Genomic DNA, 57,671 nt, shown 5'->3' on the forward strand with positions numbered 1-57,671 from the left:
TGGTGACGGGTACGTCCACGTCTGTTTCGGGTCTGGCGGACGGTGACCACACGTTCGCGGTGTCGGCTGTGGACAACGCGGGCAACGAGTCGGCTGCGTCGGCTCCGGTCACGGTGAAGGTCGCGACCGGCCCCGGCCCCGACACCACCGCCCCGTCCGTTCCGGAGAACGTCAAGGGCACCGGGTCCGACGACGGCTCCGTGGCGCTGTCCTGGGGCGCCTCCACCGACAACGACGGCGGCTCGGGCGTCAAGGGCTACTACGTGACCGTGGACGGCAAGAAGGGCGCCGACCTCGTCACCGGCACCTCGACCAAGGTCTCCGGCCTGGCCGAGGGCGACCACACGTTCGCGGTGTCGGCCGTCGACAACGCGGGCAACGAGTCCGCCGCGTCCGCCCCGGCCACGGTGAACGTGCCCGGCAAGCCGACCGGCGGCGGCGCCTCGTTCGCGCTGTCCGGGTCGTCGACCATCAAGGGCCTGAACGGCAAGGTCGCGCTGAACGGCGCGGTCAACGCCACGGTCGACGGCGGCGGCAAGGTCTCCGCGGACCTGACGCTGAACCCGACCACCGGCACCTTCTCGCTGTTCGGGTTCATCCCGGCGACCGCCGACATCGCCTTCGCCCCGCAGGGCAAGACGACCGGCACCCTGTCGGGCTCCACCCTCAGCACCGACACCAAGACCGTCGTCAAGATCCCCTCGATCAAGGTGTTCGGGATGGACCTCGGCGTCGGCAGCACCTGCCAGACCGGCGCCCCGGCCGACATCCCGCTGAAGTCCACCAACTTCAGCGTGGCCGGCGGCGGGACGCTCACCGGCACCTACACCCTGCCCGGCCTGACCGGCTGCGGCGTCCTCACCCCGCTGGTCAGCGCGCTGGCCGCCGGCCCGGGGAACACGATCGACCTGAAGGCCGCGCCGAAGAAGTGATCCTCCGGCAGTGACCGAACGGTCCTGATTCCGGCCCCCGCCGCTCTTCCAGGGACGGCGGCGGGGGCCACCCCCGCACCCCTCGCATCCCCTCGCAGGACGAGCACCAGGAGAGACAGCAGTGAGAGCCACGAGGAGAAGGGCCGGGCGGACGGCCGGGAACGCGGCCGTGGCGTGCGCCGTCGCGCTCGCGTCCGGTGCCGCCGCCCTCGCCGGGACCGCGGCGCCCGCCGCGGCCGAGCCGGTGTCGCTGACCCTGGGCTACCACTGCGTGTTCCCGCTCATCGGCCCGGAGCCGGTCAGCGTCAAGATCAGCACCGATGTCCCGAAGACGGTGGTCAGCGGGCAGCAGGTCCCGGGATTCACCGTGGACTCCGTGTCCACCGTCGGGGCCGGGTCGACCCGCGGCCTGGCCGCCGTCGGGACCGCGAGGCTCGACGGCACCGCGCTGGCCAAGGCGTCGATCACGGTGCCCGACGTGCCGTCCGGGCTGGCCGTGCCCGTCACCTCGAAGCTCGACACCACCGCCGTCCCCGCCGAGGGCGCCTTCGACGTCCACGCGCGCGGCACCACCGTCCCGCTGACGTTCCGCAAGACCGGCAAGGGGACGATCAGGGTCGGGGACCTCGTGCTCACGCTGGCGCCGTCGATCGGCGACGGCGGCCCGTCCGGGCTCGGCACGTTCGAGTCCGAATGCACGCAGGACCCCGGGCAGGACGACGTGCTCGCGACCTTCGACGTCGTCGACTCCACGCCCGCCTCCACCCACCACGACTACACGGTGCGGGGGACGGCGGCCGTCAAGGCGGGTGCCGGGACCGTCCCGCTCAACGGCTCCCTCAGCGCCGACATCGACCCGGGCACCGGGAACGTCACCGGCGCCCTCGACCTCGCCCCCGCCACGGCCGCCCTCAAAGCCTGGGGGTTCCTGCCGGTCACGGCGGACGTCGCGTTCGGGTCGCCCGGCACGACCACCGGCCGGCTGGCCGGCGGCGCGCTGACCGCCGACGCCGCGCTGGACGTGCGGGTGACGTCGTTCGCGGTGTTCGGGCTCCCGGTCGGCGGCGGCGACCAGTGCCGGACGGCCGCGCCCGCCGACGTCCCGCTGGACTCCGGCGGCCCCTTCGACCCGGCCCTGGGCGGACGGCTCGCGAGCACCGGTTTCACGCTTCCCCCGCTCCAGGACTGCGGCGCGCTGACCCCGCTGCTCGGCTCGCTCACCGCAGGCCCCGGCAACACCGCCGACCTGACCCTCACGCCGAAGGAGCAGGGCTGATGCAGGTTCGTATGCACCCCGCTCGCCGCATGCACTGTGTATGGCGCATGCGCCGTGTACGTCTCGTCGCCGCGCTCGCCGCGGTGGTGGCGCTGACGGCGGGCACCGCGGGAACCGCCGAGGCGGCGCCCGACCACGCGACCGCCACCGCGTCCGGCCCCGCCCAGTCCGGCCTCGCGCCGTCCGACGATGCCTTCTACACGCCGCCGGACCCGCTGCCTTCCGGCGCGCCCGGCGACGTCATCCGGTCCCGGCCGTCGAAGGCCGGACCGCCCGCCGCCCGCAGGCTGGCCGACGCCTGGCAGGTCATGTACCTGTCCACGGACGCGCTCGGCAGGCCGGACGCCGTCACCGGGACGATCCTGGTCCCGAAGAACGCGGACCGGGCGAAGGCGCCGATCATCGGCTGGGGGCCCGGCACCAGCGGCCCGGCGTTCCAGTGCGCGCCGTCCAGGTTCATCGACGAGGGCGCCTTCTACGAGCAGTCCGCGCTGAACGAGATGCTCCAGGCCGGATACGCGGTCGCCGTCCCGGACTACGAGGGCTACCACGCCGACCCGAAGACCACCTACGTCGTGGGGAAGTCGATGGGGCCCGCGCTCATGGACGCCGTCCGCGCCGCGCAGCGGCTGCCCGACGCGGGCCTGTCGAAGGACGCCAAGGTCGTCTTCCGCGGCTACTCGCAGGGCGGCGGCGCCGCCATGTGGGCGGGGCAGCTCCAGCCGGCGTACGCGCCGGAGCTGAACCTCGTCGGCGTGGTCGGCGGCGGCGTCCCCGCCAACCTCGCGCTGGTGGCGCTCGGCCTGGAGGGCAAGAAGCCGTTCGGGTTCCTGCTCGACGCGCTGATCGGCCTCGGCAACGCCTATCCGGAACTGAATCTGGACTCCTATCTCAACGACGCCGGAAAGGCGGCCGTCGCCGGAATGCAGCAGCACGACTGCACCCTCGAACTGCTGCTGGACTATCCGGGCAAGAAGGTCGCCGACTACTTCACGACGAACCCGCTGGGCACGAAACCGTGGGCGGACCGCGTCACCGAGAACCGGCTCGGCGGGACGCCCATCAAGGTGCCCGTCCTGCAATACCACTCCGACGCGGACGAGATCGTCGCGTTCAATCAGGCGAACACGCTGCGCCAGCAGTACTGCACCGAGGGCGTTCCCCTCACCTGGAAGGTCTGGAACGGCCTGAGCCACATCACGCTCGTCTACCGCGGAAACGCGGACGCCATGGCGTTCATCGCGGACCGGCTCGCCGGGAAGCCCGCGGCCTCGAACTGCCCCACCACCCCGAGTTCCTGAAGGAGAGTTCGATGATTCGGCGATTGATCATCGGCACCGTGCTCGCGTCCGTGACGGCCGCGGCCGCCGCCGGCTGCGGCGGCGGCGGAGACAAGGCCAAGCCGGAGGTCGCCTGGGCCGGGAAGGTCTGCGACGGCGTCACCGCGAGCGGTGCCGGCCTGTCCTTCCCCCAGATCGACCCGAAGGACGGCGCGAAGTCCGCCAAGGCCCTCGCCGGCTTCCTCACCGCCATGGAGAAGCGGCTCCAGGCCATGGAGACCCGGCTCCAGGGCGCGGGAGCGCCGCCCGTCGGCAACGGCCAGGCGGCCCTGAACACGGCGCTGGCCAACCTGCGCGGCACCGAGTCGGCGGTGCGGACCGCCTCCACCGGCCTCGCCAAGGCCAAGGTGACCGACGCGAAGTCCTTCAGGGCGGCGGTCACCGAGGCGGGGCAGGCGATGCGGAAGGTGCAGACCTACCAGGGCCCCACCAAGGACCTGCGCGCCGACCCCGCCCTGGCCAAGGCGTTCGACCAGGCCGGCTCCTGTAAGACGCACCAGCTGTGAACGCCGAGGTCAGGAGCGCCGCCATGGCGCGCCGCGCGATCGCCGGCCTCGTCCTCGCGGCCCTCGCCGCCGCGCCGCTGGCCGGATGCGGCGGCGACGGCGGGGGCGGCGGGGGCGCCACGGCCGCCGCCGCGCCGACCGCGACCGGTTCGGCCGGCACGACGAAGGCGGAGCCGCGCCGGAAGGCGACGCGGGCGGCGGTCGCCTGGGCGGGACGGGTGTGCCGCGCGATGCCGCCGGGCATCACCGACTCCCCGCTGCCCAAGATCAAGGCACAGGACGTCGCCGCGTCCGAGCGCGCCATCGCCGCCTACATGACCGGGATGGCGAAGCGCCTCGACACCGTGCGCACCCGGCTCCAGCAGGCCGGATCGCCGCCGGTGGCGGACGGGCGGACCGTGCTGGACGCGACGCTCCGGGACCTCGAGACCACCGGGCGGCAGCTGCGGGACGCGGCGTCCGGGCTGCGCACCGGCCGGGTCGGCACGCCCGCGTTCCGGACGGCGCAGGCGAACGCGGGCGCGGCGATGCGCCGGCTCGGCGGCTACCGGCCGCCGACGAGGGCGCTGCGCGCGTCCCCCGCGATCGGCGACGCCTTCACCCGCGCCGCCCCCTGCGCGAAGCCCGGCGTATGAGGGCGGGCGGGCGCGGGGTCACCTCGCGCCGGCGGCCTTCATGCAGGCGAGGAGGGCGCCCTGCATGCGGGTGTCGCCGGGCCCGGGAGTGGGCTGCCAGCGGCTCACGTCGTCGGGGACCTTGACGCCGTGCGCGCGCATGCACGCGACGAAGTCGCTGACGACCTTGGTCGGCGCGGAGGAGACCTGCGGGGCGCCGGGGGACGCGGCGGAGCCGCCGGCGCCGCCGGTGCCGCCGCCCCCGCCGGAACCGCCGCTGGACGGGGCGCCGGAGGGCGCGCCGGGCGCGCCGCCGGACGGGGCCGCGGAGCCGCCCGCCGCCGGGGCGGACGAGGAGGACGCGGTGCCGCCGTCGTCACCGCCGCCGCCGCAGGCGGTGAGGGAGAGCGCCGGCGCGAGCAGCAGGACTGCGAGATGACGTCGGTTCACTTCGGTTCCTTCCCGCGGGGTGGGCCTTGACGATAGCCGGTCCCGCGCCGTTCGCGCGCCCCCTCCCGGCGGCGGCGGAACGTGTTATCCGGTGCCAGATAAATGTTCATGATCATCGAGAACATGTCAGTTCGGGATAGAAAAGCGCGGGCCCGGGATTTTCGTCTCCCCGGTTCTTGCGAATCGAATTTACCCGCCAGTAGTTTTCCTGCACCATGCGAACGCGAAAGGAGGCCCGGCCGTGGCGGCACCGGTCATCGAATTCCCGCTGGGCGCGCTGCGCCAGGCGGGGCGGCTGTTCGCGCTCGGCGCCACCGTGCTCGGCATGTCGTTCCGCCGGCCGTTCCAGTTCCGCGAGTTCGTCGAGCAGTTCTGGTTCATCGCCAGCGTCACGATCCTGCCGACCGCGCTCGTGTCGATCCCGTTCGGGGCGGTGACCTCGCTGCAGGTCGGCTCGCTCACCCAGCAGTTCGGCGCGCAGTCGTTCACCGGCGCCGCCAGCGTGCTGGTGGTGATCCAGCAGGCCAGCCCGATGATCGTGGCGCTGCTGGTGTCCGGGGTGGCGGGCTCCACGATCTGCGCGGACATCGGCGCCCGGACGATCCGCGAGGAGCTGGACGCGATGGAGGTGCTCGGCGTCTCGCCCGTCCAGCGGCTCGTGGTGCCGCGCGTGCTGGCGTGCGTCGCGGTCGCGCTGCTGCTGAACGGCCTGGTCTCGGTCGTCGGCGTCGCGGGCGGCTACTACTTCAACGTCATGATGCAGGGCGGCACGCCCGGCGCGTACGTCGCGAGCTTCTCCGCCCTGGCGCAGCTCCCCGACATCTACGTGGGGGAGGCGAAGGCGCTGCTGTTCGGGTTCGTCGCGGGCGTGGTCGCCGCGTACCGGGGCCTGAACCCGAAGGGCGGGCCGAAGGGCGTCGGCGACGTCGTCAACCAGTCCGTCGTCATCACCTTCCTGCTGCTGTTCCTGATGAACCTCGTGATCACCGGGATCTACCTGCAGGTCGTCCCGCCGAAGGGAGGCTGACATGAGCCTGCTCCCGCTGGGAGGACGACCCCTCGGACTCCCCGGCAAGCGCCTTCTGACGGTGGTGAGGGGCGGACCGGACCGGTGGTTCGCGTGGCTGGACCAGCCCGGCGACCAGGGCACCTTCTACGTGCGGGCGCTGCTGTGGACGCCGCGCGCCCTGCACCGCTACCGCAGGGAGGTGCAGCGGCTGCTGTCGGAGGTCGCGTTCGGCAGCGGCGGCCTCGGCGTGATCGGCGGGACGATCGGCGTGATGGTCGCGATGACCCTCGCGACCGGCGTCGTCGTCGGGATGCAGGGCTACTCGGCGCTCCAGCAGATCGGGACGTCGGCGTTCACCGGGTTCGCGTCCGCCTACATCAACACGCGCGAGATCGCGCCGGTCGTGTCGGGGCTCGCGCTGTCGGCGACGGTCGGCGCCGGGTTCACCGCGCAGCTCGGCGCGATGCGGATCAGCGACGAGGTGGACGCCCTGGAGGTGATGGGCATCCCGAGCCTGCCGTACCTGGTGACGACCCGGATCATCGCGGGCGCGGTCGCGATCGTCCCGCTGTACGCGGTCGGGCTGCTGTGCGCGTACCTCGCGTCCCGCGAGGTCACGGTGAAGGTGAACGGGCAGTCGGCGGGCACCTACGACCACTACTTCGGGCTGTTCCTGTCGCCGACGGACGTGGTGCTGTCGTTCCTCAAGGTGCTGGTGTTCAGCGTCCTGGTGATCCTGTCGCACTGCTACTACGGCTACCGCGCGGCCGGCGGCCCCGCCGGTGTGGGCAGGGCCGTCGGCCGCGCGGTCCGCACGTCGATCGTGCTGATCAGCGTGAGCGACTTCTTCTTCAGCCTCGCGGTCTGGGGCACCAACACGACGGTCAAGGTGGCCGGATGAACGCCCGGCGCGAGGCCCGGAGGGGCGGGTGGGCGGGGCGCGGACCGGTCGCCCGGCGGCGGCTCGCGGGGGTGGCGTTCCTGCTGGTGCCGGCGCTGCTGGTCTGGCTGTCGATCGCGTTCTACGACAAGGCGTTCACCGAGGTCGACTGGGTGACGCTGAAGACGGCGAGCGCCGGCAGCGAGATGCACCCGCACGCGGACGTGAAGCTGCGCGGCGTCGTCGTCGGCGAGGTGCGGACGGTGTCGTCCGACGGCGGGGTCGCGACGCTGAAGCTGGCGATCCAGCCGGACAAGGTGAGGCTGCTGCCGAGCAACGTCACGGCGCAGCTGCTGCCGACGACGCTGTTCGGGCAGCGGTTCGTCGCGCTGATCCCGCCCGCGGACCCGAGCCCGGCGCGGCTGACGGCGGGCAGCACCATCAGCCAGGACCGCTCGTCCAACGCGATCGAGCTGCAGCGGGTGATGGACGACCTGTACCCGCTGCTCACCGCCGTCCAGCCGGCGCAGCTGTCGGCGACGCTGACGGCGGTGTCGCAGGCGCTGAGCGGGCGCGGCGAGCAGCTCGGCGACACCCTCGTGGAGCTGGACGCCTACCTGAAGAAGATCAACCCGAGCCTGCCCGCGCTGAACCGGGACATCCGGGAGCTGGTCGCGGTCAGCAACGACTACAGCGAGGCGGCGCCCGACATCCTCCAGGCGCTCAACGACTTCGGCTACACGACCCGTTCGATCGTCCGGCAGAAGGACGACCTGAGCCGGCTGTACGCGGCCGTCACCGGAGCCTCGCAGGACATGTCGGACTTCCTGCACGAGAACTCGGCGAACTTCATCGCGCTCGCCGCCGACAGCCGCGCCTCGCTTCAGGTGCTCCAGAAGTACGCGCCCGAGATGCCCTGCACGCTGCGGATGCTGAACGACTTCATCCCGCTGATGGACAAGGTCCTCGGCAAGGGGACGGACCGGCCGGGCCTGCACGTCGACGTGACGACCGTCCGGAACAAGGGCCGGTACGTCCCCGGCAAGGACACGCCCCGCTACACCGACAAGAGCGGACCGCACTGCTACCCGGCCGGCGGCCCCGCCACCGTGAGGTCGGCGCCCCCGAACGCGGCCACCCCGGTCGCGGTCGCGCCCGGAGCGCTCGGCCTGCCGAACTCCCCGGAGGAGAACCGCCTCGTCAACGAGCTGCTGGCGCCCGGCCTCCAGGAGGTCCCCGAGGACCTGCCCGACTGGAGCAGCGTGCTCCTCGGGCCCGTCTACCGCGGCACGGAGGTGCGGATCCGATGAACCGGAGGGGGCTGCTCGGCCCGCTGTGGAAGTCGCTCGCGTTCGTCGTCGTGACGGTCGTCGCGACCGGGATGCTGGCGCTCACCATCGCGCAGACCGGCGGCGGCGGATCGGTGACGTACCGGGCGCGGTTCACCGACGCGTCCGGGCTGCGCGACGGCGACAGCGTGCGGATCGCCGGCGTCCAGGTCGGGCGGGTCGGCGGGATCCGGGTCGTCGGGCGCCGGCAGGCGCTCGTCACCTTCAAGGTCGACCGCGGCCGCGCGCTGCCCGCCTCGTCCACCGCGACGATCAAGTACCTGAACCTGATCGGCCAGCGGTACCTCGAGATCGGCCGGGGGACGGGCGGTGCGGGCGCGCTGCGGCCGGGCGCGACGATCCCCGTCGACCGGACGGCCCCGGCGCTGAACCTGACGCAGCTGTTCAACGGGTTCCAGCCGCTGTTCCAGGCGCTGTCGCCGAAGGACGTCAACCAGCTCGCCGGGTCGATCGTCCAGGTGCTCCAGGGCGAGGGCGGGACCGTCGAGGACCTGCTGTCCACGGTCGGCTCGCTGACGAGCGGCATCGCCGGCAAGGACCGGGTCATCGGGCAGGTCATCGACAACCTCAACGCCGTCCTCGACACCATCAACGCGCGGGGCGACAGCCTGTCGAGCCTCATCTCGACGCTGCGGCGGCTCGTGTCCGGCCTCGCCGGAGACCGGACGTCCATCGGCGAGGCGGTCAGCGCGCTCGACGACCTCGCCGGCGCCACCACCGGCCTCCTCCAGGAGGGCCGCGAACCGCTCAAGCAGGACATCGCGCAGCTCGGGCGGCTGTCCACCAACCTCAACGACGACTCCCCGACCGTCGACAGGTTCCTGCGGACGCTGCCGGTGAAGATGGCGGCGATCGGCCGGATCGGCTCGTACGGGTCGTGGATGAACTTCTACATGTGCGAGGCGTCCGTGACCGGGGTGACCTACGAGCAGTACCCGGGCGAGAGCCACCCGGCGCCGACGGGCGTGCGGTCCGGAGCGGCGAGGTGCGGGTCGTGAGGCGGCCGCGGCTGAAGCCGGTCCGGGAGCGTAACCCGGTCCTCGTCGCGATCGTGTCGATCACGCTGCTCGTCGCCGCCGGGCTCGCGGCGTTCAACGCCAGGGACCTGCCGCTGATCGGCGGCGGCACCACCTACCGCGCCGACTTCAGCGAGGCGGCCGGGCTGCGCCCCGGCAACGAGGTCCGCGTCGCCGGCGTCAAGGTCGGCGAGGTCACCGGGGTCCGGCTGGACGGCGCGAAGGTCGCCGTCGCGTTCCGGGTGAAGCGCACCTGGGTCGGCGACGCCAGCACCGTCGCGATCGCGATCAAGACGCTGCTCGGCGACAAGTACCTCGCCGTCGACCCGCTCGGCCCCCGCCGGCAGGACCCCGGCCGGACGATCCCGCTGACCCGGACGACGTCCCCCTACGACGTGACGCAGGCGTTCCAGGACCTCGCCACCACGACCGGGCAGCTCGACTCGCGGAAGCTCGCGGAGAGCCTCGACGCGATCTCCGGCGCGTTCGCGCACACCGCGCCGAGCGTCCGGCAGGCCCTCGACGGGGTGTCCGCGCTGTCGAGGACGATCTCCTCCCGGGACTCGCAGCTGTCCCGGCTGCTGGCGAACACCCGGCAGATCACCGGGACGGTGTCCGGGCAGACCGAGGACGTCCAGGCGCTGCTGCGGGACGGGAACCTGCTGCTCGGCGAGATCGGCCGGCGCCGCCAGGCGATCCACGGGCTGCTCGTCGGCACGCAGTCGCTGTCGCAGCAGATCAGCGGGCTCGTCGACGACAACCAGAAGCAGCTCGACCCGACGCTGCGCGCGCTCGGCAGGGTCACCGACCTGCTTCAGAAGAACCAGGACAACCTGGACCGGGCGCTGAAGACGGCGGGCCCCTACACGCGGCTGCTCGGCAACACGATGGGCAACGGCCGCTGGCTCGACGGGTACCTCTGCGGGCTCGTCCCCAAGGACTACGCGCCGAAGACGACACCGGAGAAGGGCTGCATGCCGCCCGCGAAGGGCGGGCACTGATGCTGCGCAAACTCGCCGGCCCGGCCTCGCTGGTCGCCGCGGGCCTCGCCGTGATCGCCGCCGCCGCCGTCGCGTTCCTCGTCCTGCGCCCCCCGCCCGGAACCCGGATCACCGTCTACCTCCACGACGCCGTCGGCGTCTACAAGGGCTCCGACGTGCGGGTCCTCGGCGTGAAGGTCGGCACGGTGAACTCCGTCCGGGCCGAGGGAACCCAGGTCAAAGCCGAGATGACGGTCGACCACGGGATCGACGTGCCGGCGGGCGCGAACGTCGTCGCGATCGCGCCGAGCCTGGTCGCCGACCGGTACGTCCAGCTGACGCCCGCCTACACCGGCGGCCCGAAGATGGCGACCGGCGCGGTGATCCCCGTCGCGCGGACCGCGACGCCCGTCGAGCTCGACCAGATCTACGCCAGCATCACCCGGCTGTCCAAGGAGCTGGGGCCGGACGGCGTGAACAAGGACGGCGCCCTGTCGCGCGTCCTCGGCACCGGCGCCGAGAACCTCCAGGGCAACGGCCAGGACATCCGCACCACCACCGAGCGGATGGCGCAGGCCGCGAGGACCCTGTCCGGCTCGCAGAAGGACCTGTTCTCCACGATCTCGAACCTGTCGACGTTCACCTCGATGCTGAAGACGAACGACGGGCAGGTCCGGGAGGCCGAGCGGCGGCTCGCCGACGTGACCGGGTTCCTCGCCGACGACCGGCAGGAGCTGGACGCGGCGCTCAGGGCGCTCGCCGCCGCGCTCGCCAAGGTGAAGGTGTTCGTCCACGACAACCGCGAGCAGATCCGCACCGATGTGGAGAAGCTGTCGAAGATCACGCAGCTGCTGGCGGACCAGCGCCGGTCCCTCGCCGAGGCGCTGGACGACCTGCCGCTCGCCGTCACCAACGTCCTCGGCGCCTACGACCCGGCGACGCGGACGCTGATGGGCCGCGGCGACCTCAACGAGATGAGCCCGCCGCTGCCGGCGACCGGACGCGCGGTGCCGACCGGACGCCCGGTGCCGGCCGGCAACGCGGGGAAGGGGGCGCCATGAGCCGCGCGAAGACCCGGCGGGCCCGGAACGCGGCCCTCGCCGCCGCGCTCGCCGCGACGCTCGCCACAGGGACGCTCGGCGGCTGCGGCCCGGCCGGGTTCGGCGGCGGCGTGCAGGACCTGCCGCTGCCCGGCGGCGCCGACCTCGGCGACCACCCGTACACGGTGAAGGCGGAGTTCGCGAACGTGCTGAACCTCGTCCCGCAGTCCGCGGTGAAGGTCAACGACGTCGCGGTCGGCCGGGTGGAGAAGGTGGCGCTGCCCGCCGGCGGCTGGACCGCCGAGGTCACCATGAAGATCAACGGCGATGTCCGGCTGCCCGCCGGAGCGTACGCGCGGCTGGAGCAGTCGAGCCTGCTGGGCGAGAAGTTCGTCCAGCTCAGCGCCGCACCCGAGCGCACCGGACTCCCGGAGGGCGCCGCCGCGCCGGGCGGTGCCGCGCCGGGCGGGCCCGCGCCGTCCGCGAGCACGGGAACGCTCGCGGACGGTGCGGTGATCCCGCTGTCGCGCACCAACCGGAACCCGGAGGTCGAGGAGGTGTTCGGCGCGCTGTCGATGCTGCTCAACGGCGGCGGGATCGCGCAGCTGCGCACCATCACCACCGAGATGAACAAGGCGCTGGGCGGCAACGAGCCGCGGATCCGGTCGCTGCTGGAGCAGGCGCGGAAGCTCGTCGGCGACCTCGACGCCAACAGGCAGGGCATCACCGACGCCCTCGACGGCGTCAACCGCCTGTCGGCGACCCTGCGCGCGCGCCAGGGGCAGATAGGCGTCGCGCTCGACGACATCGAGCCCGGACTGAAGGTGCTGGAGGAGCAGCGCGGCGCGCTCGTCCGGATGCTGAACTCGCTGAACGAGCTGTCGGGGGTGGCCGTCACGACCGTCGAGCGGAGCAAGGCCGACCTCGTCGCCGACCTGAAGGCGCTCGAACCGACGCTGCGCAGGCTGTCGGACGCCGGGCACGACCTGCCGAACGCGCTGCAGGTCATGCTCACCTACCCGTTCACCGACGCCGTCCTGCCCGCGGTGAAGGGCGACTACCTGAACGTGTACCTCCAGGTCGCCGCGCGGCCGGGGACCCAGATCGTCCCGCCGGTGACGCCGCTGCCGACCAGCGGCGACGGAAGGCCCGCGGGCGGCCCGACGGGACAGGGAGGCTGACCGGGATGCTGACCGCCGGCACCAGGATCAAGAACATCGTCTTCCTCGTCGTCGGGGCGCTCGCGATCTGCTACGTCGGCCTGAACTACGCCGACCTCGGCGGATACGTCGGGCTGAAGGACTACTACGTCGTCAAGGCCGACCTGCCCGAGGCGGGCGGGCTGGCGGAGAACGCCGACGTCACCTACCGGGGCACCTCGGTCGGCCGCGTCGGCGGCCTCGACCTCACCGGCGACGGCGTCATCGCCGACCTGCGCATCCGCAGGTCCGCGCCGAGGGTGCCGCGCGACACCCAGGCCGTCGTGGCGAACCGGTCCGCGATCGGCGAGCAGTACATCGACCTGCGCCCCCGCACGAACGCCGGGCCCTACCTCGCCGCCGGGTCGGTCATCCCGCGCTCCTCCGCCACCGTGCCGGCGCCCGTCACCGACCTGCTGACCAGCGTGAACGACCTCGCCGCGTCCGTCCCGACCGGCTCGCTGCGGACGGTCGTCGCCGAACTCGGCCGGGCCTTCGCCGGGGAGGGCCCCGACCTCCAGGTGCTGCTGGACAGCAGCCACAGCCTCACCGAGGCCGCCGACCGGAACATCGAACCGACGCGCTCCCTCATCGGCGACGGCCAGACCGTCCTGCGCACGCAGGACGAGGAGTCCGGCGCGCTCAAGGCGTTCGGCCGCGACGCCCGGCTGCTGGCGGCGCAGCTGCGCGCCTCCGACCCCGCGTTCCGCCGGCTCGTGTCCACCGCGCCCGGTGCCGCGGGCGAGTTCCAGGGCCTCGTCCGCGACCTCGACCCGTCGATGAGCGTCCTCGTCGCGAACCTCCTGACCACGTCCCGCGTCCTCCAGCCCCGGACGGACGGCCTCGAACAGCTCCTCGCCAAGCTCCCCGCCGCCGTCTCGATGGGGCTGACCGTCGCGCGCGACGGACGCCTGAACCTCGGGATGGTCAACACCTTCTTCGACCCGCCGCCCTGCACGTCCGGATACGGCGGGACGGAGTACCGCAACGGGCTCGACACGTCCCCCGGCCCCGCCCTCAACACCGCGGCCCGCTGCACGGCGCCCGCGTCCAGCGGGATCAACGTGCGCGGGTCGGCCAACGCCCCGCACCCGCCCGTCCCGCCCGCTGCGCGGCCCGGCTCGGTCCTCGGCGGCGGGACGGCGTCGGCGTCCGCGTCGGCGTCGGCGAACGCCGCGCTGCCGGGGGCGCTCGCGCTGCCCGGCGTGGCGCCCGGCCCGGCCGGGATGAGCGCCCTGCTCGGCCTGAACGGAGGGCACTGATGACCACGACCGTGAAGGCCGAACCCCGCCCCCGGTCCGGGGTTCGCGCGAAACGCCGCCCCCTGCTCGCCGGATGGGGCCTCATCGGCTGGGCCGCGATCCTCGCCGCCGCCGCTTTCCTCGGCTGGACTGCCTTCACCCTCTTCCCGGCGGGCGGCGGCCGCGCGACCGGCCCCGAACGCGAACGCGACCTCGTCCTGCGCAGCACCGGCCGCGAGATCGCCGCGCTCAACACCATGGACCGCTCCGACCCGTCCGCCGGGCTCAGGGCCTGGCTCGACGCGACCACCGGGCCCCTGCACGACCAGCTCCAGCGCGACGAACCGGCGAACCGCGCGAAGATCGGCGCGTCCGGGACCAGCGCGTCCGCGACCGTCACCGGCGCCGCCGTCACCTCCCTCGACACCGCCGCCGGCAAGGCCCAGGTCATCGCGTCCGTGCAGGTCACCCTCACCCCGCAGCGCGGCGCCCCCACCCTGCAGCGCAAGCGCTTCGAAGCCGGCGCGGTCCGCACCGCGGCCGGCTGGAAGCTCGAATCGCTCACCGCGATCCCGGCCGGTGCCCGGTGAGCCGCCTCCTCGGCCTCGCCAGGCCGTTCGGGATCGCGCTCGGGCTCGTGCTGATCGCGCTGCTGCTGCACCCGGTCGCCGGACGGCTCCGCGACGGAAGCGCGGGCGCGGGCGACGCCCCGCACGACCGGGCCGTCCTCGACGGCGTCGCCACCACCGACGTCACCGGCGACGTGTCCACCGCGCTCAGCCGCGTCTTCAGCTACACGCCGGCCGACGTGGACGCCGCGCGCCGCGCCGCGGCCGACGTGCTCGCCGGGCCCGCCGCCGCGCAGTACACGAAGATCTTCGGCCAGGTGGCGCGGCAGGCGCCTTCCCAGCGCGTCACGCTCACCACCCGCGTCATCCGCGCCGGCGTGATCTCCCTGGTCGGCGACACCGCGCGGCTGCTGGTCCTCCTCGACCAGACCGCGACCCGCGCCGGGCGGCCCGACGGCACCCCCGCCGCCGCCCAGCTCACCGTCACCGCGCACCGCGACGACGGCCACTGGCGCATCACCGAACTGAAGTCCGCGTGACCGGGAGGCCCGCCATGCCGGAATCGGACGCCCCGCAGACGCTGGACACCGTGCGGCGGACGGCCGCGTGCTGCGCCGTCCTCGCCGCCCTCTTCGCCGCCTGGGCCGGCTGGAACTGGTACACCGCCGCCCACGACGGCGCCTACGCCTACTCCCGCACCCGCGACGACGTCCTGCAGAGCGCGGAGCAGGGCGTCCAGAACCTCAACACCCTCGACTACCGCGCCGTCGACGCCGGGCTGAGGACCTGGCTCGACTCCACCACCGGCGACCTCCACCAGCAGATCGCCCAGGACCGCGCCGGCTTCACCGACCGGGTCCGGACGGCCCGCACCGTCACCACCGCCAGGATCCTCGGCGCGGCCGTGTCCGAACTGGACGAGCGGTCCGGCAAGGCGAGCGTGCTCGTCGCCGTCGAGACCACCGTCACCCCGCCGGGCGGCGCCCCCGTCACCAAGCAGAACCGGCTCGAAGGCCGCCTCGCCCGCACCGGCGGCGGCTGGAAGCTCAGCGACCTCGGCCAGGCCCCGACGGGCACGACGTGAGAGGACGGCCCGCCATGGCCGCGCACACCACCCGCATCCTCGGCGGCGCCCGCCGGAGGTCCGCCGCCGCCTCGCCCGCCGTCCTCGGGCTGCTCGCCGTGCTGCTCGCCGCGTCCGGCGTCTGGATGCACCGGCAGGCCCGCGACGTCCGCGCCGACCCGGCCGTCCGGAACACCGCCCTCACCGACAGCGCCGCCACCAGCGAGGTGAAGGGCGCCGTCGCCGACATGGTCGGCCGGCTGTTCTCCTACACCTACACCGACCCCGGCCGCACCGACACCGCCGCGCGCACCTGCCTCACCGGCGCGGCCGTCCGCCAGTACGGGGCGCTGATGACGCGCGTCCGCGCCGACGCGCCGCAGCAGAAGACCGTCCTCAGCACGAAGGTGACCGACAGCGCCGTCACCGATCTCCGCGACGGCCGCGCCCGCCTCCTCGTCTACGCCGACCAGCAGACGACCCGCACCAGCGACGGCAAGAGCACCACGTCCCCCGCCATGCTCGCCGTCACCGCCGTGCACCATTCCCGCCAATGGCGGATCACGAATATTGACACGTTCCAGTAGCGTGCGCCTCTGCGCCGACCGGCCGGGACGCAGTGGAAACGGCCTGTCCGCCCCGCGTCCGGGCGACGATTTCACTGTCTTTCAGGAATTGCGAAACGGCACCGTCATCCGGCCCGCGCTTTTGTCAGTCGACTCCACGAAAGCGCGCCGAACGGTTTATTCCAGCGACAATCGGAATCGGGTCCGATCCGCGATCCTGGGAGCGCCGCCGACCGGCGGGCCTGGGACAGGGGGATCGACGCGTGGTGCGAACGGGATTGGACGTGCGGCCCTTCGAGGCCGTCCCGGCGGGGGTGGCGGCACGGCTGCGGCCCCAGGTGGGCCGGGCGGCGGACGGGGTCCTGAACGAGCTGCGGCGCGGCGACCCGCCGCTCGGCGACGAGGAGGCCGGGCGGGCGCGGGCCGGGATCGTCGCGGGGATCCGGCACTTCTGCGACCTGGTCGAGGACCCCGGCGCCGGATGGGAGCGGGTGGCGGCGTTCTACCTGCGCGCCGGCCGGCACCTGGCCCGCGAGGGACGCGACCCGGTGGAGGTGCAGCAGGCGCTGCGCCGGTCCGCGCTCGCGGCGTGGCGGACGCTCGCGGCCGTGCCCGGCGGCCTCGACCTCGACCTCGGCGCGCTCAGCCTCGTCGTGGACGCCCAGTTCTGCTACATGGACGCGGTGGCGGAGGTGATCGCCGCCGGGTACGCGGCGGAGACGGCGGCGCGCGCGGACGGGGGCGCCCGCGCCGAGCTGCGGGCCGCCGAGCGGCGGCGCCGCGCCCGGCTGCTGCACCTGCTGCTCGCCGACCCGCCCGCGGACGGGGCGCGGGTCGCGGCGCTGGCCGGGGAGGCCCGCTGGCCGCTGCCCGCGACGGTGGCGGTCGCGGTGGCGCGGCAGCGCCGCGAGAACGGCGTCCGGACGCCGCCGGCCCCGGCCGCCGACGGGCTGCTGTGCGACTTCGGGGCGCCGGAGCCCTGCCTGATCGTCCCGGACCCCGACGGGCCCGGCCGCCCCCGGCTGCCGGACGCGCTGCTCCGCGACTGGGCGGTCGCGGTCGGTCCGGCGGTGCCGCTCGCGCGGGCGCGGGACTCGCTGCGCTGGGCCCGCGAGACCCTGTCGCTCGCGGCGCGCGGGGTGATCCCGGACGGCGGGCTGATCCGCAGCGCCGAGCACGTCCCCGCGCTGGTGATCGCGCGGGCGGGCGAGCTGATCGACGACGCCGCCGCGACCCGGCTGGCGCCGCTCAGCGCCGTCCCGCCGGCGCGCAGGGAGAGGCTCGCGGAGACGCTGCTGGCCCTCCTGGAGCACAACTTCAACGCGGCGGACGCGAGCCGCCGGCTGCGCGTCCACCCGCAGACCGTGCGGTACCGGCTGCGGCACCTGCAGGACCTCTTCGGGGACGACCTGCGGGACCCGAGGCGCTGCCTGGAGATGGAGTTGATCCTGCACGCCCGTCTCGTGAACCGCGGCGCCGCGCGCTGACGGACCGTTTTTTGTCAGTTCGGTGACAAGAAGACCGCCGAATCGTTGCGCCGCGTGCATGGTGCGCGACGGAGAGCGGCGCCATAGTCGGGGACCCCATGCCCGGCGGTCCCCCCAGCGAGGTGATGCTCCCATGTCCGGTGACGCCTACGACTTCGACGTGATCGTCGTCGGTTCCGGCTTCGGCGGCAGCGTGTCGGCGCTGCGGCTGGCGGAGAAGGGGTACCGGGTCGCCGTGCTGGAGGCGGGGCGCCGCTTCGACGAGAAGACGCTCCCGAAGACGTCGTGGCGGCTGCGCAAGTACGTGTGGGCGCCGCGCCTCGGCATGCGCGGCATCCAGCGCATCCACCTCGTCGGCGGGAAGGCGGGCGTCCTGGTCCTCGCGGGCGCGGGCGTCGGCGGCGGCTCGCTGGTGTACGCCAACACCCTGTACGTGCCGCCGGAGCCGTTCTTCAAGGACCGGCAGTGGGGCCACATCACCGACTGGCAGGACGAGCTGGAGCCGTTCTACCGGCAGGCGCAGAAGATGCTCGGCGTCACCGTCAACCCGCTCGTCACCCCGGCGGACGAGGCGATGAAGCGCGTCGCCGACCGCATGGGGGTGGGGGAGACCTACCATCCGACGCCCGTCGGCGTGTACTTCGGCGACAAGCCCGGCGAGGACCACGACGACCCGTTCTTCGGCGGCGCCGGCCCCCGCCGGACGACCTGCACCGCGTGCGGCTCCTGCATGATCGGATGCCGGGTCGGCGCGAAGAACATGCTGACGAAGAACTACCTGTACCTGGCCGAGCAGGCCGGCGTGAAGGTGCTGGCCGACACGACGGTGACGGCGGTGACGCCCCGGGACGGCGGCGGCTACAGGGTCGACATCGAGCGCACCTCGCCGCTGCTGAAGCGGCGCCGGACGCTGACCGCCGAGCACGTCGTGTTCGCCGCCGGCACCTACGGCACGCAGCGGCTCCTGCACCGGATGCGCGCCGCCGGCCGCCTCCCGCACCTGTCGCCCCGGCTCGGCGAGCTGACCCGCACCAACTCCGAGGCGCTCCTCGGCGTCGAGCGGATGACGGTGTGGCACCGCAGGAAGGACGTCGACCACAGCACCGGCCTCGCCATCACCTCCTCGTTCCACCCGGACGACAAGACCCACATCGAGCCGACCCGCTACGGCGCCGGCAACAACCTGATGGGGTTCATCCGGACGCTGCTGGTCGACGGCGGCGGCGCGCCGCGCTGGCTGAAGTTCCTCGGGCAGGCCGCCCGGCACCCGACGGTCATCCTGCGCGGCCTGTCGCTGAAGGACTGGGCGAAGCGCACCGTCATCGCGCTCGTCATGCAGACCGCCGACAACTCCATCACGGTCACCGAGAAGCGCGGCCTGCTGGGGCGCCGCCGCCTGTCCGCCGGGCTCGGCGAGGGCGAGCCGAACCCGACGTGGATCCCGGTCGCGCACAAGGCCGTCCGGATGCTCGCCGAGGAGCTCGACGCCACCCCCGGCGGGACCTGGTTCGACCTGTTCAACATCCCGACCACCGCGCACTTCATCGGCGGCTGCGTCATCGGCGAGACGCCCGAGACCGGCGTCATCGACCCCTACCACCGCGTCCACGGCCACCCCGGCCTGCACATCGTGGACGGCTCGGCGGTCACCGCGAACCTCGGCGTCAACCCGTCGCTCACCATCACGGCGCAGGCGGAGCGGGCGATGGCGTTCTGGCCGAACCGCGGCGAGAAGGACCCCCGTCCCGAGCCGGGCGCCCCCTACCGCCGCGTCGAGCGCGTCGCGCCCCGCTCCCCGTCCGTCCCGGAAGGCGCCCCAGCCGCGCTCCTCCCCCTCGTCTGACCACGGCGGGCACGGGGCCGTTTCGCGGCGCGGCGGGACGAAGGTCCCTACGGGTGCGGGCGGAACCCGGGAACCCTGGAACCACGACCACGGTCGGAGGGGGTTCTCATGGTGACGCACAGCATCCCCGCACCCGCAGTCCCCGTGCCCGTTCCGGTCCGGGTCCCCGCGGCCGAGGACTTCTGGACCGATCCGCGCCCGGACGCCGCGGGCCTGCGGGTCTCCGACGTCATGACGCCCCGTCCCGACCACGGACGCACGTGGCAGCCCGCCCGCGCCTTCCTCGAGACGGTCGCGCTGACGACGCGGCAGTCCGCCTTCCCCGTCACCGACATCGACGAGCGTCCGGTCGGGACCGTCACGCGGGACCAGATCGCCGCCTCGCCCGCCGCCGGAGACCTCGTCGCGGTGGTGGTCGCCGGCGGCCGGCCGGCGGGCATCGTCACCACCGACGACGTCTGGAACTTGTTCCGATGCAAGACGAAGCCGTAGCGGGCGAGGCCGTCTCGCGCTGGGGGTGGGAGGTCATCGAGCCCATCGCCTGCCCCCTCCTGGAGTCCGACGAGTTCCGCGACGCGCTCGCACACGCCGGGCTCACTGCCCAGGCGGTCCTGGAACGGCTCAGGCACGAGGCCGCCGACCTGGCCTTCCTCCACGAGCAGGTCGTGCTGCGCCAGCGCCGCGTGCGTCTCGCGCCCCGCGGCGCCGCGACCACGAGACGTCCGTGGCTCCAGCCTGCCGGGAGCCGGCCCGCGACCCCGCGGTTCCTCGCGGCGTTCGCGCTGAGCGCCGCCCTCCTCCTGGTCCTGGCGGGCTGGGTGCCGGCGGTCGTGGCGGCCGCCGCCTGGCTCGCGCTCCTGCTCCTCACCACGACCACCACCAGGCCCCTCCCCTTCGCCCTGGACGCGGCCGACTCCGACCGCGTCAGGGAACGGGTCGTGCTGCCCCATCTCCGCCGGCTGGTCAACGAGGCCGTGAACACGCCCGATCGCGAGCAGGGCTTCCACGTGCGGTCCGCCACCGGCCCGACCGCGCCGTCCGGCGGCCAGGACATGGCGGCGACCGGAGCGACCAGCGAGTTCCGGAGCCTCGCCGGGACGATGACCTCCGGAAGCATCGGGATCTCCGGACCGCCGGGAACGGGGAAGTCGGCGCTGCTGCAGAGCCTCTGCGGCCCCGAACGCGCCACATCGGACGGCGAGGCGCCCGCACCCGAGCGCGGTCTGATCGTGTCCGCGCCGATGGGGTACGAGGTCCACGACTTCGTCCGGCACCTGTTCAAGGAGCTGTGCCGGACGGTCCTCGACCACCCCGTCTGGCGGGAGCCCTCCACCCGGCGGTGGTGGGCGCCGCTCGCGGGGTGGGGCGAGACCTCCGTCGCGCTCGCTCCGCTGGGTGCGGGGAGCGGCGGCGCAGTGACGCGGGTGCGGCAGCAGATGCAGGAACTGTCGCGGCTCCGTCGCGAGGCGCGGCGGTACCTGCGCCGGTTGGAGTACACCTCGGCCCGCACCACGGGGTACAGCGGGGGCCTCGGGCTGGGGTCGTCGCTGCGGCTCGGACGGTCCCGCGACCACCAGTTGACGGAGAACGGGCTCGCGCTGCCGGAGCTGATCGAGGTCTACCGGGAGTTCGCCGCCGAGGTCGGGCGCCTGCGGCAGTCCCGCCTGGGACAGCCCGGCGGTGGCACCCTGATCATCGGTATCGACGAGGTCGACCGCATCCACGATCCGGAGGCCGCGGAGCGGTTCGTGAACGGCGTCAAGGCGGTGTTCGGCTCCCCCTACTGCCTGTACGTCGTCGCCGTTCCGCAGCCGGGCCCGGACGGGCGCGGCGCGGACCTCGCGTCCGCGTTCGACGAGTCGATGCGGATGCGGCGCCTGACCTTCGCCGACGCCCACGAACTGCTGGCCGCCCGGCTGACCGGCATCTCCCGCCCGTTCTCGGCGCTGTGCACCGTGATGTCCGCCGGGAACCCCCGCGACCTGCTGCGGTACGCGCGGCTTCTGATCGAGGAAGGCCGCGACGGGGCGACCACGCTGGAGGGGCTCTCCGCCCGGCTGGTGGTCAGGGAGGTCGCCGAGGTGAAGGAGGAGGCGCGGCGGGTCGCGACGGCCGCGCCGGCGATCCGGCTGCTGCTCGACGAGAACTGGCCGGGCACGAGGCCGGAGGAGATCCTCGCGGCCTGCCGCCGGCTGCCGGGCGACGGCCGGGACCCGCTGGTCCGCGACCGGCTCCTGACCCCGCTGTACTTCCTCGCGACCGTCGCGGCGGCGTTCGGCCCGGACCGCGCGGCCACGCTGGCGGAGCTGAGACGCGGCGCGGCGGACGGGCCCCCGCCGCTGGCCCTCCTCGTCGAGGCCAGGGAGCACCTGGACACCCCCCGCGCCCTCGCCCACGAGATGGTCTCCCGGTTCCGGGCGGCGCGCGGCCTGGGCACCGTCGACCTCGACGGTCACGACCGGCCCGCCGGGAGCGGGCACGAGGCCGAGCCGAACGGGCGGGCGCGCACACGATCGACGCGGCCGAACGGCCGTACCGAGCGAATGGGGAGGCGATGAGCCGTCAGAGTCCGGCCGCGGAACCCCGTCGCGGTGCGGACGCGCGGGTGGCGGGACGAGTCGATCGGCTCCTCAGGTGCCGGATGTTCCCGGACGCCTGGTCGCGGGGGCTGCGGACGGGAACGGCCGCGCCGGTCCCGGGGGGATCGGCGCGGCCGTGAGGGACGCGGGGGTGCGGGTCAGCCGCTCAGGGCGGTGGTGGTGACGGGCTTGCCGAGGACGCTGCCCTGCGCCCATTTCGTGAACGGGAGCTGCCAGTAGCCCCAGCCGTTCGTCCACTGGAGCTGGCGCTTGGTGCCCGTGATCGTGACCAGGTCGCCGCGGTAGGACCAGTTGTAGAACCACTGGGCGTCGCCCGCGGGGGAGCGGACGCAGCCGTGGCTGCAGTTGCGGTTCCCCAGGCAGGTCGGGTCGTCCATGTTCTGGTGGATGTACTCGCCGCTGTTGGAGATGCGGGTCGCGAAGGGGACCTGCTCGTCGTACCAGCCGGGGTCGCCCTTCTTCTTGCCCGGCGGGCGCATCCGCTCCAGGCGGCTGTGGTCCATGGTGAGGTGGACGCCGCTGGTGGTGAGCAGGTGGTCGACGCCGTCGGACTGGACGTCGCCGCCCGCGCCGAGGCTGACGCCCCAGGTGCGGACCGTCCGGCCGTTCTTCTTCACGACGAGCTTGTCGGTCCTGGCGTTGACCTGGACGGTGTGGGAGTCGCCGATCTTGAACTTGCGGGTCACGTCCTTGGCGCCGAACACGTTGTCGCCGATCTTCACCCCGGCGTAGTGGACGGTGACCGACACCCGCTGGTGCGGCGCCCACGGGTGCTTGGGCCGGAACACCAGGGACGGCAGCCCGTTGAACGACTCGCCCGGTGCCAGCCACCGCCACGCGCCCTCGGTCGGCGTGGTCGAGGAGATCTCGATGCTCTTCTCGACGGCGGCGCGCGCCTTGACCGGAACGGCCTTGTTGAACTGGATGAAGACCGGCATCCCGGTGCCGACCGTCTCGTTCGGGCTCGGCACCACGTTGTTGATCGTGGTCGCGGCGGTGGCCCTGCTCGCGCGGAACGCGCTGGTGGCCGTCGTCGCCTTGCCCTTGGGAGAGGTCGCGGTCGCCGACACCTGGTAGCTGCCGCCCGGCTGCAGCGTCCAGGTCGAATGCCACTGGGTCTTGTCGGCCGACAGCCGGCCGGGCACCTCGGCGCCCTTCAGCTTCACCGACACCTGGCCCAGCGTGCCGCCCGACGACGTCACGGTCACGCCCTCGTCCGGGCGCGCCTTGCCGGCGCCGTTCGCGGGGGTGATCGTCACCTTGGGGGCGCCGTCCTCACCGCCCGCCGCCGTCGTCCCGCCCTCGCCGCCGCTGCCACCGCACGCCGTCGCCAGTCCCAGGACCACAGCGACCACCGCAAAGGACTTCCCTCGCACCGTTCTCCCTCATCCAGCCCACCCGAACCCGGCGGGGCGCGGACCCCGCAACGAGATCGCTGACGAACGGCCCTGTCTTCCCGGCCCGCACCAGGGGGGACGGCCGGTTTTCACGCCCGATCACATGTGACGTCCATCGTGCCCCGAAGGTTCGCCCCGTGGGGGGCGTTCTTCGCATCTTTCGCCCCTGGCGCACCATCCGTTCCGGGGGCCGGGGCGGCCGGACGGGCGCCCGCCGCCGCCGGGGCGGCCGCCGCAGGGGCGGCGGCGGGACCGGGGAACGCATGTCAAGGCTCGCAATCGGCGCGGGGACGGGCGAAAAGGAAATGTGTCGTCGGCGTCGCCGGATATGAAAATGCAAGGACCTGTTCGGTGATTGCGTCCTTGGTGTTTCTTGGTGAAAGCGATGAGCGGTGATGGGGTCATCATCGCAGGTCACGTGGGTAGCACCCGGACAGTGTCGATCTTCTCTTCAAGTCTGCGGTGGCCTTCGTTAAAAGCGGTGATCAGCGCCGGAACGTGCTGCGATGCTGGATCATGGCCGCCCGCGGACCCCATGTTCGGCGGCGGGGAATGCGCGCAGCGTCGCGGCACCGCGGGCACCGCGAAGTCACCTGCCGGTGAGGTTCTGTCAGCGAAGGGACGCGCGAGATGAGAGCCCAGGGGCTGAGCGCCTCCGTCGACTCCAGCGCGTCCGCCGGCCCGGAGGCGCCCCCGGCCCTGCCGCCCCTGCCGCCGCTCCCGCCGCGCCGCCGCCGCGCCCTCGCACCGCTCGCCGTGCTGTACCCGGCCTGCCTCGCCGTCGCGGACGGCTGGGCGATGGCCGCCGCCGTCGCCGTCGCGCGCGGCGCCGGACCGGACGGGGCGCTGCCCGCCGCCGCGGCCGCCGCCCTGGTCGCGCTGAACGCCTCGGGCGGGCTGTACCGGGTGCGGCGCAGCCCGTCGCTGCTCGCGGACGTGCGGCCGGTGCTGGTCCGGACGCTCGTCGTCGGCGCGCTGGCCGCCGCGCTGCTGCCCGTCCTGACGCCCGGCGCGGCCCCGGCGCGGGCCGGGACGGCCGCGTGGCTGCTGATCGCGTCCGTCGCCGGCGTGCTCGCGCTGGCGGCCCGCGCGTTCGGGAACGCCGCGGCCCGCACCTACCGGTGCCGCCGGTCCCGCGCCCGCACGGCCCTCGTCGTCGGGACCGGCGCGACGAGCGACCACGTCGTCGACATCCTGTGCGCGCGCGGCGAGTTCGGGCTCGCCCCGGTCGGGCTCGTCGGGGCCGGCGGCCCGGACGCGGCGTCCGGCCAGCCGGTCCTCGGCGACGCCGCCGACCTGCCCGGCCTCGTCGAGGAGCACGGCGCCGACACCGTCGTGATCGTCGCCGAGGACGTCCACCCCGGCCGGCTCGACGCCGTGCTGCGGATCTGCTTCGGCCTGCCGTGCGAGACGCTGCTCGTCCAGCAGCCCTCGGACGTCGTGCCGGTCGCGCCCGCGCGGCGCGAGTACCTCGCCGGGCTGCCGTGCGCGCGCGTCGACTGGCGGCTGCGCGGCGCGGCGCCCCGGTTCGCCAAGCGCGCCCTCGACCTCGCCGTCGGCCTGGCCGCGCTGGTCCTGGCGGCGCCGGTGCTCGCCGCGTGCGCCGTCGCGGTCCGGCTCGAAGGCGGCCCCGGCGTGCTGTTCCGGCAGCGCCGGATCGGCCGCGGCGGCGAGGAGTTCGTCCTGCTGAAGTTCCGCACGCTCAAGCCCGCGGACGAGCAGGAGTCCGACACCCGCTGGACCGTCGAGGGCGACCGCCGGATGGGGCCCGTCGGCCGGTTCCTGCGCCGCACGTCGCTGGACGAGCTGCCGCAGCTGTGGAACGTCGTCCGCGGCGACATGAGCCTGGTCGGGCCGCGCCCGGAGCGCCCGCACTTCGTGGAGCAGTTCTCCCGGTCGTGCCCCGGCTACATGCTGCGGCACCGCGTCCCGGTCGGCATGACGGGCTGGGCGCAGGTGCACGGCTTCCGCGGCGACACCTCCATCGAGCTGCGGGCCCGCCTCGACAACCACTACATCGACCACTGGACGTTCGCGTCCGACCTGCGCATCCTGCTGCTGACGGTGCGGGCCATGCTGTGCCGGGACGCCGCATGACGGCCGCCGTCCCCCTCCCCTGGCAGAGGGCGCCGCGGACGTCCCGGCGCGCGCTCGCCGGGCTGCTCGCCCGGCCGAGCTGGCTGGTCGCGGCGACCGTCGCGTGCGTCGGCGTCCCGCCCGGCGGGGGCGGCGCGGCCGCGGGCGCCGACGGCGGGGTGCAGGTCACCGCCGGGGACTGCGCGAGCGCCGTCATGATCTTCGCGGCGGCGCTGCTGGTCGCGCGGGGGCGGATCGCGATGCCGCCCCGCGCGCTCTGGGCGTTCGCGCCCCTCGCCGCGACGCTCGGCGTGACGACCGTCGCCTCCCCCGACATCGCGTCCAGCCTGTCCGGGTTCGTGCGGGACGTGCAGATCTTCGTGCTGGTGCCGCTCGCCGTCGTGCTGCTCGTCCGGGACCGCCGCGACCTCGGGATCGTGTTCGGCGCGGTGCTCGGGCTCGGGCTCGGCGAGGCGCTGTACGGGATCTGGCAGGCGGCCACCGGCGCGGGCGCGTCGATCGGCGGCGCGAACGTCCGGGCGGTCGGCACGTTCGGCGCCGTCGACGTCATGGCGATGTCCGTCGTCGTCGGGTTCGCGCTCCTGGTGCTGACGGCGTTCACGCTGGTCGCGCCGCGTTACGGGGCCGCCGCGGTGCCGGTGGCGCTCGCCGGGCTCGGCGTGCTGGCGCTCGCGCTGCTGCTCGCGCTCAGCCGGGGGAGCTGGATCGCGCTCGCCGCCGCCGTCGGGCTGATGCTGCTGGTCTTCGACCGGTGGCTCGCGGTGAAGGCGGCGGTCTGCTGCGCCGCGCTCGGGCTCGTCGCGTTCGGGGTGCTCGGCGGCGGCGCGATCGCGCAGCGGTACGCGTCGATCGCCGGCTCGGTGAGCGCGCCGGACCAGTCCGTCAGCGACCGCTACGACCTGTGGGCCGCCGCCGGGCGGATCTGGGCCGACCATCCCGTCACCGGCGTCGGCGTGAAGAACTTCCCCGCCTACCGGGACACCTACGCGGGCATCGAGCTGTCGTCCGGCAGCGAGACCGACGACCCCGTCAACGGCTACACGCGGCAGCCGCTGCTGTCGCCGCACGACGAGTACCTGCTGATCCTGTCCGAGCAGGGCGCGCTCGGCTTCGCCGGGTTCGCCGCGCTGCTCGGCACGGTCCTGTGGGGACTGTGGACGCGCCGGGACGCCCGCGACCCGTTCTGGCTCATCGGCGCCGCGTTCACGGCGTTCCTGCTCGTCAACTTCCTGTACGCGGACATGGGCGGCCCGACCTGCGTGCTCACCGGCATCCTCCTCGGCGCCGCCGCCTGCCGCGCCTTCGGTCTCCGCCGCGCGCCCGGCACCGGGCCCGCAGGCGAGGAGCGCGGGTGACGGCGGGGGACGCGGCGCCCGGCGCGGCGCGGAAGGCGGCACAGGACGCGGCGCCCGGCGCGGCGCGAAAGGCGGCGCAGGACGCGGCGGCCTGCCCGGCGGACTGCGCGGCGCAGGACGCGGCGCCCGGCGCGGCGCCCGGCGCGGCGTCCGGCGCGGGGCGGGGCGTGTCGATCGGGCGGGCCGCCGCGCTGTCGGGCGTGCTCATCGCCGCCGGCACCGGCCTCGGGTTCCTGCGCGACCTCGTCATGGCGCACCGGTTCGGCGCGAGCGGCGCCACCGACGCGTTCCTCGTCGCCTGGACGATCCCCGAGACCGTGTCGCCGCTGCTCATCGAGGACGCCATGGCGCTGCTCATGGTCCCGGTCGTCACCCGGCTCCTCGCCGGAGGCGGCGGCGTGCGCGCCCTCACCGCGACGACCCTGCCCCGGATGGTCCTCGGTCTCACCGCCGTCACGCTGACGCTCGGGATCGCCGCCCCCGCCGTCGTCGAGGCGCTCGCGCCCGGGCTGTCCGAGCCGGGGCCCGCCGTCCAGTGCGTCCGGCTGACCGCCGTCACCGTCGTCACGTTCGGCGCCGCCGGGTTCATGAGCGCGACGCTGCGCGCCCACCACCGCTTCGGGCCGCCCGCCGCCATCTACCTCGCCTACAACATCGGGATCCTCGCGCTGATCGCCGGGTTCGCCGGGCTCGTCGGGATCATGAGCGCCGCGATCGGCGTCGCCTGCGGCAGCGTGCTCATGGTCGCCGTGCAGCTCCCCGCGTTCGTCCGCTGCCTGCGCGAGGACGCCGCGCCCCGGACCGGCGCCGCCGACCTGCGGCTCGGCCTCGCCGCCGTCGCGCCCGTCGTCGTCTACACCGTCACCCGCCAGGCGCAGGTGTTCGTCGAGCGGTTCATCGGCTCCGGCCTCGCCGCCGGGTCGATCTCGCACCTCAACTACGCGCAGAAGGTCGCGCAGGTCCCGATGGTGCTGTCGCTGCTGATCGTCACCGTGACGTTCCCGCGCCTCGCGCGCGCGTCCGCGGACGGCGACACCGGCGGCGTCGCCCGCCGCATCCGGCAGGACCTCGTCATCGCGGGCGGGCTCGTGCTGAGCGCGTCCGCGTTCCTCGTCGCCTTCGCGCCCGACGTCATCCGGGTGCTGTTCCAGCACGGCGAGTTCACCGCCGCCGACACCCGCGACACCGCCGCCACCCTGCGCGTCTACGCGCTCGGGCTGTGGGGCCAGTCGACCGTCGGGCTCGCCGCCCGCGCGTTCTTCGCGCAGAAGCGGCCGCCGTGGCGGCCCGCGGGCGTCCTCGCGGGCGGCCTCGCCGTCACCGCCGCCGTCTGCGCCGGGTTCGCCGCCCTCGCCGGGACGGCCGCGCTCGCCGCCGCCGACGCCGCCGGCATCACCGCCGCCGCCGTCCTGCTCCTCGCCGGGCTGCGCGCGCGCGTCGCACCGATCCCGCTGCGCCGCGTCGCCGCGGACCTCGCCCGGCTCACCGTCCTCGCGTCCCTCGCCGCCACCGCAGCGCTGCTCGCCACCGGGCCGCTGGGCGCGGCGCCCGCGATCGTCCGGCTCGCCGCCGGCGGCCTCGCCACCGCCGCCGCGTTCGCCGCGCTGATCGCCCTGGCGGGACGCGACCTCATCGCGCCATGGGGCATCCCATGGCCCACATGGAGGCCCGGCGCGTTCGCCCGCCGCGGCCGCACACCTTCCGGGGGAACCAGTGACCCAGCCGACCGAACCGGCGCCGGAGGCGGCGCCGACGACCAGGCCCGCACCGGCGGCCAGGCCCGCGCGGCCTCCGCAGGAGGTCGAACCGCCGCCGCTGGTGCTGATGTACCACTCGATCGATCACTACGATGAGGACCCGCACCTGGTGACCGTCTCGCCGCCCCGGTTCGAGCGGCAGATGGCCTGGCTGCGGGCCCGCGGCCTGCGCGGCGTCGGGATGGCGGAGCTGCTCGCCGAGCACGCCGGGGGACGCGCGCGCGGCCTCGTCGGCCTCACCTTCGACGACGGCTACGCCGACTTCGCCACCCGCGCCCTGCCCGTCCTCGTCCGGTACGGGTTCGGCGCCACCGTCTTCGCCGTGTCCGGGCGGGTCGGCTCGTACAACGCCTGGGACGACGGCCCCCGCAAGCCGCTCATGACCGCCGAGCAGCTGCGCACCGTCGCCGACACCGGCATGGAGGTCGCCTCGCACGGCCGCCACCACGTCCCGCTGCCCGAGGTCGACGACACCGAGCTGCGCGAGGAGCTCGAGGAGAGCCGCGCCGACCTCGAGGACATCACCGGCCGGCAGGTCACCGGCCTCGCCTACCCGTACGGGCGCGCCGGCGCCCGCGAGATCGACGCGGTCCGCGCCGCCGGGTACGACTACGCCTGCCACATCCGCCCGGACGAGCCGTCCCGGCACGCGCTCGGCCGCGCCTACATCGGCGACCGCGACGGCCCCCTGCGGCTGCGCGCCAAGCTCGTCCGGCACCAGATGCAGTGGCGGAGCCGCATGTGACCCGCGTCCTGCACGTCATCACCGGACTGGAGCACGGCGGCGCCGAGCACCAGCTCGCGCTGCTCCTGCGCCACCTGCCCGTGGAGTGCGAGGTGGCGACGCTGACGCGCGCGGGCGTGCTCGGCGACCGGATCCGGTGCGGCGGCGTGCCCGTCCACGAGCTCGGCATGCGCGGGAACCGGGACCTCGCCGCGCTGCCGCGGCTCGTCCGGCTGATCCGCGGCGGGCGGTACGACGTCGTCCACACGCACCTCTACCGCGCCTGCGTCTACGGCCGCGTCGCCGCCCGCCTCGCCGGGACGCCGCGGATCATCGCCACGGAGCACTCCCTCGGCGACGGGCAGATCGAGGGACGCCGCACCACCCGCGCCGTGCGGGCGCTCTACCGGGCGACCGAGCGCCTCGGCTCGATGACGGTCGCGGTGTCCCCGACGGTCGCGGCGCGGCTGCGCGCCTGGGGCGTCCCGCCCGGCCGCGTCACGGTCATCCCCAACGGGATCGACCCCGCCGCCTTCGCCTACGACCCGGAGCGGCGCGCCGCGACCCGCCGCCGCCTCGGCATCCCCATGGACGCCCACGTCGCCGGCACCGTAGGCCGCCTCGTCCCGACCAAGCGGATCGACCTGCTCGTCCGCGCCGCCGCCCGGACGCCCGATGCCCGCCTGCTCGTCGCGGGCGACGGCCCCGAGCGCGCACGGCTCGAACGGCTCGCCGCGGCGCTCGGCCTCACCGGCCGCGCCGTCTTCACGGGCCGGACGGACGACGTCGCGTCCGTCCTCGCCGCGATGGACGTGTACGCCGCGCCGTCCGCGCAGGAGACGTTCGGCGTCGGGGTCCTGGAGGCGCTCGCCGCCGGGCTCCCCGTCGTCCGCACCGCCTGCCCGGCCCTCGACGACCTGCCCCGCGACGAGGCGCCGCACGCCACCCGCCTGCCCGCCGCCGCCGGACCGGACGCCTGGAGCGCCGCCTTCGGGCGCCGCGCCGGACGGGTCCCGGTGCCGCCGGCCGTCCACCGCTACGCCATCGCGGAGCAGGCCGCCGGACTCGCCCGCCTCTACACCGGCGGCGCGCCGAGCGCCGGGCGGACGCGGCCCGCCCGCGAATCCATCCCGACCTGAGGGCACGAGAGAAGGGTCACCCGATGTCGCAACGTGACGCCACCAGGAAGCCGGCCGCCGGGAAACCGGCCCCCGGAGGCGGCCCGCCCGCGGAGGCCGCCGGCGCCGAGGCCGCCCGTCCCGACGCGGCCCGCACCAGGGGCGCTCGCGGCAAGGCCGAGCGCGCCCGGGCCGGCCACGGCAGGACCGGCACCGCCGAGGACGGCCGCCCCAAGCAGGGCCGCGCCAAGGCCCGCCGCGCCGCGCGCCGCGCCGCCGCGACGCCCGGCCGCGCCGCCGGGGCGGTCCTCGGCCGGCTGCGCGCTCCGCTCACCGCGTTCCTCCGCCGGTTCGGGCTGCTCATCGCGCTCGTGCTGAGCGGCTTCCTCGGCGGGCTCGGCTACGCCCTGTTCGCGCCGACCACCTACACCGCCACCGCCTACGTCCTCGTCGTCGACGACGGCGACGGCGGCCAGGGACCCGCCGCGGTCAGCTTCGCGCAGGCGTTCGGCCGCCTCGCGCCGCTGCCCGAGACCCTCGCCTACTCGTCCATCCCGCTGCCGGACGGCGCGATGGCCGCCACCCGCGACCACATCCAGTCGTCCACCTCGCCCGACACGCCGCTCATCAAGCTGGCGGGCAGCGCCGACACCCCGGCCGCCGCCGCCGCGTACGCCAACGCCGCCGCCGACGCCCTCGTCCGCTACGGCACCTCGCACCGCACCGACACCGGCGTCCGGGTCGCGCTGATGAGCATGGCCGCGACGCCGTCGGCGCCGTCGTCGCCGAACCCGCCGCTGGACATCGCCGTCGGCACCGCGTCCGGCGTGCTGCTCGCCGGGCTCGGCGCCGCCGTCCTCAGCGGGCGGCGCGGCCGAACCCATCAGCGGGGCCTGCACGACGCGTCCCGTCCGCCGCGCGGAGCCGTGCCGGGCCCCGCCGCCGAACCCGTGGAGGTGCACTCGTGACGCTGCCGAGCGCGATCCGCCCGAGCCGGGCCGCCGCGCCCGCCGGGGCATGGCAGGTGGAGGTGCGCCGCGACGAGGGCGCCCTCATCGAACTCGCCGGCGAGCTGCGCGACCTGTACGAGCGCAGCCCGGAGGCGACCCCGTTCCAGTCCCACGAATGGCTCAGCGCCTGGTGGGGTTGGTACGGCGTCCGGGGACGGCTGAGGCTCGTCCTCGTCCGCTACCGGGGCCGCCTCGTCGCCGCCGCGCCGCTGATGACCGCGGGCCGCTGGGGCTTCCCCGTGCTGGTGCCGATCGCCGACGAGCAGAGCGACTTCACCGACTTCCTGCTCGACCCCGCCTACGCCGACGGCGCCGTCGAGCACCTCGCGCGCGCCCTGCACGGCATGCGCGGCCGGTGCGCGATCGACCTGCCCGAGGTGCGGCCCGGCTCGGTCGTCCACCAGGTGATGCGGCGCTGGCCCGGACGGACGTGGCCGATGCCCGCGTCGGTGTGCATGGAACTGCCCTGCACCGACATCGCCGAGGTCATGGACCGGCTGCCGCGCCGCAGCGCCGGCAAGATGCGCGCGAAGCTCCGCAAGGTCGACGTCCGGGGCATCACCGTCGAGCCCGTCCCGCCCGAGCAGGCCGCGGACGCGATCGGCGCGCTGCTGGAGATGCACGCCCGGCAGTGGCGCGGCCGGCCGATGAACCCCGAGCACTCCCGCGAGCGGTTCCGCCGGCACCTGGCCGAGGCGGGCGCCGCGATGGTCCGTGAGGGCCGCGCCGCCGTGCTGCGGTACCACTGGGACGGGCGGCTCGTCGCGAGCGACCTCGTCCTCATCGGGCACCGGTTCGTCGGCGCCTACCTGTACGGGGCGATCCCGGAGTTGCGCGACAGCGTGGACGTCACGCTGATGCTGCTGCGCGAGGACCTCGCCCTCGCGCGCGCGCACGGCCGGCAGGCCGTCAACCTGCTGCGCGGCGAGGAGCCGTACAAGCTGAAGTGGCGGCCGAGGCGCGTGCAGAACCAGCGCATCGTCCTCGGCCGCGGCTTCCCGGCGTCCCTGTTCGCGGGCTTCGCCCTGGTCCGCGCGGGCCTCGCCGCCCGCGGCCACCACCGTCCCGCGACGGTGCCGCTGCCCACCCCGCCCCGCGACGACACGGCGAACGAACCCGCGCCGCACGAGCCGGTGCCGCACGAACCCGCGCCGCACGAACCCGCGCCGCACGAACCCGCGCCGCACGAACCCGCGCCGCACGAACCCGCGCCGCATGAGCCCGCGCCGCACGAACCCGTGTCGCACGAGCCCGCGTCGCACGCGGACGGGGCGCCCGGCGGCGCGAAACGGGACGAGGTGCCGCACCCGCGCGACGACGCGCTGCCGGTAGGCGACGACGCCCTGCCGGTGCGCGACGCGGGAGCGGGCGCGCGGAAGGGTGGGCAGTCCGGGCATGGCTGACGCCGCCGAGCCGCTCCGCGTCCTGCACGTCAGCCAGCCGAACGCCGGCGGCGTCGCCGTCTACGTCGGCCAGGCCGTCACCGACCAGCGGCGCCGCGGCTGGGAGGTGGCGGTCGCCTGCCCGCCCGGCGGGGACCTGCCCGCCCGGTGCGCGGCGGCGAGCGTGCCCTGGTTCAACTGGGACGCCGACCGCGCCCCCGGCCCGCGGACGCCGCTGGAGGCGCTGCGCCTGCGCCGCCTCGTCAAGGGCTTCCGGCCCGACGTCGTCCACCTGCACTCCTCGAAGGCGGGCCTCGCGGGGCGCCTGCGCCGCCTCCCGTCCGGGGTGCCGGTGATCTTCCAGCCGCACGGCTGGTCGTGGCTCGCGGCGACCGGGCGGCAGGACGCGGTCAGCCGGTGCTGGGAGCGGTTCGCGGCCCGCCGCGCCGGCGCGCTCGTCTGCGTCGGCGAGGGCGAGCTGCGGGCCGGGATGCGGGCCGGGCTCCGCGGCCCGTTCCGGCTCGTCCGCAACGGCGTGGACCGGCGCCGGTTCCGGCCCGCCGACGCGTCCGCCCGGCTCGCCGCGCGGACCCGGCTGGGGCTGCCCGCCGCCGCGCCGCTCGCCGTGTGCGTCGGCCGCGTGACCCGGCAGAAGGCGCAGGACGTGCTGGTCGCGGCGTGGCCCGCGGTCGCCGCCCGGTGCCCGTCCGCGCTCCTCGCGATCGTCGGGGACGGCGAGGACCTCGACGCGCTCCGCCGCCGCCCGGCGCCGGGCGTCCGGCTCGTCGCGGCCGTGCGGGACCCGCGGGACTGGCTGGCCGCCGCGAACGTCGTCGTGCTGCCGTCCCGCTGGGAGGGGCTGCCGCTGACCGCGCTGGAGGCGCTCGCCACCGGCCGGTCCCTCGTCGGGACGGACATCCCCGGCATCGCGGAGGTCGTCCGTCCCGGGCTCGGCGCTCTCGTGCCGGTCGACGACCCGGGCGCGCTCGCCGACGCGATGGCGGCGCGGCTGCTGTTCCCGGGGGTCGCGGAGCGGGAGGGCCGCGCGGCGGCGGAGGCCGCGGCCGGCTACGACATCGCCGAGACGGTCGCGCGCCTCGCCGCCGTCACCCTCGAGGTGGCGGGCCGGGGCGGAACGGCGCCGGACGGCGTGGCCCGCGAGCTCGCGGAGGCCGGGGACCTGGGCGTCGACGTCCTCGCCGGTTCGGAGGTCCTCGCGATGTCGGGCGCGGGACGCCTCGGCGGCGGGTTCACCGGCGGCGGGTGCACCGGCGGTTCGGGCGGCCCGGGCGGGGCGCTCGGCGGTGCCGGAGCCGGGGCGGGCGCCCCGGAAGCCGGTGCCGGGCCGCCCCCCGCAGGCGGCACGGTTCCCGCGGGCGGCACGGTTCCTGCAGGTGGCACGGTTCCTGCAGGCGACACGGCTCCCGACGGCGGCACGGCTCCCGCAGGCGGTACCGCTCCCGAAGGCACCGAAGGCGCCGTCCCCGGAGGCACCGTCCCTGAAGGCGCCGTCCCCGAAGGCGGGGCGGACTGCGGCGCGACCGCCGGGGGCGCCGCCGGGCCGGGCGGCGGCGCCGAGGGCGGCGGGGCGATGGGCGGCGTCGCGACGTTGCCCGACTCCGCGGGCGACGGCGCCGTCACGCCGCCGAACAGCTCGCGGTAGACCCGCGCCGAGCGCGGGTTGGCGCCGCATTCCCACACGCCGTGCGGGCAGTAGTCCGTGATCGACTGGTAGGCCACGTTATGCGACATGATCCAGTCATGCATTCCCTGGATATATTCGGGGTTGTCGGAGTTGCGGAACAGACCCCATTCCGGAAAGGAGATGGGCTTTCCGCGGGCCGCGGCGAAGTCCGCCTGGGCCTTCATCCCGTACGGCTCGTCGATGTAGTCCTGGAAGGACTCTCCGGGCGGCTGGTCATAGCTGTCGGAACCGATGACGTCCACCACGTCGTCGCCCGGATAGCACTCCGTCCACGGGACCGCGTCGTGGCCGCGGTTCGGCGCGAAATCGAACCGGAAACGCGCGCCGGGCACCGCGCGCATCGCCGCGACGATGCGCCGCCAGTACACCCTCCACGCGTCCGGGTCGGGCGCGCAGCGGCCGTCGTAGACGTCGCCGTTCATCTCCCAGCCGAGGACGATCACCGTGTCGCCCGCGTTCAGCGAGACCAGGTGCCGCGCGAGCGCCTGGTAGTGCCCGTCGAACGCGCCGGACGCGCCGCCGCGCAGCAGCGATGCCACCACGACCGGCTGCAGCCCCGCCTCGTTCGGCGCCATCATCGGCACGTTGACGACCAGCAGCCGGCGCGGGTCGGCCTCCCGCCAGCGCGTCCACGGCTGCAGGATCTGCGGGGGCCCCTCGACGTCGTCCCAGGAGTCGCCCGGCAGGTAGGTGCGCCCGACGGTGACCGTCGAGCCGAGCCAGCGCTGGAACCGCTCCACCCGGGCGACGCCCTCCGCACCCGAACCGAGAAACGCCCCCAACGGAACGTAATTGGCCGTTCTGTGCGCGGCCTGCGGCCGGAACCAGCCGACCAGAGTGGACGCGGCGAGCGCGACCAGGACGGCGGAGGCGAGCAATACCGGCGCGAACGGGAAGAACGCGGCGCGCCTTTTTCGCCGCGTTTCCTGCGGCCGCCGCCCGGTCGAATGGATATTCGCAGCTCGCATGCGTATCGTATGCCCGTTGGCGGCCGCAGCGAACGAATCGGCCAAGCGGCCGATCACAAAATTTACCTTGAAAGGGAAGGCACGCCGTGCGCCAAGACCCGCCGCCGGAACCGGCCGGCTGACCCGGATGTTCCTCGACACCCGCACCCCGCCGGGGCCGCTCCTGGACCCCGGGCTGCCCGTCCTGCTGCTGCGCACCGACCACAATTTCTTCCACCACGGAAGCCTCGGCGCGATCCGTTCGCTCGGCCGCGCCGGAGTGCCGGTGCACGCCATCCTGGAGGGCCGCGCCAGCCCGGTGTCCCGGTCCCGCTACCTGTACCGGGGGCATCCGTGGGCGCCGCCCGCCGAGCGCCCCGCCGAGCTGGCCGCCCACCTGCACCGGATCGCCGAGCGGATCGGCCGCCCGGCGCTGCTGCTGCCCGTCGACGACGCCGGCGCGCTGTTCGTCGCCGAGCACGCCGAGGCGCTCGCGCCCGCGTTCGTCTTCCCGCGCCAGGACCCCGACGTCCCGCGCCGCGTCGCGGACAAGTCGCAGCTCATCGCCGCGCTCCGGGAGCACGGCGTGCCGTGCCCGCAGAGCCGCACGCCGCGCAGCGCCGCCGACGTGGAGGACGCCGCCGCCGAGCTCGGCCTGCCGCTGATCGCCAAGTGGGCGCGGCCGTGGCGGCTGCCGCCGGGCATGCGCAGCACCACCGTCGCGCACACCCTGGACGAGGCGTACCGGCTGTTCGCGGCCGGGCTCCGGCGCGACCCGGACGGCGGCGCCGGCCCGCTGATCCTGCAGCGGCGCATCCCGAAGGCCGGCGGCGACTGGTTCTTCCACGGCTACTTCGACGCGTCCCTGGACTGCCTGTTCGCCGCGACCGGGCGCAAGCACCTCGCGCACCCGCCGCAGGCGGGCCACACGGTCGCCGGGGAGTGGACCCGCAACCCCGAGCTGGAGCGCCTCGCGGTGCAGACCGTGCGGACGCTCGGCTGCCGGGGCCCGGTCGACCTGGACTTCCGGTTCGACGCCGGGACCGGCGCCTACCATCTGCTGGACTTCAACCCGCGGATCGGCGCGCAGTTCCGGCTGTTCACCGACCGGCGCGGGCTCGACCTCGTCCGCGTCCTGCACCTGGACCAGTCCGGGCGGGACGTCCCGCCGGCGCTGCCTGCGTTCGGCCGCCGGATGCTGGTGGAGAACCACTACCTGCGGCAGTCGCTCGGGCGGCCGCTGCTGCGCGCGGGGACCCTCCGCCCGCTGCGCGAGGCCGACGAGCTGGCCTGGTACGCCGGCGACGACCTGCCGCCGTTCCTGGCCATGGGCGGGCAGAGCGTGCTGCGCGCCGCCGGGCGCGCGCGGGGGCGCGCGCCCCGCCCGGCCGGCCGCTGAGCCGGCCGGGCCGCATCACCGGCGGCGCCCGGGGAGGCGGCGCCATCACAGCACTGACACACATCGGGGGAACCAGAAATGACCGACTCGGTCAGCGACGTCGTCATCGTCGGCGCCGGGCCCTACGGCCTGTCGACCGCCGCGCACCTGCAGAACCTCGGGCTCGAGGTGCGGATCATCGGCACGCCCATGGAGTACTGGGCCACCAGCATGCCCGAGGGCATGCACCTGAAGTCCGAGCCGTTCGCGTCCAGCCTCGGGGCGCCGCAGGACGGCCTGCGCTTCACCGACCGCCACCCCGAGTGGCGGCTCGGCCAGCCGATCCCGCTGGACACCTTCGTCGCCTACGGCCGCTGGTTCGCCGAGCAGGCGGTGCCGGACGTCGAGGCCGGCCAGGTGGTGAAGGTCGAGCGGGGCGGCCCGGCCGGGTACGAGGCCACCCTCGCCACCGGCGAGGTGATCGCGTCCCGCACCGTCGTGGTCGCGGTCGGCGTCGGCCCGTTCGCGCACGTCCCCGAGGAGCTGGCGGGCATGCCGTCCTGGCTCGTCTCGCACAGCGGCGAGCACCGGGACCTGAGCCTGTTCGCGGGCAAGGACGTCGCGGTCGTCGGGGCCGGGCAGTCGGCGCTGGAGACGGCGGTGCTGCTCGCCGACGCGGGCGCGCACCCGCACGTCATCGCGCGGCGCGGCGAGATCGACTGGAACACGGTGCCGAAGGAGCACCGCACCCTCGGCGAGCGGCTGCGGCAGGGCCCGCGGTCCGGGCTCGGCACCGGGTACCGGACGTGGCTGTGGGCGGAGCGGCCCGGCGTCGTCCGGTACCTGCCGGAGCGGACGCGGCTGCGGCTGGTCCGCGAGACGCTGCCGCCCGCCGGGGCGTGGTGGCTGCGGGACCGGCTGGACGAGCGGGTCCGCGTGTCGGCGGGCCGGCGGCTCGTGAAGGCCGTCGAGCAGGACGACGTCATCGCGATCACCACCGTCGACCGGACGGGTCGGCGCCTCGTCGTCGAGGCCGAGCACGTGATCGCGGCGACCGGGTTCGTGCCGCAGGTGGAGCGGCTGAAGCTGCTGTCGCCGGAGCTGCGGGTGCGGGTGGACAGCCGCCTCGGCGCGCCGGTGCTCAGCGCCAACTTCGAGTCGTCGATGCCGGGCCTGTACTTCGCGGGGCTGGCGGCGGCGCCGACGTTCGGGCCGGTGATGCGGTTCGTGCACGGCGCAAACTTCGCGGCGCGCCGGATCGCCCGCCACATCGTCCACCGGACGCCCTCGGCGAGCGGCGCGGCGCGGCGGCCTGCGCCGGCCCTGGAGGCCGACCCGAGGTAGCGCCTGGACGGCGCCGGAGGGTGACGGTAGGCGCCGGGCAGAGGATCTTCCTCCCGGGGAGAAGAAATCTCACGGGGAGGAAGATCCTTCACCGGACGGGACGACGCCGGTGGCGCGCCGGGGCGGGCGCGCCACCGGCGCCCGCTTCCGCGGGGCCGCGCGGGCGGAGCGCGGCGGGATCAGCGCCAGTGCGGGCGGGCCCGGCGGCGGACCCGTTCGACCCGGGCGGTGGCGACGGCCCATTCGAGCCGGGACCACAGCGTCCAGAACCGGGTCCATTCCGGCCGGGTGCGCGCGAGGATCCGCTCCGGCCTGCGGAAACGGCGCGCGAGGCGGATGCCCTCGCGGCTGACCGAGTAGCGGACCGGGCGGGTCGCGCGGGGCGAGCGGGGTGCGGCGGCGGCGCGCGGGAGCACCGTCCTGCGCGGCGACCACGACCATGCGTTCACGGGGGAGGGGGCGGGCATGCGGTCGGCTCCTCGATTAGACGGCCACCTTGTCACCGAATGTAGCGCACTGGATACCGTGCGCCATGCTTCTCCCGGACATCGGTCCGGGACGCGGGTGCCGGGGTCCGCCCGGATCATCGGGGCAGCGAGTCTCGATAAAGCGGGCGAATTCCGGCTAAAACACTTTCCTTCGGTCGCGGAAACGGCTCATCGGAAAGCGAAATCCACGACCGGGTAAAGGATGGCAAAGACGCGCCGAGTCGTCCGGTAACGCGTCGGTGAACGCGCCCGGCGCGGTGCTACGGTCATGCCGACCGGCCCGGAACCGGACATCGAACGACGGCCCGACCAGGCCCGACGCGAGGAGTTTCCGCAGTGCGACGCCAACCGATCCGCCACGGGGCGAGCAGCCCCGATGTGCGGCGGCGCGCGCTCGGAACCGCGCTCGTGCGCGTCGCCGTCATCGCCGGATTCGCGTTCGCCGGATGGATCGCGCTCAGCTCCTTCAACCAGTCCGCTTACGCCGCCCGGAACGGCGGCGCGGAAACCGGAACCGCCGGCAGCGGAACCGCCGGCGGGAGCACCGCGGCCGGGGAGACGGAGCGGGCCGACCGGTGGAACCCGGTAAGCGACGCCGCCGGCGGCGCCTCCGGGCTCGACGGGCTCTCCACGCTCCGCCACTTCCGGTTCGCGGGCGGCCGCCCGACCGCCGGCACGCCCGGCGCCGTCACCGGCGACGTCCGCGAGGCCGGCCGGCGACCGGTCGCCTACCTGGGCGAGCGCGGGCGCGATGCCGCCGCCGACGGCGGCCACGTGGTCCGCAAGGTCGGCGGCACCGTGGACCGCACCGTGGCGAAGACCGCCGGCGCGGCCGGCGTCGCGCACCTGCGGCTGCCGGACGTCCCGTCGGACGACCACGGCGTCGGCCGGCTCGTGCCCGGCGTGGCCGCCCCGCACAGCACGGCGCACGGCGCGCCGAGGCCCGGCGCGGACGCGTCGTCCCGCCCTGACGGCGCGGCGCACGCGAAGGAGCACGGCGCCGCCCGCGCCCGCATCGCGGCGGCCGTGAAGAAGGCGGGCCACGCCTCCGCCGAGGCGCCGTCCGGGGCGCACCGCTCCGGCGGCCACTGCCGGGCGTGCGGCGACGGGCACCGCCTGCCCGGCGCGCCCGGGGCGCCGTCCGGCCAGGACGGCAACCCGCGCAGCGGCGCGCCGTCCGGCGGGCACCCGTTCGGGCCGTTCGCCGACCTCGGCTCCGCGCAGCGCCCGCAGGCGCCGCGCGCCCTCGACACCGGTGCCTTCCACCGCACCGCGCTGACCGACGAGGCGGCCCCGGGCCGTCCCTCGGTCGTCCCCGACTAGCACCCGCCACCGGGGCGTCGCGCGCATCCGCGCGGTCCCGTGCCGGAAGCCGCCCTCACCCGCCCGCGGGCCTCCCGCGCCGCGCGCCGGACGGCCGCTTCCCGCCCTCCCCTCGCCTCTCCACCGATCTTTCTCTCCGAACGGCACGGTCCTGGCCAGACCGCTGCCCGCTGCGCTCACCCGGACGGTGCACGCAGTGATCATCACCGATTCACCGATTCACCGAAAGAAGGAGCAACACCATGCGCATCTGGGCAAGGAACACCGGCCGCGCCGCCCTCGTCGCGGCGGGCTGCGTCGCGATGGGGACGTCCGGACTCGGCGCCCCCGCCTCGGCGGACAACCGCACCAGCGGGGACCTGTCCATCCTGGGCGGCAACCAGATCGTCGCGCCGATCTCGATACCGATCGACGTCAGCGGCAACGCCATCGGCGCCGCCGCCGGCATCGCCCAGGCCGGCTCGAAGGGCGGCGCGTCCGTCGAGCGGCGCGGCCGCGACGGCGGCGACATGCACACCTCGGGCAACCTGTCGATCGGCGGCGGCAACCAGCTCTACGCCCCGATCTCCATCCCGGTGGACGTCTGCGGCAACGCCGTCGGCGCCCTCGTCGGCATCGCGCGGGCCGGCTGCAAGGGCGGCGCCACCGTCAAGAGCGGCGGGCACCACCACCACAGCGGCTGGCGCGCCGGACGCGAGGCCACCGTTCCGGGCGAGCGCCAGGCGCCCACCGGTCCGGGCGGCCGCCAGGCGCCCGCGGCACCGGGTGGGCTCCAGGCGCCGACCGCGCCGGGCGAGCGCCAGGCGCCCGCCGCCGGCAACGGCCGCATGGGCGGCTGGGACGGCGGCTGGGGCGGCCACGAGCACGGCATGAAGACGTCCGGGAACCTGTCCATCCTGGGCGGCAACCAGGTGTACGCGCCGATCTCCGTGCCGGTGAACGTCTGCGGCAACGCCGTCTCCCTCATCGCGGGGATCACCCAGGCCGGCTGCAAGGGCGGCGCCTCCGTCGAGCGCAAGGGCGACGAAGGGCCGAACATGAAGACGTCCGGGAACCTGTCCATCCTGGGCGGCAACCAGGTGTACGCGCCGATCTCCGTCCCCGTGAACGTCTGCGGCAACGCGATCGGCGCGATCCTCGGCATCGCGCAGGCGGGCTGCAAGGGCGGCGCCTCCGTCACCAGCGGCGGCCACGAGCACCACGAGCCGCCGATCAAGCACTTCCCGAAGAAGCCGCACCACAAGCCGCCCTACAAGCCGTCCAAGCACCGCCCGGCGGCCGGGCACCACAAGCTGCCGTCCACCCTGCGGGGGACCAGCGAGCGGATCGCGATGGGCCCGGACTACCGCAGCGCCGACGGCCTGCCCGCCGTGCAGGACCTGCTGGGCAAGGTCGCCCGGATCGCCAGGCCGGTCGCGAACGTCACGCCGGGGCAGGTCGGCACGCAGCTGCCGCAGGGCGGCGAGGCGCCGGTCAAGCTGGGCACCGCGCTGACCCACTGAGTCATGACCGGCCCGGATGACGATCCGCGCGGCCGGCCGAGCCGACGGTGAAGGGGACGGCAGACGTGCCGCCCCCTTCCCCGCGTCCGGGCGGCGCGGCCCTCCCGTGCGGGCCGCGCCGCCCGGTTCCCGTGTCACGGGAGACGGAGACGGATGGTGGAGATCGAGACGATGGCGAAGACGATGCCGGAGACGAAGACGATGCAAGGGACGAAGATGGTGGACGACGGAAGGCGGGACGACGGGTCGTGGGTCGGCACGCCGCCGGGCGCGAGGGCCTCACGGGTGCCGGCGAGGGCGCTGCCCGCGGTGGCGTTCCTCGCCGCCGGATGCGTGGCGGCGGCCGGGACGCCGGCGGCGCACGCCGCGCCGGCCGGGACCCGCGCCGTCGCGGCCGCGCCGGGCCGGACCGCCGCCGCGCACGCCGCCCGGCCGCGGATCGGGAAGGTGATCGCCACCATCTCGATCAAGCGGATCCACCTGAAGATCAAGGTGCGGGAGGGCGTCTCGCGCCGCGTGCTCAGCAAGGGCGTCGGCCACTACCCGAGGACGGCCCCGCCCGGCACTCTCGGCAACACCGTCCTGCTGGGCCACCGCACCACGTGGCTGCACCCGTTCGGCGCGCTCGACCGGCTGCGGCGCGGCGACCGGATCGTCCTCAAGGCGCACCACAGGACCTACGTCTACCGGGTGCGCGGCAGGCACATCATCGTGCCGACGGACCGGCGCGCCCTCGAACCCGTGCCCTTCAAACCCGGAAAGGCGCCGAACGGCGAGTACATCACGCTCATCAGCTGCACCCCGAAGGGCTCGGACCGGCACCGCATCGTCGTCGTCGGGAAGATGGGGAAATGACGTCGCCGGGGGAGCGGAACGAACCGGCGCGGGATTCCGGTCAGGCGGACGACCGGGCCCCGTACAGCGCGATGAGCCCGTCGTAGTCGCCCTTCCCCAGGGCGGCCGGGTCGTCGTCGCAGGCCGCGACGGTCGGGGCCATCGTCAGCTTGGAATGCTGCGACCCTTCGACGTGCCCGAGGCCGAGCATGTGGCCCGTCTCGTGCGTCGTGACGGCCGCGGCGTCGTAGCTGCCCGCCGGGCAGAACGAGCCGTCCTGCGGGCCCGCCCACCACTTCTTCCCCTGCTCCTGGAGCGCGGTGTCGCTCTCGATCGTCGTCGGGCCCCGGAACCAGGTGCAGGTCGCCGCGAGGACGTCGGGCTCCGCGCCCGGCATCGCCTCCCAGCCCGAGACGTTCGTCCCGTCGCGGTCGCCGCAGACGGCACCGGCGGTCACGTTCGGCGCCTTGGTCGTCTGCCCCGCGTACTTCGCCGAGACGTCCGGCAGCGGCGCGAACGCGTGGGACGGAGTGCAGTCCGTCCTGGCCTCGAACACGTTGGAGACCCCGGCCGACACGCCCGACATCGGCAGGCCCGCCGTCCCCGGGTAGTAGTGCCACTCGATCGTGGAGCCCTTCGGCCACTTGCTCGGTTCCTGCTGGTAGGCGTCGTCCTTGCAGGCGTCCAGCGGCGCGCGGAACTCGCGCGGCCGGCCCTGCGGCACGCGCGTCCCGGTGGTGGTGAGGGTGATCTCGCCCTTCGCCTCGTCGACCCCGACGCGCAGCTCGGACGCGCCGTCGGTGCGCAGCGCGTGCGCGGTCACCGAGGTGCCGTCGGCCGGGACCGTCGCGGCCAGCCCGTTCTCGCCGCGCACCACCCGGCCGCGCAGGTCGCACTCGGAGATCCTGATCTTCTGCGGCATCGCCCGCGCGGTGAGCGTCCCCTCCGGCGCGCACCAGCCCGGCGGGCGCCGGTCCGGCGACGGCTCGGCGGCCCCGGCGGCGACCGCCCCCGCGGTGATCGCGCCCCCGGCGACGGTGCACGACAGGGCGGCGGCGCGCCAGGCGCCGGTGCGCCGCCCGCGTCCGGCGGGCGTGACGTCGTCCATGCCATTTCTCCGATGTGTCGGTACAGCCTCTCGCGCTCCAGCCGTCAGTCTTTCGCGGCGCCGGAAAAGGCAAACCGGCACAGGCTAAAATGATCACCACATTGGGAATAGCGCCATTGTCAAAAAGGCGGCCATCTGCGCATCTTCCGGAAAAAGGGTGGACGGGGCGGCCGGTGCCGCACGGTCAGGGTCGGGCAAATCGCCGTCCATCATTCGGTAAACGCGTTTACCGGTGCGCAGTACGGAAAAATCAGGAGGTAATCAGGCAACTCGGGGGTGTTCAACGTGCAGACGCAGACACAGGTGCGGGAACTCATGGGCATGAGCGTGACCGACACCCACGGCGCCAAGGTCGGCACGGTCAAGCAGGTCTACCTCAACGACGACTCCGGCGCGCCGGAGTGGGTGACGGTGCACACCGGATGGTTCGGGATGCGGGAGAGCTTCGTCCCGCTGTCCGGCGCCCGCAAGGCCCAGGACATGCTGCAGGTCCCCTACGACAAGGAGACGATCAAGGGCGCGCCCAACGTGGACGCCGACGAGCACCTCTCGCACGCCCAGATCGTCGACCTGTACCGGCACTACGGCGTGCGCCCGCCGAGCGGCCGCCGCACGGAGGGCGGCGAGGGCACGGCCGAGGGACGCGCCGAGGGCGGCACGGGCCGCGGCGCGGACATGGGGACGGCCGGCGACCGGGGCGTGGCCGGCGAACAGGGCACGGCCGGCGAGCGGGCCGCGTCCGGCCAGGGCACGACCGGCGAGCAGGGCAGGGCGCCGTCCGGCATGGCCGACACCGCCGGAACCGCGGGCACCTCGGGCACGTCCGGCACCTCCGCCGGCGGCACCGGGACCGCGGGCACCGCCGGCGCCGCCGGGATGGCCGTCCACCCCGAGCGGGACAAGCGCGGCGAGCCGCTGCCCGCCCAGCCCGGCGCCCCGATGACCGAGATCACGCGGTCCGAGGAGCGGCTGCGCATCGACACCGAGCGCCACGAGTCCGGCCGCGTGCACGTGCGCAAGTGGGTGGAGACCGAGATGGTCGAGCGGACCGTCCCGGTCAGCCACGAGGAGATCAAGATCGACCGGGAGCCGATCACGGACGGGCGGCCCGGCGTGCAGGTCACCATCACCGAGGACGACCAGGAGATCATCCTCTACGAGGAGCGCCCGGTCGTCGCCAAGGAGACCGTTCCGGTGGAGCGCCTCCGGATCCGCACCGAGCAGGTGCAGGACGAGCAGACCGTCCGCGGTGAGCTGCGCAAGGAGCGCGTCGAGGTCACGCGCGACGACGGCACGCACGCCGAGCACGGCGAGGGCGGCGGGCGCCACCAGGGCTGAGTCCCGGTCCCGGTCCCGCATCGCACCGCCCGACACGTAGCCCGACACGCCCGGTATCGCCCGGCACCTCCGAGTCCCCGGACCGGACGCGCCCGGTCGGCCATCCACCCGCAGGCCGGCCGGGCGCCCCGGCGTGCTCGCCTCCGTCCGGAACGGTAATGAGCGTACGATTCCGGACATGCCGACCGTCGCGCTCGCCGTCAGCGAAGGCATCACCCTGTTCGAGGTCGCCGCGCCCTGCGAGGTGTTCGGCGTCGACCGCGGCCTCGCCGACCCCTGGTACGACTTCACCGTCTGCGCCCCCGCGTCCGTCCGGCTCGGCGGCTGGTTCCAGGTGGACGCCCCGCGCGGGCTCGACGGCCTCGCCGCCGCCGGCACCGTGATCGTCCCGGCCTGCCGGAACGTCCTGGAGGAGCCGCCCGCGGACCTCGTCGCCGCGGTCCGCGACGCGCACGACGCGGGCGCCCGGGTGGTGTCGATCTGCACCGGCGCGTTCGTCCTGGCGGCCGCCGGGCTGCTGGACGGGCGCCGCGCCACCACCCACTGGATGCACGCGGCGCGCCTCGCCGAGCTGTACCCGCGCGTCGAGGTCGACCCCGGCGTGCTCTACATCGACGACGGGACCGTGATGACGTCGGCGGGCAAGGCCGCCGGCATGGACCTGTGCCTGCACATCGTCCGCCTCGACCACGGCGCCGCCGTCGCGAACGACCTGGCGCGGCGGCTCGTCGTCCCGCCGCACCGGCCCGGCGGGCAGGCCCAGTACATCCCCGCGCCCGTCGGGCCCGGCCGCGAGCACGCCCTCGCCGGCCTGCTCCCGTGGGCGCTCGCCCGGCTGCACGAGCCGCTGACCGTCGAGGACCTTGCCCGCCGCGCCGGGATGAGCTCCCGCAACCTGGCGCGGCACTTCCACGCCGTCGCCGGGACCACGCCGCTGCGGTGGCTGCACGCCCAGCGCGTCCGCCGCGCGCAGGAGCTGCTGGAGACGACCGACGACGGCGTCGACCTGATCGCCGACCGGACCGGAATGGGCACCGCGGCCACGCTCCGCCGGCACTTCCACCGCGCCCTCGGCGTCTCGCCGGACGCCTACCGGCGCACGTTCCGCGCTTCGGCCCTTCCCAGCTGATCACCCGGTCCGTTCCGGGGCGGCGCCGGTGCGGGGGTCTCCGGTGTGGGAATCTCCGGTGCGAAGGGCTTCGGTGCGAGGGGCTTCGGCGCGGGACCGTCCGGTGCGGGCCAGTGTGGCGAGGGTCAGCGCGGCGAGGCCCGTCATGGCGAGCAGGAGGACGGGCGGCGAGGCGAGCCGTCCGGCGGCGGCCAGCGGGAACGGCACCGCGAAGCCGACGTAGGAGACGGCCTGGTAGACCGACGTCAGCGCGGCGAGACGCCCGGGGCGGGCGAGCCGCTGCACCTCCTGCAGCCCGCAGACCTGGCAGCACCCGTACGCCGCGCCGAGCACCAGCGCCGCCGCGACCACCAGGACCGGGCCGGACGCGGCGGCCGCGCACGTCGCCACGAGCATCCCGGCGGTGACGAGGCCCAGCGCGGTCATGAGCAGCCGCCGCGGCGCGTGGACCCGGCGGGCGAGCGGCTGGACGGCGATCCCCGCCGCCGCCGTCAGCGTCGTGACGGCCGCGCCGAACACGAGGGCGTGCCCGCCGAGACGGTCGCCGACCAGCCCCGGAAGGTACGCGAGCGCGACCGACGCGGACCCGAACACCCAGGGCGCCAGCGGCACCACGACCGTCAGGAACCGGTGCCCGAGCGCCTCGGGGACGCGCAGCGCGTCCCGGAGGCGGTCCGGCGCGTCCGTCCGGCGGCCGGTCTCCGGGGCGCGGGCCGCGAGCGGCAGCGCGAGGCAGGCGAGGAGCAGGTGCGGGACGTACGGCGCGACGGTCGGGGCGGGCGCCCACTGCGCGAGCAGCCCGGCGACCAGCGGCCCGAGCCCGAACCCGGTGCTCATCGCGACCGTCAGGCGGCGGGGCGCCGCGCCCGCCGCCGTCGCCGGCAGCTCCTTGATCCAGGCCGCGCCGGCGCTGAACGCGGCGCCGCTCGCGGCGCCCGCGACGAGCCGCCCCGCGAACAGCCAGCCGGCGCCCGTCCCGCCGAGGACCAGCAGGACCGTCCCGGCGGCGGACGCGGCGAGCGCCGGGACGAGCACGCGGCGGCGGCCGAGGCGGTCGGAGACCGGACCGCCGAGCAGCAGCCCGGGGACGAGCCCGAGCACGTACATGCCGAACGTGGCCTGCACGGTCGTCGCGGAGAGGCCGAGCCTGGCCCGGTACAGCGGCAGGAGCGGCGCGAACTGCTGCGCTCCCCACCCCACCGTCGCGACGGCGAGCCCGGCCCTCCACCAGGACCGCCCGCCGATGCCGAAGTCGTTCATGGCGCCATGCTCCGCGGCGGGACGGGCGCCGCACGAGCGGCTGGAACGACGACCTCCGCGCAGTTTCGGACACCGCGGTTCCGGACGCCGCGGGGCGGTCGCGGTCGCGGCGCCGGAGGGGGCGCGCGGCCGGGTGTGGCCACTGCGCCGGGACGGGCGGCCGGGGCGGCGCGCGGCCGGGCAGCGCGAAGGCGAGCGGGGCGACCGGCGCCCGACCCCGCCCGACCGGCTTATTTCGGCCAATGATTTAAATAGTGAATTTAGTCGTCGTCAAGCCGTCCGCCCCATGCTTCGATCAAGATCATCGGGACCCGGCGGGGGCTCCTTGACAGGTGATCAAGGCCGGGAGAGGTTCCTTCTGACGCTGAAGCCCGCCGCAGGGGTCATGGCCGTCCGGGCGCGCCGTGACCCCGTCCGCCCACCCGCGGACACGGGCGGGCGCGCGGTCCACCGGGCCGCGCGCGCCGTCGTCGCCGTCACGACCCAGGAGGGACCTTGCGACACCCCCACACCCGAACGGCCACCCGGATCAGGCGTTCGCTGATCGCGCTCGCGGTCGCCGCCTCCGCCGTACCCGCGGCGTCCGGCCCGGCCCTCGCGGACGCACCCGCCTCCGCGCCCTACCTCAACCCGCGGCTCCCCGTCGCCCAGCGCGTCTCCGACCTGCTCGGCCGGATGACGCTCGAAGAGAAGATCGGCCAGATGACGCAGGCCGAACGCGGCGCCATCGACTCCGACCCGAGCCAGATCACCGGGCTCGCGCTCGGCTCGGTGCTGTCCGGCGGCGGGTCCGTGCCGGCCGACAACACCCCGTCCGGCTGGGCCGACATGGTCGACCGGTACCAGGCCGCCGCGCTCAAGACCCGGCTGAAGATCCCGCTGCTGTACGGGATCGACTCGGTGCACGGCGACAACAACCTCGTCGGCGCCACGGTCTTCCCGCACAACAACGCGATGGGCGCCACCCGCGACCCCGCACTCGTCCGCGAGGAAGAGCGGATCACCGCCACCGAGACGCGCGCGACCGGCCCGCAGTGGGTGTTCGCCCCCTGCATCTGCGTCTCCCGCGACCTCCGCTGGGGACGGACGTACGAGTCCTTCAGCGAGGACCCCGCGCTCGTCATGCAGATGGAGACCGCCCTCGAAGGCTTCCAGGGGCGCACCACCAAGGACCTCGCCGACCCCACGCACGTCCTCGCCACCGCCAAGCACTACGCGGGCGACGGCGACACCAAGTACGGGTCGTCCACCAGCGGCACCTACACGATCGACCAGGGCGTCACCATCACCGACCGCGCCCACTTCAACAAGATCGACCTGGCACCGTACGTGCCGGCCGTGCGCAAGTACCACGTCGGCAGCATCATGCCGTCGTTCTCCAGCGTCGACTGGACCGAGGACGGCGTCGGCAACCCCGTCAAGATGAGCGCCAGCAAGGAGCTGCTCACCGACGTCCTCAAGAAGAAGATCGGGTTCGACGGGTTCCTGATCAGCGACTGGGAGGCCATCCACCAGCTCCCCGGTGACTACGCCGCCCAGGTCCGCACGGCCGTCAACGCCGGCATGGACATGTTCATGGAGCCCTACAGCGCGCCCCAGTTCGAGCAGACCCTCCTCGCCGAGGTGAAGGCCGGACGCGTCGCGACGTCCCGCATCGACGACGCCGTCGCCCGCATCCTCAAGGCCAAGTTCGAACTCGGGCTCTTCGAGCACCCCTACACGGACCGCACCAACATCAAGTCCGTCGGATCGCCCGCGCACCGCGCCGTCGCCCGCCGCGCCGTCGCCGAGTCGCAGGTGCTGCTGAAGAACTCCGGCGGCGTCCTGCCGCTGAAGAAGTCGCAGCGCATCTACGTCGCCGGCGTCAACGCCAACGACATGGGCAACCAGGCCGGCGGCTGGACCGTCACCTGGCAGGGAGCCTCCGGCAACACCATTCCCGGGACCACGATCCTGCAGGGCATCCAGCAGAACGCCAAGAACGTCACCTACAGCGCCGACGCCTCCGCGCCCACGGCCGGAAGCGACGTCGGAGTCGTCGTCGTGGGCGAGACGCCCTACGCCGAAGGCGTCGGCGACGTCGGCAACGGCCACACCCTCAACCTGTCCGACGCCGACAAGGCCAACATCGACAAGGTCTGCTCCGCCATCAAGAAGTGCGTCGTCCTGGACGTCGCCGGGCGGCCGCAGATCGTCACCGGCGAACTGCCGAAGATGGACGCGTTCGTGATGTCGTGGCTGCCCGGCAGCGAGGGCGCCGGCGTCTCCGACACGCTCTTCGGGAACCGCCCGTTCACCGGCCGCCTGTCCTACACGTGGCCGCGCAGCGAGTCCCAGGAGCCGATCAACGTCGGCGACAAGAACTACGACCCGCTGTTCCCCTACGGCTACGGGCTCCGCACCCACCGCTGAGCCGCCCGCCCTTCCGGCGCCGCGGGCTTCCCGCCCCGGCGCCGGAAGGCCCCGGCGTCCCCGCGCCATCGCCCGCACGAGCACTGCCCGCAACGACCGGTGGCCGCCCATCGGCGCGATCGCCCGTCGCTCCGGCCCGCGTGAGGTGCTGAGCGCCCCGTGACCGACTCGCCCGAGGAACAGCTCCTAGCCGGCGGACTGCGGAAGGCTCTCCCTGGCCTTCGCGTAGTCGCCCGTCGGAGCGCCCTCGTCGCGGCGGTAGACCAGGTGCACGACGCCGGTCGTGAAGGTCTCCGACGAGATGAGCGTCAGCGGCAGCGGCGCGTCCATGTCCTCGAACAGCCGCATCCCCGTGCCCACGGCGATCGGATGGACGAGCAGGTGCAGCTCGTCGAGGAGCCCTGCCGCCAGCAGCCGGCGGACGAGCGACACCGACCCGCTGATCGCGATGCCCGACGTCGACGGTTCGTCCTTCAACGCCGTCACGGCCTCGATGAGGTCGCCCTTGAGCTGCTCGGAGTTGCGCCAGGCGAATTCGAGCTCCCGCGTGGACACCACGATCTTGCGGGCGTCACCGAGCTTCTTGGCGAAGGCCGCGTCCTCGGCACCGGCCTTCTCCCGGTCCGGCCACGCACCCGCGAAACTGTCATAGGTCCGGCGGCCGAGCAGCAGGGTGTCTGCCGAGCGCATCTGGGCGTCGACGGCCTCGCCCATCTGCTCGTTGAAGTACGGGAAGTGCCAGTCCTGCGGGTTCTCGACGACTCCGTCGAGCGAGATGAACAGCCCTGCGGTGATCTTCCGCATCCTGGTGCTCCTTGGACGATCGCGATATTTCACGGTGCTCACAGGGTTCGACCAGCGCCGTCCCTGGAACTCATCGGTCGCCGGCAAGGGGAGAGGCCCTCCGGACCGGGGAGCGCTGTTGAGGCGTGGGGCGTTGCTGGGGCTGCCAAGAGGAGGTGGGCCGGGTGCGTGAAGGAGCGGCAACCGGCGAGCTTGCCCGAGGCAGCGCGGTGTGAGGCCAGGTGCGGTGTGAGCCAGGGCTGGTGGGGCTCGATGGTGGAGGCGGCGTGGGGGCGGAGTGGGGGCGAGGTTGTGGGGCGTCCTGAGGGGAGGCCATAGGCGAGGCGGGGCCAGACGGTGCCGCAGGCGGGGCGAGACGGTGCCATAGGCGGTATGAGGCCAAGGGCGGCGTGAGGCCAGGGGCGGTGTGAGGCCAGGGGCGGTGCGGGGCGGGATGGTGCCCAAGACGTGGGGGGCGGCGGTGTGGGGGCGGCGAGGTGCCGAGGTGCCGAGGTGCCAAGGTCGGAGATCGGTGTGCGGGTTCGAAAGTCTTCAATATGGATGTTCGAGAGATTGGCAAGAGGGGTGTTCGGGTGGTGGGGTGGCGCTGGCGTACGGGGCCGCCCCTCCAAAGTCAAGGGCGCCTTCGGCGTCGCTTCGCGATGGACTTCGTCCACCCTTGACTTTGGAGCCTCTGCGGCCCCTGAGGCAGCGTTAAGGGGCAGGCTCCGCCTGCCCCGCCCCGGGTCGCGCCACCCCACCACCCCCTTCCGTAAGATGCGAATCCCCCTCCTGGGAAACGTCCCGAAGGGCCCACTGCCTTTCCCGCCGAAAAATACCGGATGGAATGTGCCGTGAACGGCCATGAATGTCGGTCACACAGGGTACTATTTACGTATGCAATCAGTGACGGTCGAGCTTGAGGCCGCGTCCACCATGGAACTGGTGAACGCGCTCTCAACCATCGCCACTGAACTCGCCTCGCGAGAAGCCCCCGAATCAGCTGCCGCGTGCCTGGAGCTTGCCGAAGCCCTCGTGGCCGCCTCCGATAAGCAGGAAAGTGCGCTCGCCGCATTCATCGGCCGAGTCGACGCCACCAAAGAGCAGGCCCGGTGGGGATATCCCTCCACCCAAGCATGGCTGCGGTCCCGGCTGGGCATGCGCGACAACCGCGCCAAGGAGCGCCTGATTCTTGCCCGGCAGCGGCGTCGCCTCCCGCAGGTGGTTGAGCAGCTCGCAGCCGGGGAGCTGTCCTACGGTTACGCCGTCACCGTCGCCGACTCGGTCTCACGTTTGGACGACCACGACTGCGCCGAGGCCGAGGCGACCCTGCTCGGGTTCGTCGACCAGGGCTTCTCCGCCGGGAAGGTCGCCGCGTTCGGCCGCCGCATCCGCGACCTCATCGCCGAACGCGACAACACCGAAGACGCCCCCGATGAGGATTCTCGGCGCGGCTACGACAAGTCGTGGCTCACCACCACTCGTTCACTGGACGGCGGCCGGTATGTGAAGGGGTGGCTGAACCCTGAGGACGCCGCGATCTGGGACGGCACCCTGGCGCCGCTGGCCAAGCCGGCCGGGCCTGATGACCACCGCGACCTCCCCGAACGCACCGCAGCCGCCCTCTCCAGCGTCCTATCCGGCGGGCACAAAGCCTCCAAGGTCACCGTGATCTGCGACCTGGAGACCCTGACCGGCGGCAACGCCCCGGCCCGCCTCACCGACGGCACCCCCATCCCCGCCGCCCAGGCGCGACGCATCGCCCTGGCCGCCGGGGTATCGCCCCTGCTCCTCGGGCGCGGAAACACCCCGCTGTACCTGGGCTATCGGGAGCGGTTCGCTTCGGCAGCACAGCGGCAGGTGCTGGAGACGCTCTACTCCTCGTGTGCGGTGCGAGGCTGCGAGGTCCCCGGGACACTGTGCGAGATCGACCATGTCCACGGGTGGGCACTCGGGCGGTCGCCGACCGACATCGATCAGCTCGCACTCGCCTGCGGATGGCACAACCGGTTCAAACACGCCAACCCCGACCAGATCCAGATCACCAAGGATCACGACGGGCGGTACGTCTACCGGCTACTCCCACCAGCCGACGCCAGAGGACCCGCGACCGAGGCCGGACCACCGGGAAGCATCGGCCCACCCGACAACCCCGCGCTCGACTGGGCCGCATAACCGCACCACCCCGCCACACCGGACCCGGTCATGCCCTGCGCCGGTCTACCGCCCGCATCCACCCCGGTGACGGGCGGCCCCGGCATGCCCACACCACAGACGACGGGCGGCCCCTCACACCGGGCCGCGCATGCCCCACCAGACAGCCCGCAGCGAAACCACCCCAGCCAACCCGGCCACTACTACACCGCCCAACAGCACCGATCGCCCCACGCCACCCTGGACCGGGACCGCATAACCACCCCGCCCCCGCGCAACGCCGCACCCGGCCATGCTCGCCCATGCCCGGCGCCGGTCCATTCGCACCTATCCGCATGACGGGCGAGTTGGCCTCCCCGCATGAGATCGCGATACCGCTGCAATGGCCGAGACCGCCCCGGCGAACGCAGCGCGCTTGCCCTTCGGCTCCCGTACTCTTCTTCGCACCTTCCAAAAGGACTTGGTTCCTTACGGAAGGGGGTGGTGGGGTGGCGCGACCCGGGGCGGGGCAGGCGGAGCCTGCCCCTAACGCTGCCTCAGGGGCCGCAGAGGCTCCAAAGTCAAGGGTGGACGAAGTCCATCGCGAAGCGACGCCGAAGGCGCCCTTGACTTTGGAGGGGCGGCCCCGTACGCCAGCGCCACCCCACCACCCGAACACCCTTTTCGCCGATTGTCGTGCTACCCGTAACAAGGTCCATGGTTCATGATCCATCTGCTGGCAGGCAAGGCCAATACGATCCTCAGATGCAGGAACGCCCCAAAAGCCTCCGCGCTCTATTGTTCGAACCATGAGATAGCTATTATCTAATGTACCTTGTGCTGCTTGAACATTAAGAATGTTCGATGCCCGGCGCCCTCAGGAAGTCCTCAATCTATATCCACAGCCTGTGGATCCGACTGAGGGGGCCGACACACGGCAGGGCAAGGCAAGGCAAGGCAGGGGCGGAGTCGCTACGTGAGCACAAAGACGACCTCCGGCCCCGATCATTTCAGGCCGTGGCAGTCGGGGCAGTCGGGGTCGTCGTCGCGGTCGTGATGGCTTCGAATGCCTGGGGCAGGTCGGTGATGCCGTCGGAGGCCAGGAAGTGGCCGGCGCCGGGGACGGCCTCGGCGGTCGTCCCGAGCAGCTGTGCGAGGCGGTCGGTGTGGCCGGTCGGGACGTACGGGTCCGCGTCCGAGCGGAGGATCGTGAGCCGGTCGATGCGGGCGGCGAGGCCCTCGACGTCGCAGCCGTCCGCGATGTAGGCGTCCAGTTCCGGGAGGGCGGGCAGCGGGTCGACGAAACCGGCTACCAGCACGAGGGTGCCGAGACGCCAGGGGGACGGGAGCGAGCGCAGGTGGCGGAGGACGGTGAGGCAGCCGAGGCTGTGCGCGACGATGACCGAGCCCTCGTCGGGGGTGCCGACGTCGGCGCGGACGGCGTCCGTCCACTCGGCGGGGTCGGGGCTCTCGGGGGTCGGGAGGGCCGGGATCGTGGTGGGGACGCCGGCCTGCCGGAGCCGCTCGGCGAGCCGGCCGAACCAGTGGTCCGCGGGGGTGGCGCCGTAGCCGTGGACGATCGACGCGCGCCGCCCGGATGTCGGGGTCGTCATGCCACGGGACCGTAGGGCCTCACATCAGTGTGAGGGTCAAGCCGGTGGCGGGCGGGCCTGATTTGGGTTGGCTTCTTCGGGGATGAACGGGGGCGGCTAAGGAGGGACGGTGGCGGAGACGGGCGGGACGGCGTTCGTGCTGGGCGGCGGGGGCGTGCTCGGTGCGCACGAAGTGGGGATGCTGCGGGCGCTGGAGGAGGCCGGGGTGCGGCCCGACCTGGTGGTGGGGACGTCGATCGGGGCGCTGAACGGGGCGTTCGTCGCGGCGGACCCGGAGACGGCGGTGGGGCGGCTGACCGGGGTGTGGTCGCACGACGCGGCGCGGGAGGTGTTCGGGGCGCGGGTGTGGGAGCGGTTGTGGACGCTGGCGCGGTCGGGGACGCATCTGCATTCGGCGGAGCCGCTGCGGCGGATGCTGGAAGGGCTGCTGCCGGTGCGGGAGTTCGAGCAGATGGCGGTCCCGTTCCAGTGCGTCGCGGCGGGGATCGAGACGGCGATGGGGCACTGGTTCTCGCAGGGGCCGGTGATCCCGGCGGTGCTGGCGTCGTGCGCGGCGCCGGGGCTGCTGCCGCCGGTCGAGGTGGACGGGCGGCACTACTTCGACGGGGGGCTGGTGCACAGCATCCCGGTGGGGCGGGCGGTGTCGCTGGGCGCCACGAGGATCTACGTGCTGCACGTGGGGCGGGTCGAGCGGGCGCTCGTGCCGCCGAGGTGGCCGTGGGAGGTGGGGATGGTCGCGTTCGAGATCGCGCGGCGGCACCGGTTCTTCGAGGAGATGGCGGCGCTGCCGGACGGGCTGGAGGTGCACGTCCTGCCGGCGGGCGGGAAGCGGCAGAAGGCGGGCGTCGACTATTCGCAGATGCGGTACCGGGACGCGTCGGGGATCGCGGGGCATATAGAGCGTGCCTACGCGGCGTCGATGAGGTATCTCGAAGAGCAGGTATGAGATGGTGCCGCCCCCCGTCGTCCGGCGGTTGGTCTGCACGCCGGTGCTGTTCCTGCTGACCTTGCTGGTCGTGGTCGCCTTCCCGTTCGTGTGGTTCTTCGGGACGCTGCTCGGGAGGAAGCGCAGGCGGGTCGTCCGGTTCCTGTGGTTCGCGCTGGCGTGGGGGACGCGGGAGTCCGCGGCGGTGCTGGAGTGCGCGTGGCTGTGGTGCACGGGGCGCGGGCATGACGAGCGGCATTACGACGTGATCCGCCGTTACGTGGCGGCCCTGTACGCGGTGGCGGGGCGGCGGCTCGGGCTGCGGGTCGAGGACGAGGGGAGCTGGGACGGGTCGGGCGGGGACCGGCCGCTGATCGTCCTCAGCCGGCACGCGGGGCCGGGCGACGCGCTGATCCTCGTCCATCACCTGCTCACCGGATACCACCGGCGGCCGCGGGTGGTGATGAAGGGGGAGCTGCAGCTGGATCCGTGCATCGACATCGCCGCGAACCGGATGCCGAACGTGTTCGTGCTGCGCGGCGGCGCGACGGAGCGGATCGGGCGGCTGGCGGAGGGCCTCGGGCCGCGGGACGCGCTGCTGATCTTCCCGGAGGGCGGGAACTTCTCGCCGGAGCGGCGGCGCCGGGCGATCCGCCGGCTGGCGCGCCGCCACCGGCGGCGCGACGCGGTGCGGGCGGCGCGGCTGCGGAACCTGATGCCGCCGCGGCCCGGCGGCGTCCTCGCGGCGATCGACGCGGCGCCCGGCGCGGACGTGGTGTTCGTCGCGCACGTGGGCCTCGACCGGATGGCCTCGGTCCGGGACATCTGGCGGCGGGTGCCGCTGACGGAGCCGGTCCGCGCGCGGTGGTGGCGGATCCCCGCCGAGGACGTCCCGGAGGGGCGGGAGGCCCGGATCAACTGGCTGTACGCGCAGTGGGAGCGCGCGGACGCGTGGATCACGGCGCACCGGTGATCCGGGATAAGCCGTTGACGCGGTCAATAGACTCCGGGGCATGGCGGACGAGGGGACGGTGCGGGTCGATCTGTGGATCTGGTCCGTCCGGCTGCTGAAGACGCGGTCGATGGCGACGACGGCCTGCCGTGCGGGGCACGTGCGGGTGAACGACGAGCGGGCGAAGCCGGCGACCGCGGTGAAGATCGGCGACGAGGTGCGGCTGCGGCACGACGGCCGGGAGCGGATCGTGGTCGTGCAGAAGATCGTCCGCAAGCGGGTGGGGGCGCCGGCGGCGGCCGAGTGCCTGATCGACAAGAGCCCGCCCCCGCCGCCGCGCGAGGCGCTGGTCCCGATCGGCCGCCGCGACCGGGGTGCGGGGCGCCCGACCAAGCGGGACCGCCGCGAGCTGGACCGGCTGCGGGCGCTGAACTCGACCCTGAACCGGCCCCCGGCGGACTGAACCAGCCGCCGGCGGCCTCCCGGCGGGGCGGGCTCAGACACTGACGGCCTGGACGGCGGACCGGCCGATGACGCGGCCGTTCGCGGCGAGCGCCTCGGCGACGACCCGCGGCGCGACCGGCATCGTGGCGGCCGTCTCGAATCCGGTGCGCCGGACCGTCGCGGCGGCCGTGAGGCGGGCGGCGTCCGCGTCGGTGAGGAACCGCCAGGCCGCGACGCCGGTGGCGCCGTTCCAGCTGGCGTGCACCCGCATCCGGCCGCCGGACACCGCCGCGACGGCGACGGCCGGCGCCGCCGCGGGCCGCGCGGACCAGGGCGAGCGGTAGGCGCGGTAGGAGCCGGCCCCGGTCATCTGCATGACCGGCGTCCCGTCCGGCCCGTACTCGATCACGGTGGCCGTCGAGCCGTAGCCGACGAGCGCGTTGCCGCCCGGCAGCATCTGCACGTTCCCCATGTACTGCCCGTAGGTCGTGCCGTCGGTGTACTCCCGCAGCAGCGTCGCCTTCCGGGCCCGCTCGTCGATCGTCAGGACGAGCCCGCGCGACGGGCCGTCGCCGACGTTCGTGATGTGGTTGTCGAAGACCGAGATCGTGGTGGCGTCGAGGCGGCGGGCGTCGTGCTGCCAGGCGAACGCGGCGCGGGGGCCGAGCGCGAAGTCGCTGCGCGCGCCGCCGAGCCGCCACCGCACCGCGCCGGTCCGCCGGTCGATCGAGTACAGCGCGCAGGTGTCGCGCGCGGAGATCAGCAGCGTGTCGCCGTGGGCCTGCACCGAGTTGACGTGGATCGGGTCGAACGTCCTGCCCTTCGTCCCGTCGGTGTCCTTGGTCATCGGCATCTTCGTCTCGGAGATCGCGATGTGGTCGAGCGCCTTCCAGTCGAGCAGCACCTTCCCGGTCGCGATGTCGACCTCCTGGACGCGGCAGCCGTACACGTGCCCGTCGCGGGGGCCGCCGATCGGCCGTAGGTCCGCGGTGACCTCGGGGTAGGCGGTGAGCAGCGCGGTGCCGCGGTCGGTGAGCTGGAACTCGTGCAGGTCGCCGTCCATGCCGTCCCCGGCGCGGACCTCGGCGATCGTGGTGTAGCTCCGGTCGAGGACGATCCCCTTGCCGGCGCCGTGCCCTCCGGTCAGCCGCGCGCCCTCCCAGTAGGTCAGCACCGGGTCGCCCTTGTAGGTCTGTACGCGCAGGTCCGTCACGAGGTCGTTCGCGCCGCGGAACCACACCGGTTCGCCGTCG

48 protein-coding genes and 1 pseudogene (1 of these 49 running past the window's edge) are annotated in these 57,671 nt (G+C 74.4%); 41 read left to right on the plus strand and 8 right to left on the minus strand.

The window, feature by feature from the left end; all coding sequences use genetic code 11:
- The 5 genes and pseudogenes from J4557_RS14980 to J4557_RS15000 form a co-directional block, all read left to right on the plus strand.
- Positions 1 to 932 (plus strand): annotated as a pseudogene (locus tag J4557_RS14980) (fibronectin type III domain-containing protein); the annotation flags it as partial.
- A 121-nt stretch (positions 933 to 1,053) separates the two neighbouring features.
- Positions 1,054 to 2,208, plus strand: a complete 1,155-nt coding sequence (locus J4557_RS14985) for a DUF6801 domain-containing protein (RefSeq protein WP_208267142.1) — start codon at positions 1,054 to 1,056, stop codon at positions 2,206 to 2,208.
- A 47-nt stretch (positions 2,209 to 2,255) separates the two neighbouring features.
- Positions 2,256 to 3,509 carry a lipase family protein gene (locus tag J4557_RS14990; protein ID WP_243775812.1) on the plus strand — a complete coding sequence of 418 codons (1,254 nt, stop codon included), beginning with the start codon at positions 2,256 to 2,258 and terminating at the stop codon, positions 3,507 to 3,509.
- 11 nt (positions 3,510 to 3,520) lie between these two features.
- Positions 3,521 to 4,054, plus strand: coding sequence for a hypothetical protein (locus tag J4557_RS14995; protein ID WP_208267143.1), 534 nt, complete (start codon positions 3,521 to 3,523; stop codon positions 4,052 to 4,054).
- Positions 4,055 to 4,077: 23 nt separating this feature from the next.
- Positions 4,078 to 4,689 (plus strand): hypothetical protein, encoded by a 612-nt coding sequence (locus J4557_RS15000; protein ID WP_208267144.1) that lies wholly within the window; start codon positions 4,078 to 4,080, stop codon positions 4,687 to 4,689.
- A gap of 18 nt (positions 4,690 to 4,707) precedes the next feature.
- Here J4557_RS15000 and J4557_RS15005 read toward each other — a convergent pair whose 3' ends face one another.
- Positions 4,708 to 5,118, minus strand: a complete 411-nt coding sequence (locus J4557_RS15005; RefSeq protein WP_208267145.1) for a hypothetical protein — start codon at positions 5,116 to 5,118, stop codon at positions 4,708 to 4,710.
- A gap of 241 nt (positions 5,119 to 5,359) precedes the next feature.
- Here J4557_RS15005 and J4557_RS15010 point away from each other — a divergent pair, with 241 nt between their 5' ends.
- The 16 genes from J4557_RS15010 (at position 5,360) to J4557_RS15085 (ending at position 21,918) form a co-directional block, all read left to right on the plus strand.
- A complete protein-coding gene (locus J4557_RS15010; RefSeq protein WP_425544062.1) occupies positions 5,360 to 6,145 on the plus strand; it encodes an MlaE family ABC transporter permease in 786 nt (261 codons plus the stop codon).
- A gap of 1 nt (position 6,146) precedes the next feature.
- Positions 6,147 to 7,028: an MlaE family ABC transporter permease gene (locus J4557_RS15015; protein ID WP_208267146.1), complete on the plus strand. Its 882-nt coding sequence runs from the start codon at positions 6,147 to 6,149 to the stop codon at positions 7,026 to 7,028.
- Positions 7,025 to 8,317 carry an MCE family protein gene (locus tag J4557_RS15020; protein WP_208267147.1) on the plus strand — a complete coding sequence of 431 codons (1,293 nt, stop codon included), beginning with the start codon at positions 7,025 to 7,027 and terminating at the stop codon, positions 8,315 to 8,317. The genes J4557_RS15015 and J4557_RS15020 overlap by 4 nt, the downstream gene beginning before the upstream one ends.
- On the plus strand, positions 8,314 to 9,354 hold the full coding sequence (locus tag J4557_RS15025) for an MCE family protein (RefSeq protein ID WP_208267148.1): 1,041 nt from the start codon (positions 8,314 to 8,316) through the stop codon (positions 9,352 to 9,354). Before J4557_RS15020 ends, J4557_RS15025 begins: the two co-directional genes overlap by 4 nt.
- Positions 9,351 to 10,373 (plus strand): MCE family protein, encoded by a 1,023-nt coding sequence (locus J4557_RS15030; RefSeq protein ID WP_307799811.1) that lies wholly within the window; start codon positions 9,351 to 9,353, stop codon positions 10,371 to 10,373. The genes J4557_RS15025 and J4557_RS15030 overlap by 4 nt, the downstream gene beginning before the upstream one ends.
- Positions 10,373 to 11,413 carry an MCE family protein gene (locus J4557_RS15035; RefSeq protein ID WP_208267149.1) on the plus strand — a complete coding sequence of 347 codons (1,041 nt, stop codon included), beginning with the start codon at positions 10,373 to 10,375 and terminating at the stop codon, positions 11,411 to 11,413. Before J4557_RS15030 ends, J4557_RS15035 begins: the two co-directional genes overlap by 1 nt.
- The gene (locus J4557_RS15040; protein WP_208267150.1) at positions 11,410 to 12,573 is read left to right on the plus strand and encodes an MlaD family protein; all 1,164 of its coding nucleotides are present in this window, start codon (positions 11,410 to 11,412) and stop codon (positions 12,571 to 12,573) included. Before J4557_RS15035 ends, J4557_RS15040 begins: the two co-directional genes overlap by 4 nt.
- Positions 12,574 to 12,578: 5 nt before the next feature.
- The gene (locus J4557_RS15045) at positions 12,579 to 13,853 is read left to right on the plus strand and encodes an MCE family protein (protein WP_208267151.1); all 1,275 of its coding nucleotides are present in this window, start codon (positions 12,579 to 12,581) and stop codon (positions 13,851 to 13,853) included.
- Positions 13,853 to 14,422: a hypothetical protein gene (locus tag J4557_RS15050; RefSeq protein WP_208267152.1), complete on the plus strand. Its 570-nt coding sequence runs from the start codon at positions 13,853 to 13,855 to the stop codon at positions 14,420 to 14,422. The genes J4557_RS15045 and J4557_RS15050 overlap by 1 nt, the downstream gene beginning before the upstream one ends.
- On the plus strand, positions 14,419 to 14,940 hold the full coding sequence (locus J4557_RS15055; protein WP_208267153.1) for a hypothetical protein: 522 nt from the start codon (positions 14,419 to 14,421) through the stop codon (positions 14,938 to 14,940). The genes J4557_RS15050 and J4557_RS15055 overlap by 4 nt, the downstream gene beginning before the upstream one ends.
- 14 nt (positions 14,941 to 14,954) lie before the next feature.
- Positions 14,955 to 15,485 (plus strand): Rv1363c family protein, encoded by a 531-nt coding sequence (locus tag J4557_RS15060; RefSeq protein WP_243775813.1) that lies wholly within the window; start codon positions 14,955 to 14,957, stop codon positions 15,483 to 15,485.
- Positions 15,486 to 15,499: 14 nt separating this feature from the next.
- Complete coding sequence (locus tag J4557_RS15065; protein ID WP_208267154.1) at positions 15,500 to 16,051, plus strand: hypothetical protein; 552 nt, start codon at positions 15,500 to 15,502, stop codon at positions 16,049 to 16,051.
- Positions 16,052 to 16,293: 242 nt separating this feature from the next.
- Positions 16,294 to 17,517: a PucR-like N-terminal domain-containing protein gene (locus J4557_RS15070; protein WP_208267155.1), complete on the plus strand. Its 1,224-nt coding sequence runs from the start codon at positions 16,294 to 16,296 to the stop codon at positions 17,515 to 17,517.
- A 133-nt stretch (positions 17,518 to 17,650) separates the two neighbouring features.
- Positions 17,651 to 19,360 carry an FAD-dependent oxidoreductase gene (locus J4557_RS15075; RefSeq protein ID WP_208267156.1) on the plus strand — a complete coding sequence of 570 codons (1,710 nt, stop codon included), beginning with the start codon at positions 17,651 to 17,653 and terminating at the stop codon, positions 19,358 to 19,360.
- A gap of 108 nt (positions 19,361 to 19,468) precedes the next feature.
- On the plus strand, positions 19,469 to 19,852 hold the full coding sequence (locus J4557_RS15080; RefSeq protein ID WP_208267157.1) for a CBS domain-containing protein: 384 nt from the start codon (positions 19,469 to 19,471) through the stop codon (positions 19,850 to 19,852).
- Positions 19,834 to 21,918, plus strand: coding sequence for a hypothetical protein (locus J4557_RS15085; RefSeq protein WP_208267158.1), 2,085 nt, complete (start codon positions 19,834 to 19,836; stop codon positions 21,916 to 21,918). Before J4557_RS15080 ends, J4557_RS15085 begins: the two co-directional genes overlap by 19 nt.
- 179 nt (positions 21,919 to 22,097) lie before the next feature.
- Here J4557_RS15085 and J4557_RS15090 read toward each other — a convergent pair whose 3' ends face one another.
- Positions 22,098 to 23,315 (minus strand): L,D-transpeptidase, encoded by a 1,218-nt coding sequence (locus J4557_RS15090; protein ID WP_208267159.1) that lies wholly within the window; start codon positions 23,313 to 23,315, stop codon positions 22,098 to 22,100.
- 672 nt (positions 23,316 to 23,987) lie between these two features.
- Here J4557_RS15090 and J4557_RS15095 point away from each other — a divergent pair.
- The 10 genes from J4557_RS15095 to J4557_RS15140 all read left to right on the plus strand — a co-directional run bounded on the left by J4557_RS15095 (position 23,988) and on the right by J4557_RS15140 (position 38,174).
- The gene (locus J4557_RS15095) at positions 23,988 to 25,454 is read left to right on the plus strand and encodes a sugar transferase (RefSeq protein WP_208267160.1); all 1,467 of its coding nucleotides are present in this window, start codon (positions 23,988 to 23,990) and stop codon (positions 25,452 to 25,454) included.
- Positions 25,451 to 26,809: an O-antigen ligase family protein gene (locus J4557_RS15100; protein ID WP_208267161.1), complete on the plus strand. Its 1,359-nt coding sequence runs from the start codon at positions 25,451 to 25,453 to the stop codon at positions 26,807 to 26,809. The genes J4557_RS15095 and J4557_RS15100 overlap by 4 nt, the downstream gene beginning before the upstream one ends.
- Positions 26,806 to 28,662 (plus strand): lipid II flippase MurJ, encoded by a 1,857-nt coding sequence (locus tag J4557_RS15105; protein WP_307799814.1) that lies wholly within the window; start codon positions 26,806 to 26,808, stop codon positions 28,660 to 28,662. Before J4557_RS15100 ends, J4557_RS15105 begins: the two co-directional genes overlap by 4 nt.
- A complete protein-coding gene (locus J4557_RS15110) occupies positions 28,634 to 29,311 on the plus strand; it encodes a polysaccharide deacetylase family protein (protein WP_208267162.1) in 678 nt (225 codons plus the stop codon). The genes J4557_RS15105 and J4557_RS15110 overlap by 29 nt, the downstream gene beginning before the upstream one ends.
- Entirely contained in the window at positions 29,308 to 30,429 is a 1,122-nt protein-coding gene (locus J4557_RS15115) for a glycosyltransferase (protein WP_208267163.1), read from the plus strand. Before J4557_RS15110 ends, J4557_RS15115 begins: the two co-directional genes overlap by 4 nt.
- Before the next feature lie 23 nt (positions 30,430 to 30,452).
- Positions 30,453 to 31,376: a Wzz/FepE/Etk N-terminal domain-containing protein gene (locus J4557_RS15120; protein ID WP_208267164.1), complete on the plus strand. Its 924-nt coding sequence runs from the start codon at positions 30,453 to 30,455 to the stop codon at positions 31,374 to 31,376.
- Positions 31,373 to 32,821, plus strand: a complete 1,449-nt coding sequence (locus J4557_RS15125) for a GNAT family N-acetyltransferase (RefSeq protein WP_208267165.1) — start codon at positions 31,373 to 31,375, stop codon at positions 32,819 to 32,821. The genes J4557_RS15120 and J4557_RS15125 overlap by 4 nt, the downstream gene beginning before the upstream one ends.
- Positions 32,814 to 34,463 (plus strand): glycosyltransferase, encoded by a 1,650-nt coding sequence (locus tag J4557_RS15130; RefSeq protein WP_208267166.1) that lies wholly within the window; start codon positions 32,814 to 32,816, stop codon positions 34,461 to 34,463. The genes J4557_RS15125 and J4557_RS15130 overlap by 8 nt, the downstream gene beginning before the upstream one ends.
- Positions 34,464 to 35,600: 1,137 nt before the next feature.
- Entirely contained in the window at positions 35,601 to 36,851 is a 1,251-nt protein-coding gene (locus J4557_RS15135; RefSeq protein ID WP_208267167.1) for a carboxylate--amine ligase, read from the plus strand.
- Between the two features lie 78 nt (positions 36,852 to 36,929).
- Positions 36,930 to 38,174, plus strand: a complete 1,245-nt coding sequence (locus tag J4557_RS15140; protein ID WP_208267168.1) for an FAD-dependent oxidoreductase — start codon at positions 36,930 to 36,932, stop codon at positions 38,172 to 38,174.
- A gap of 179 nt (positions 38,175 to 38,353) precedes the next feature.
- Here the strand turns inward: J4557_RS15140 and J4557_RS15145 are convergent, their stop codons facing one another.
- Complete coding sequence (locus tag J4557_RS15145) at positions 38,354 to 38,641, minus strand: hypothetical protein (RefSeq protein WP_208267169.1); 288 nt, start codon at positions 38,639 to 38,641, stop codon at positions 38,354 to 38,356.
- Positions 38,642 to 38,998: 357 nt separating this feature from the next.
- On the opposite strand from J4557_RS15145, the gene J4557_RS15150 reads away from it, so the two are divergent.
- From J4557_RS15150 to J4557_RS15160, 3 genes are all read left to right on the plus strand, one after another.
- Positions 38,999 to 39,985, plus strand: coding sequence for a hypothetical protein (locus J4557_RS15150; RefSeq protein WP_208267170.1), 987 nt, complete (start codon positions 38,999 to 39,001; stop codon positions 39,983 to 39,985).
- 242 nt (positions 39,986 to 40,227) lie between these two features.
- A complete protein-coding gene (locus J4557_RS15155; RefSeq protein WP_208267171.1) occupies positions 40,228 to 41,487 on the plus strand; it encodes a chaplin family protein in 1,260 nt (419 codons plus the stop codon).
- 153 nt (positions 41,488 to 41,640) lie between these two features.
- Entirely contained in the window at positions 41,641 to 42,342 is a 702-nt protein-coding gene (locus J4557_RS15160; protein WP_208267172.1) for a class E sortase, read from the plus strand.
- A 40-nt stretch (positions 42,343 to 42,382) separates the two neighbouring features.
- Here J4557_RS15160 and J4557_RS15165 read toward each other — a convergent pair whose 3' ends face one another.
- Positions 42,383 to 43,429 (minus strand): matrixin family metalloprotease, encoded by a 1,047-nt coding sequence (locus J4557_RS15165; RefSeq protein ID WP_208267173.1) that lies wholly within the window; start codon positions 43,427 to 43,429, stop codon positions 42,383 to 42,385.
- 285 nt (positions 43,430 to 43,714) lie between these two features.
- Between J4557_RS15165 and J4557_RS15170 the strand changes: the two genes are divergently transcribed.
- Complete coding sequence (locus J4557_RS15170) at positions 43,715 to 44,767, plus strand: DUF2382 domain-containing protein (RefSeq protein ID WP_307799819.1); 1,053 nt, start codon at positions 43,715 to 43,717, stop codon at positions 44,765 to 44,767.
- 178 nt (positions 44,768 to 44,945) lie between these two features.
- Entirely contained in the window at positions 44,946 to 45,896 is a 951-nt protein-coding gene (locus J4557_RS15175) for a helix-turn-helix domain-containing protein (protein WP_208267174.1), read from the plus strand.
- On the opposite strand, the gene J4557_RS15180 is transcribed toward J4557_RS15175, so the two are convergent.
- Positions 45,897 to 47,156 carry an MFS transporter gene (locus J4557_RS15180; protein WP_208267175.1) on the minus strand — a complete coding sequence of 420 codons (1,260 nt, stop codon included), beginning with the start codon at positions 47,154 to 47,156 and terminating at the stop codon, positions 45,897 to 45,899.
- Between the two features lie 495 nt (positions 47,157 to 47,651).
- On the opposite strand from J4557_RS15180, the gene J4557_RS15185 reads away from it, so the two are divergent.
- On the plus strand, positions 47,652 to 49,568 hold the full coding sequence (locus J4557_RS15185) for a glycoside hydrolase family 3 protein (protein ID WP_243775814.1): 1,917 nt from the start codon (positions 47,652 to 47,654) through the stop codon (positions 49,566 to 49,568).
- A gap of 186 nt (positions 49,569 to 49,754) precedes the next feature.
- Here the strand turns inward: J4557_RS15185 and J4557_RS15190 are convergent, their stop codons facing one another.
- The gene (locus tag J4557_RS15190; protein WP_208267176.1) at positions 49,755 to 50,372 is read right to left on the minus strand and encodes a dihydrofolate reductase family protein; all 618 of its coding nucleotides are present in this window, start codon (positions 50,370 to 50,372) and stop codon (positions 49,755 to 49,757) included.
- Between the two features lie 876 nt (positions 50,373 to 51,248).
- Here J4557_RS15190 and J4557_RS15195 point away from each other — a divergent pair.
- Positions 51,249 to 52,526 (plus strand): HNH endonuclease signature motif containing protein, encoded by a 1,278-nt coding sequence (locus J4557_RS15195; RefSeq protein WP_208267177.1) that lies wholly within the window; start codon positions 51,249 to 51,251, stop codon positions 52,524 to 52,526.
- 968 nt (positions 52,527 to 53,494) lie between these two features.
- On the opposite strand, the gene J4557_RS15200 is transcribed toward J4557_RS15195, so the two are convergent.
- Positions 53,495 to 54,097 (minus strand): RBBP9/YdeN family alpha/beta hydrolase, encoded by a 603-nt coding sequence (locus J4557_RS15200; RefSeq protein WP_208267178.1) that lies wholly within the window; start codon positions 54,095 to 54,097, stop codon positions 53,495 to 53,497.
- 109 nt (positions 54,098 to 54,206) lie between these two features.
- Here J4557_RS15200 and J4557_RS15205 point away from each other — a divergent pair, with 109 nt between their 5' ends.
- The 3 genes from J4557_RS15205 to J4557_RS15215 are packed head-to-tail and all read left to right on the plus strand — an operon-like array spanning position 54,207 to position 56,437.
- Complete coding sequence (locus J4557_RS15205; RefSeq protein WP_307799822.1) at positions 54,207 to 55,043, plus strand: patatin-like phospholipase family protein; 837 nt, start codon at positions 54,207 to 54,209, stop codon at positions 55,041 to 55,043.
- A gap of 1 nt (position 55,044) precedes the next feature.
- Entirely contained in the window at positions 55,045 to 55,995 is a 951-nt protein-coding gene (locus J4557_RS15210; protein WP_208267179.1) for a 1-acyl-sn-glycerol-3-phosphate acyltransferase, read from the plus strand.
- A 40-nt stretch (positions 55,996 to 56,035) separates the two neighbouring features.
- Positions 56,036 to 56,437 (plus strand): RNA-binding S4 domain-containing protein, encoded by a 402-nt coding sequence (locus J4557_RS15215; RefSeq protein ID WP_208267180.1) that lies wholly within the window; start codon positions 56,036 to 56,038, stop codon positions 56,435 to 56,437.
- Between the two features lie 33 nt (positions 56,438 to 56,470).
- Here J4557_RS15215 and J4557_RS15220 read toward each other — a convergent pair whose 3' ends face one another.
- Positions 56,471 to 57,671 carry the 3' portion of an arylsulfotransferase family protein gene (locus J4557_RS15220; protein WP_208267181.1) on the minus strand. The gene runs 272 nt beyond the window's last position, so only the last 1,201 of its 1,473 coding nucleotides appear in the window; its start codon lies beyond the right edge, outside the window — the gene reads right to left on this strand; it ends in the stop codon at positions 56,471 to 56,473.

Origin of the sequence: Actinomadura nitritigenes, assembly GCF_017573545.1 — a bacterium.
Taxonomy (GTDB): domain Bacteria; phylum Actinomycetota; class Actinomycetes; order Streptosporangiales; family Streptosporangiaceae; genus Spirillospora; species Spirillospora nitritigenes.

Coding starts and splice junctions, on each gene's coding strand:
- J4557_RS14990 (WP_243775812.1), top strand. CDS start 2,256: ATGCGCCGTGTACGTCTCGTCGCCGCGCTCGCCGCGGTGGTGGCGCTG.
- J4557_RS14995 (WP_208267143.1), top strand. CDS start 3,521: ATGATTCGGCGATTGATCATCGGCACCGTGCTCGCGTCCGTGACGGCC.
- J4557_RS15000 (WP_208267144.1), top strand. CDS start 4,078: ATGGCGCGCCGCGCGATCGCCGGCCTCGTCCTCGCGGCCCTCGCCGCC.
- J4557_RS15015 (WP_208267146.1), top strand. CDS start 6,147: ATGAGCCTGCTCCCGCTGGGAGGACGACCCCTCGGACTCCCCGGCAAG.
- J4557_RS15020 (WP_208267147.1), top strand. CDS start 7,025: ATGAACGCCCGGCGCGAGGCCCGGAGGGGCGGGTGGGCGGGGCGCGGA.
- J4557_RS15025 (WP_208267148.1), top strand. CDS start 8,314: ATGAACCGGAGGGGGCTGCTCGGCCCGCTGTGGAAGTCGCTCGCGTTC.
- J4557_RS15035 (WP_208267149.1), top strand. CDS start 10,373: ATGCTGCGCAAACTCGCCGGCCCGGCCTCGCTGGTCGCCGCGGGCCTC.
- J4557_RS15040 (WP_208267150.1), top strand. CDS start 11,410: ATGAGCCGCGCGAAGACCCGGCGGGCCCGGAACGCGGCCCTCGCCGCC.
- J4557_RS15045 (WP_208267151.1), top strand. CDS start 12,579: ATGCTGACCGCCGGCACCAGGATCAAGAACATCGTCTTCCTCGTCGTC.
- J4557_RS15050 (WP_208267152.1), top strand. CDS start 13,853: ATGACCACGACCGTGAAGGCCGAACCCCGCCCCCGGTCCGGGGTTCGC.
- J4557_RS15060 (WP_243775813.1), top strand. CDS start 14,955: ATGCCGGAATCGGACGCCCCGCAGACGCTGGACACCGTGCGGCGGACG.
- J4557_RS15065 (WP_208267154.1), top strand. CDS start 15,500: ATGGCCGCGCACACCACCCGCATCCTCGGCGGCGCCCGCCGGAGGTCC.
- J4557_RS15075 (WP_208267156.1), top strand. CDS start 17,651: ATGTCCGGTGACGCCTACGACTTCGACGTGATCGTCGTCGGTTCCGGC.
- J4557_RS15080 (WP_208267157.1), top strand. CDS start 19,469: ATGGTGACGCACAGCATCCCCGCACCCGCAGTCCCCGTGCCCGTTCCG.
- J4557_RS15085 (WP_208267158.1), top strand. CDS start 19,834: ATGCAAGACGAAGCCGTAGCGGGCGAGGCCGTCTCGCGCTGGGGGTGG.
- J4557_RS15095 (WP_208267160.1), top strand. CDS start 23,988: ATGAGAGCCCAGGGGCTGAGCGCCTCCGTCGACTCCAGCGCGTCCGCC.
- J4557_RS15100 (WP_208267161.1), top strand. CDS start 25,451: ATGACGGCCGCCGTCCCCCTCCCCTGGCAGAGGGCGCCGCGGACGTCC.
- J4557_RS15110 (WP_208267162.1), top strand. CDS start 28,634: ATGTACCACTCGATCGATCACTACGATGAGGACCCGCACCTGGTGACC.
- J4557_RS15120 (WP_208267164.1), top strand. CDS start 30,453: ATGTCGCAACGTGACGCCACCAGGAAGCCGGCCGCCGGGAAACCGGCC.
- J4557_RS15130 (WP_208267166.1), top strand. CDS start 32,814: ATGGCTGACGCCGCCGAGCCGCTCCGCGTCCTGCACGTCAGCCAGCCG.
- J4557_RS15135 (WP_208267167.1), top strand. CDS start 35,601: ATGTTCCTCGACACCCGCACCCCGCCGGGGCCGCTCCTGGACCCCGGG.
- J4557_RS15140 (WP_208267168.1), top strand. CDS start 36,930: ATGACCGACTCGGTCAGCGACGTCGTCATCGTCGGCGCCGGGCCCTAC.
- J4557_RS15145 (WP_208267169.1), bottom strand. CDS start 38,641: ATGCCCGCCCCCTCCCCCGTGAACGCATGGTCGTGGTCGCCGCGCAGG.
- J4557_RS15155 (WP_208267171.1), top strand. CDS start 40,228: ATGCGCATCTGGGCAAGGAACACCGGCCGCGCCGCCCTCGTCGCGGCG.
- J4557_RS15160 (WP_208267172.1), top strand. CDS start 41,641: ATGGTGGAGATCGAGACGATGGCGAAGACGATGCCGGAGACGAAGACG.
- J4557_RS15165 (WP_208267173.1), bottom strand. CDS start 43,429: ATGGACGACGTCACGCCCGCCGGACGCGGGCGGCGCACCGGCGCCTGG.
- J4557_RS15175 (WP_208267174.1), top strand. CDS start 44,946: ATGCCGACCGTCGCGCTCGCCGTCAGCGAAGGCATCACCCTGTTCGAG.
- J4557_RS15180 (WP_208267175.1), bottom strand. CDS start 47,156: ATGAACGACTTCGGCATCGGCGGGCGGTCCTGGTGGAGGGCCGGGCTC.
- J4557_RS15190 (WP_208267176.1), bottom strand. CDS start 50,372: ATGCGGAAGATCACCGCAGGGCTGTTCATCTCGCTCGACGGAGTCGTC.
- J4557_RS15195 (WP_208267177.1), top strand. CDS start 51,249: ATGCAATCAGTGACGGTCGAGCTTGAGGCCGCGTCCACCATGGAACTG.
- J4557_RS15200 (WP_208267178.1), bottom strand. CDS start 54,097: ATGACGACCCCGACATCCGGGCGGCGCGCGTCGATCGTCCACGGCTAC.
- J4557_RS15210 (WP_208267179.1), top strand. CDS start 55,045: ATGGTGCCGCCCCCCGTCGTCCGGCGGTTGGTCTGCACGCCGGTGCTG.
- J4557_RS15215 (WP_208267180.1), top strand. CDS start 56,036: ATGGCGGACGAGGGGACGGTGCGGGTCGATCTGTGGATCTGGTCCGTC.